This window comes from Halocatena salina (genome assembly GCF_023115355.1).
Lineage (GTDB): Archaea > Halobacteriota > Halobacteria > Halobacteriales > Haloarculaceae > Halocatena > Halocatena salina.
This window is the reverse complement of record NZ_CP096019.1, coordinates 1-57,671: the sequence shown is the minus strand read 5'-3', so window position 1 is coordinate 57,671 and position 57,671 is coordinate 1. Positions and strand designations below refer to the sequence as shown.

The 57,671-nt window shown below is 58.5% G+C and carries 51 protein-coding genes (1 of these 51 running past the window's edge); 19 read left to right on the top strand and 32 right to left on the bottom strand.

The window, feature by feature from the left end:
- A protein-coding gene (locus MW046_RS00250; protein ID WP_247993572.1) for a hypothetical protein crosses the window boundary here: on the bottom strand, positions 1-1,955 show its 5' portion. It extends 154 nt beyond the left edge of the window; the window shows 1,955 of its 2,109 coding nt (coding positions 1-1,955); the start codon lies at positions 1,953-1,955; the stop codon falls past the left edge of the window.
- 403 nt (positions 1,956-2,358) lie between these two features.
- Between MW046_RS00250 and MW046_RS00245 the strand changes: the two genes are divergently transcribed.
- The gene (locus tag MW046_RS00245) at positions 2,359-3,468 is read left to right on the top strand and encodes a Gfo/Idh/MocA family protein (protein WP_247993571.1); all 1,110 of its coding nucleotides are present in this window, start codon (positions 2,359-2,361) and stop codon (positions 3,466-3,468) included.
- 4 nt (positions 3,469-3,472) lie between these two features.
- Here MW046_RS00245 and MW046_RS00240 read toward each other — a convergent pair whose 3' ends face one another.
- Positions 3,473-4,933: a flippase gene (locus MW046_RS00240; protein ID WP_247993570.1), complete on the bottom strand. Its 1,461-nt coding sequence runs from the start codon at positions 4,931-4,933 to the stop codon at positions 3,473-3,475.
- A gap of 168 nt (positions 4,934-5,101) precedes the next feature.
- Between MW046_RS00240 and MW046_RS00235 the strand changes: the two genes are divergently transcribed.
- From MW046_RS00235 to MW046_RS00225, 3 genes are all read left to right on the top strand, one after another.
- On the top strand, positions 5,102-6,058 hold the full coding sequence (locus MW046_RS00235) for an alkaline phosphatase family protein (protein ID WP_247993569.1): 957 nt from the start codon (positions 5,102-5,104) through the stop codon (positions 6,056-6,058).
- A 101-nt stretch (positions 6,059-6,159) separates the two neighbouring features.
- Positions 6,160-8,049 carry a hypothetical protein gene (locus MW046_RS00230; protein ID WP_247993568.1) on the top strand — a complete coding sequence of 630 codons (1,890 nt, stop codon included), beginning with the start codon at positions 6,160-6,162 and terminating at the stop codon, positions 8,047-8,049.
- A gap of 20 nt (positions 8,050-8,069) precedes the next feature.
- Positions 8,070-9,317 (top strand): beta propeller repeat protein, encoded by a 1,248-nt coding sequence (locus MW046_RS00225; RefSeq protein WP_247993567.1) that lies wholly within the window; start codon positions 8,070-8,072, stop codon positions 9,315-9,317.
- On the opposite strand, the gene MW046_RS00220 is transcribed toward MW046_RS00225, so the two are convergent.
- Positions 9,305-10,777: a sulfatase gene (locus MW046_RS00220; protein ID WP_247993566.1), complete on the bottom strand. Its 1,473-nt coding sequence runs from the start codon at positions 10,775-10,777 to the stop codon at positions 9,305-9,307. The two genes, MW046_RS00225 and MW046_RS00220, sit on opposite strands and share 13 nt — an antisense overlap.
- Positions 10,778-10,849: 72 nt before the next feature.
- Positions 10,850-11,917: a glycosyltransferase family 4 protein gene (locus MW046_RS00215; protein WP_247993565.1), complete on the bottom strand. Its 1,068-nt coding sequence runs from the start codon at positions 11,915-11,917 to the stop codon at positions 10,850-10,852.
- 261 nt (positions 11,918-12,178) lie between these two features.
- Between MW046_RS00215 and MW046_RS00210 the strand changes: the two genes are divergently transcribed.
- Complete coding sequence (locus tag MW046_RS00210; protein ID WP_247993564.1) at positions 12,179-12,472, top strand: HalOD1 output domain-containing protein; 294 nt, start codon at positions 12,179-12,181, stop codon at positions 12,470-12,472.
- Between the two features lie 87 nt (positions 12,473-12,559).
- Here MW046_RS00210 and MW046_RS00205 read toward each other — a convergent pair whose 3' ends face one another.
- The 3 genes from MW046_RS00205 to MW046_RS00195 all read right to left on the bottom strand — a co-directional run bounded on the left by MW046_RS00205 (position 12,560) and on the right by MW046_RS00195 (position 15,028).
- Positions 12,560-13,114, bottom strand: a complete 555-nt coding sequence (locus tag MW046_RS00205; protein WP_247993563.1) for an NAD(P)/FAD-dependent oxidoreductase — start codon at positions 13,112-13,114, stop codon at positions 12,560-12,562.
- A gap of 55 nt (positions 13,115-13,169) precedes the next feature.
- Positions 13,170-14,285 (bottom strand): DUF354 domain-containing protein, encoded by a 1,116-nt coding sequence (locus MW046_RS00200; protein ID WP_247994782.1) that lies wholly within the window; start codon positions 14,283-14,285, stop codon positions 13,170-13,172.
- A gap of 128 nt (positions 14,286-14,413) precedes the next feature.
- A complete protein-coding gene (locus MW046_RS00195) occupies positions 14,414-15,028 on the bottom strand; it encodes a DUF7344 domain-containing protein (protein WP_247993562.1) in 615 nt (204 codons plus the stop codon).
- Between the two features lie 397 nt (positions 15,029-15,425).
- Here MW046_RS00195 and MW046_RS00190 point away from each other — a divergent pair, with 397 nt between their 5' ends.
- On the top strand, positions 15,426-16,439 hold the full coding sequence (locus tag MW046_RS00190; protein WP_247993561.1) for a lipid II:glycine glycyltransferase FemX: 1,014 nt from the start codon (positions 15,426-15,428) through the stop codon (positions 16,437-16,439).
- 27 nt (positions 16,440-16,466) lie between these two features.
- On the opposite strand, the gene MW046_RS00185 is transcribed toward MW046_RS00190, so the two are convergent.
- From MW046_RS00185 to MW046_RS00160, 6 genes are all read right to left on the bottom strand, one after another.
- A complete protein-coding gene (locus MW046_RS00185; protein WP_247993560.1) occupies positions 16,467-17,768 on the bottom strand; it encodes an antibiotic ABC transporter permease in 1,302 nt (433 codons plus the stop codon).
- An 88-nt stretch (positions 17,769-17,856) separates the two neighbouring features.
- Positions 17,857-18,861: a GNAT family N-acetyltransferase gene (locus MW046_RS00180; RefSeq protein WP_368411412.1), complete on the bottom strand. Its 1,005-nt coding sequence runs from the start codon at positions 18,859-18,861 to the stop codon at positions 17,857-17,859.
- A gap of 123 nt (positions 18,862-18,984) precedes the next feature.
- Complete coding sequence (locus MW046_RS00175; protein WP_247993558.1) at positions 18,985-19,926, bottom strand: polysaccharide deacetylase family protein; 942 nt, start codon at positions 19,924-19,926, stop codon at positions 18,985-18,987.
- A complete protein-coding gene (gene wecB, locus MW046_RS00170; protein ID WP_247993557.1) occupies positions 19,919-20,986 on the bottom strand; it encodes a non-hydrolyzing UDP-N-acetylglucosamine 2-epimerase in 1,068 nt (355 codons plus the stop codon). Before wecB ends, MW046_RS00175 begins: the two co-directional genes overlap by 8 nt.
- The gene (locus tag MW046_RS00165; RefSeq protein WP_247993556.1) at positions 20,979-21,962 is read right to left on the bottom strand and encodes a glycosyltransferase family 2 protein; all 984 of its coding nucleotides are present in this window, start codon (positions 21,960-21,962) and stop codon (positions 20,979-20,981) included. The genes wecB and MW046_RS00165 overlap by 8 nt, the downstream gene beginning before the upstream one ends.
- Position 21,963: 1 nt before the next feature.
- Positions 21,964-23,016, bottom strand: coding sequence for a Gfo/Idh/MocA family protein (locus MW046_RS00160; protein WP_247993555.1), 1,053 nt, complete (start codon positions 23,014-23,016; stop codon positions 21,964-21,966).
- Positions 23,017-23,411: 395 nt separating this feature from the next.
- Between MW046_RS00160 and MW046_RS00155 the strand changes: the two genes are divergently transcribed.
- Positions 23,412-23,975, top strand: a complete 564-nt coding sequence (locus MW046_RS00155; RefSeq protein WP_247993554.1) for a DUF7344 domain-containing protein — start codon at positions 23,412-23,414, stop codon at positions 23,973-23,975.
- Between the two features lie 167 nt (positions 23,976-24,142).
- Entirely contained in the window at positions 24,143-25,747 is a 1,605-nt protein-coding gene (locus tag MW046_RS00150) for an alkaline phosphatase family protein (RefSeq protein WP_247993553.1), read from the top strand.
- A 9-nt stretch (positions 25,748-25,756) separates the two neighbouring features.
- Here MW046_RS00150 and MW046_RS00145 read toward each other — a convergent pair whose 3' ends face one another.
- Together MW046_RS00145 and MW046_RS00140 are read right to left on the bottom strand one after the other, a co-directional pair.
- On the bottom strand, positions 25,757-26,332 hold the full coding sequence (locus MW046_RS00145) for a metal-dependent hydrolase (RefSeq protein ID WP_247993552.1): 576 nt from the start codon (positions 26,330-26,332) through the stop codon (positions 25,757-25,759).
- A 6-nt stretch (positions 26,333-26,338) separates the two neighbouring features.
- The gene (locus tag MW046_RS00140) at positions 26,339-27,364 is read right to left on the bottom strand and encodes a DUF1616 domain-containing protein (protein ID WP_247993551.1); all 1,026 of its coding nucleotides are present in this window, start codon (positions 27,362-27,364) and stop codon (positions 26,339-26,341) included.
- Between the two features lie 442 nt (positions 27,365-27,806).
- On the opposite strand from MW046_RS00140, the gene MW046_RS00135 reads away from it, so the two are divergent.
- Entirely contained in the window at positions 27,807-28,082 is a 276-nt protein-coding gene (locus MW046_RS00135) for a winged helix-turn-helix domain-containing protein (protein WP_124953530.1), read from the top strand.
- Positions 28,083-28,208: 126 nt separating this feature from the next.
- On the opposite strand, the gene MW046_RS00130 is transcribed toward MW046_RS00135, so the two are convergent.
- Entirely contained in the window at positions 28,209-28,373 is a 165-nt protein-coding gene (locus MW046_RS00130) for a hypothetical protein (protein ID WP_247993550.1), read from the bottom strand.
- A 140-nt stretch (positions 28,374-28,513) separates the two neighbouring features.
- Positions 28,514-28,936, bottom strand: coding sequence for a helix-turn-helix domain-containing protein (locus tag MW046_RS00125; protein WP_247993549.1), 423 nt, complete (start codon positions 28,934-28,936; stop codon positions 28,514-28,516).
- Positions 28,937-29,196: 260 nt separating this feature from the next.
- Here MW046_RS00125 and MW046_RS19375 point away from each other — a divergent pair, with 260 nt between their 5' ends.
- The 4 genes from MW046_RS19375 to MW046_RS00110 all read left to right on the top strand — a co-directional run bounded on the left by MW046_RS19375 (position 29,197) and on the right by MW046_RS00110 (position 32,444).
- Entirely contained in the window at positions 29,197-29,325 is a 129-nt protein-coding gene (locus tag MW046_RS19375) for a hypothetical protein (RefSeq protein WP_282190216.1), read from the top strand.
- Positions 29,326-29,891: 566 nt separating this feature from the next.
- Positions 29,892-30,317 (top strand): TRAM domain-containing protein, encoded by a 426-nt coding sequence (locus tag MW046_RS00120; protein WP_247993548.1) that lies wholly within the window; start codon positions 29,892-29,894, stop codon positions 30,315-30,317.
- A 108-nt stretch (positions 30,318-30,425) separates the two neighbouring features.
- The gene (locus MW046_RS00115) at positions 30,426-31,499 is read left to right on the top strand and encodes a M24 family metallopeptidase (protein ID WP_247993547.1); all 1,074 of its coding nucleotides are present in this window, start codon (positions 30,426-30,428) and stop codon (positions 31,497-31,499) included.
- A 219-nt stretch (positions 31,500-31,718) separates the two neighbouring features.
- Complete coding sequence (locus MW046_RS00110) at positions 31,719-32,444, top strand: SCP2 sterol-binding domain-containing protein (protein WP_247993546.1); 726 nt, start codon at positions 31,719-31,721, stop codon at positions 32,442-32,444.
- 6 nt (positions 32,445-32,450) lie between these two features.
- Here MW046_RS00110 and MW046_RS00105 read toward each other — a convergent pair whose 3' ends face one another.
- Together MW046_RS00105 and MW046_RS00100 are read right to left on the bottom strand one after the other, a co-directional pair.
- Positions 32,451-33,617: an acyl-CoA dehydrogenase family protein gene (locus MW046_RS00105; protein WP_247993545.1), complete on the bottom strand. Its 1,167-nt coding sequence runs from the start codon at positions 33,615-33,617 to the stop codon at positions 32,451-32,453.
- 236 nt (positions 33,618-33,853) lie between these two features.
- Positions 33,854-35,503: a class I adenylate-forming enzyme family protein gene (locus MW046_RS00100; RefSeq protein ID WP_247993544.1), complete on the bottom strand. Its 1,650-nt coding sequence runs from the start codon at positions 35,501-35,503 to the stop codon at positions 33,854-33,856.
- A gap of 118 nt (positions 35,504-35,621) precedes the next feature.
- On the opposite strand from MW046_RS00100, the gene MW046_RS00095 reads away from it, so the two are divergent.
- The gene (locus tag MW046_RS00095) at positions 35,622-37,322 is read left to right on the top strand and encodes an acyl-CoA carboxylase subunit beta (RefSeq protein ID WP_247993543.1); all 1,701 of its coding nucleotides are present in this window, start codon (positions 35,622-35,624) and stop codon (positions 37,320-37,322) included.
- A gap of 16 nt (positions 37,323-37,338) precedes the next feature.
- Here the strand turns inward: MW046_RS00095 and MW046_RS00090 are convergent, their stop codons facing one another.
- From MW046_RS00090 to MW046_RS00070, 5 genes are all read right to left on the bottom strand, one after another.
- A complete protein-coding gene (locus MW046_RS00090) occupies positions 37,339-38,199 on the bottom strand; it encodes a DUF7537 family lipoprotein (RefSeq protein WP_247993542.1) in 861 nt (286 codons plus the stop codon).
- Between the two features lie 80 nt (positions 38,200-38,279).
- A complete protein-coding gene (locus MW046_RS00085) occupies positions 38,280-39,077 on the bottom strand; it encodes an SDR family oxidoreductase (protein ID WP_247993541.1) in 798 nt (265 codons plus the stop codon).
- Positions 39,074-39,958, bottom strand: coding sequence for a beta-keto acid cleavage family enzyme (locus MW046_RS00080; RefSeq protein ID WP_247993540.1), 885 nt, complete (start codon positions 39,956-39,958; stop codon positions 39,074-39,076). Before MW046_RS00080 ends, MW046_RS00085 begins: the two co-directional genes overlap by 4 nt.
- Positions 39,955-40,770 carry an enoyl-CoA hydratase/isomerase family protein gene (locus MW046_RS00075; protein ID WP_247993539.1) on the bottom strand — a complete coding sequence of 272 codons (816 nt, stop codon included), beginning with the start codon at positions 40,768-40,770 and terminating at the stop codon, positions 39,955-39,957. The genes MW046_RS00080 and MW046_RS00075 overlap by 4 nt, the downstream gene beginning before the upstream one ends.
- A gap of 85 nt (positions 40,771-40,855) precedes the next feature.
- Positions 40,856-41,647 (bottom strand): enoyl-CoA hydratase/isomerase family protein, encoded by a 792-nt coding sequence (locus tag MW046_RS00070; RefSeq protein ID WP_247993538.1) that lies wholly within the window; start codon positions 41,645-41,647, stop codon positions 40,856-40,858.
- Between the two features lie 894 nt (positions 41,648-42,541).
- On the opposite strand from MW046_RS00070, the gene MW046_RS00065 reads away from it, so the two are divergent.
- A complete protein-coding gene (locus MW046_RS00065) occupies positions 42,542-43,708 on the top strand; it encodes a FecCD family ABC transporter permease (protein WP_247993537.1) in 1,167 nt (388 codons plus the stop codon).
- Between the two features lie 35 nt (positions 43,709-43,743).
- On the opposite strand, the gene MW046_RS00060 is transcribed toward MW046_RS00065, so the two are convergent.
- Both MW046_RS00060 and MW046_RS00055 read right to left on the bottom strand, forming a co-directional pair.
- Entirely contained in the window at positions 43,744-44,847 is a 1,104-nt protein-coding gene (locus MW046_RS00060) for an acyltransferase (RefSeq protein ID WP_282190215.1), read from the bottom strand.
- 209 nt (positions 44,848-45,056) lie between these two features.
- Positions 45,057-46,502, bottom strand: a complete 1,446-nt coding sequence (locus tag MW046_RS00055) for an MATE family efflux transporter (protein ID WP_247993535.1) — start codon at positions 46,500-46,502, stop codon at positions 45,057-45,059.
- Between the two features lie 120 nt (positions 46,503-46,622).
- On the opposite strand from MW046_RS00055, the gene MW046_RS00050 reads away from it, so the two are divergent.
- From MW046_RS00050 to MW046_RS00040, 3 genes are all read left to right on the top strand, one after another.
- Complete coding sequence (locus MW046_RS00050; RefSeq protein ID WP_247993534.1) at positions 46,623-47,804, top strand: MFS transporter; 1,182 nt, start codon at positions 46,623-46,625, stop codon at positions 47,802-47,804.
- Positions 47,805-47,898: 94 nt separating this feature from the next.
- Positions 47,899-48,549: a LysE family translocator gene (locus MW046_RS00045; protein WP_247993533.1), complete on the top strand. Its 651-nt coding sequence runs from the start codon at positions 47,899-47,901 to the stop codon at positions 48,547-48,549.
- A gap of 65 nt (positions 48,550-48,614) precedes the next feature.
- On the top strand, positions 48,615-49,511 hold the full coding sequence (locus MW046_RS00040) for a universal stress protein (protein WP_247993532.1): 897 nt from the start codon (positions 48,615-48,617) through the stop codon (positions 49,509-49,511).
- 9 nt (positions 49,512-49,520) lie between these two features.
- Here the strand turns inward: MW046_RS00040 and MW046_RS00035 are convergent, their stop codons facing one another.
- Both MW046_RS00035 and MW046_RS00030 read right to left on the bottom strand, forming a co-directional pair.
- Positions 49,521-50,552 (bottom strand): NAD(P)H-dependent flavin oxidoreductase, encoded by a 1,032-nt coding sequence (locus tag MW046_RS00035; RefSeq protein WP_247993531.1) that lies wholly within the window; start codon positions 50,550-50,552, stop codon positions 49,521-49,523.
- A gap of 389 nt (positions 50,553-50,941) precedes the next feature.
- A complete protein-coding gene (locus MW046_RS00030) occupies positions 50,942-51,130 on the bottom strand; it encodes a winged helix-turn-helix transcriptional regulator (RefSeq protein ID WP_247993530.1) in 189 nt (62 codons plus the stop codon).
- 361 nt (positions 51,131-51,491) lie between these two features.
- On the opposite strand from MW046_RS00030, the gene MW046_RS00025 reads away from it, so the two are divergent.
- On the top strand, positions 51,492-51,791 hold the full coding sequence (locus MW046_RS00025; RefSeq protein ID WP_247993529.1) for a DUF8113 family protein: 300 nt from the start codon (positions 51,492-51,494) through the stop codon (positions 51,789-51,791).
- A 34-nt stretch (positions 51,792-51,825) separates the two neighbouring features.
- Here the strand turns inward: MW046_RS00025 and MW046_RS00020 are convergent, their stop codons facing one another.
- The 4 genes from MW046_RS00020 to MW046_RS00005 form a co-directional block, all read right to left on the bottom strand.
- On the bottom strand, positions 51,826-53,124 hold the full coding sequence (locus tag MW046_RS00020; protein WP_247993528.1) for a D-arabinono-1,4-lactone oxidase: 1,299 nt from the start codon (positions 53,122-53,124) through the stop codon (positions 51,826-51,828).
- Positions 53,121-54,314, bottom strand: coding sequence for an amino acid deaminase/aldolase (locus MW046_RS00015; protein WP_247993527.1), 1,194 nt, complete (start codon positions 54,312-54,314; stop codon positions 53,121-53,123). The genes MW046_RS00020 and MW046_RS00015 overlap by 4 nt, the downstream gene beginning before the upstream one ends.
- A 98-nt stretch (positions 54,315-54,412) precedes the next feature.
- A complete protein-coding gene (locus tag MW046_RS00010; RefSeq protein ID WP_247993526.1) occupies positions 54,413-55,432 on the bottom strand; it encodes an aldo/keto reductase in 1,020 nt (339 codons plus the stop codon).
- Between the two features lie 46 nt (positions 55,433-55,478).
- Complete coding sequence (locus tag MW046_RS00005; protein ID WP_247993525.1) at positions 55,479-57,614, bottom strand: AAA family ATPase; 2,136 nt, start codon at positions 57,612-57,614, stop codon at positions 55,479-55,481.
- Positions 57,615-57,671: the final 57 nt, after the last annotated feature.

The window sequence follows — 57,671 nt, the reverse complement described above, 5'->3', positions numbered from 1 at the left end:
AGCGATCCGTTCACGGATAGGGCGTATTTCGAAGCTCCGCTCGATTTGCTCCCATCGATAATGAGAGTGTGCTGTTTGTCGCCCTCGGTACCGAGTGCGTTCGGATCGACCTTCTTCCCGTCGACTCGAACAGTGACCGAACCGTCCGCCGAGAACGAGGTCACCGAGCCGGTGAACAGGTACTTATCGAGGGAGTCGCTGACCGACCCAGACGACCAGTTTTCACCGACGAAGGTGTCGGTGGTAGTATCGAACGAGCTGAGATTCTCGTTGGGCTGAACGTTGCCGTCGACGGCAAACGTGTAGTTGGCGTTCGAACCGTTCCCTTCGATTTCGAGCGTATGGGTGTCCGATCCGCTTGCACCGCTGTTGTTGGTAGCGTTCTCACTGGCACCGCTTGCGTTTCCGACAAAGAGGTCGGTCACCTTCGATAGGAGACCTTGAGAGGAGTTAGACGACGACTCCGAGTCGTTTTTCGTGTTCTTCGAAGAGGAACCCGACCCCGATCCTGATTTTGATTGTGATCCCGACTGACCGAGGTCGAGTGACGGAGCCGAGCCGGAGTTACTGACGTTGACGGACTTACCGGACGACGATTTCAACTGAACCGATTTCCCCGGAGTCTTGATCGTGGTGTTCTTGACGAGGGTGTTATTCGAGTTCGAGAACACGATCCCTTTGCGGCCAGAACCGCTCTGTTTGATGTAGCTGTTTTTGATCTGCGAGCCGTCGCCCTGTCCGACCAGCACGGACGGCCCTTTCGATGCGGACCCGGTGATTTTGACCCGGTTCATGCGGAGCCACCGGGGATTCGGGCTGGGATCGTGACGTCCTTGAGAGGTCTGTTTCTCGCGGTGGACGGCCGGTCCGCCGTCGTTGTTGTAGGTAATCCGGGTGTTTTTCACGTTCAGCGTGCGGCCGCCAGTCCACACGGCGATCCCGGGCCCGTTGGTGGGATTGTTTTCGATAGTGATATCTGTGTTTCGAACTTCTCCACCGGCTTTGTCGAAATTGCCTCCCGTCGAGGCGTTGCCTTGCTCGAACAGCACACCACGCATCGTGAACGCGTCGTCTTCGAGCGTGTGGGGTCCGGAATACTTCTCGGGATTGACCTCGACAGTCGCCCCGTCGACGTAGCTTCCCTCACCCGAAATCCGGATGCCACACACGTTGTTGTTCCGGTAGGTGCCACCGATGACTTGAACCGCGCTGAGCGTCCGGCTTCCATAAATGCCGTTGTTGCCGAACTCTTCGAGGTGACAGTCGACGATCTTGACCGTGCCCTTGCCACCGTAAACGGAAATTCCAGCACGACCGTCGCCGGATTTGTAGTGTGCCCACGCAGAACCCTTCTTCGCAACGAAGTTTTTGAGAACGCCGGTCGAGTTGGGATCGTTCACCCGAAGCTGCCAACACCGGGTTACGTCGCTCGAATCGACGATGGCGCGCCCGATGTGCTCGATGTTCTCGGCGTGGAAGCCGTGCTCGGAGTTGATCCGAATGCCCGTGGCCGTCTGGTCCGCTCGGACATCCACGTCGAAGTTCTCGAACAACGCCTTATCACACGTCGTGTTGATGAAAAACTCGTTATACCCGGAGGGGAACGTAAACGTCACGTTGTCGTTTTTCCCCCGAATCCCGATCCGATCGGTGTCCGCGGTGATCGAACCGCCCCAGTGGTACGTTCCCTCAGGGAACTCCACGAGGGTCTGGCCGTCGAGTGCCGATTCGACTTTGCTGGTAACGTCTCCGTTTCCGTTGGGATCACAGCCGAGATCCTTGACAGCGTCGACGACGTTGTTGAACGTGATACCGTGACGCGTTTTCGCACTCGCCCGGCCGGCCTGTGCTGTTCCGAGTACCGAACCGCCGATGACCGCTCCAGTAAGCTTAATGTAACTACGTCGTTCCAGATGTGACGACCCGTCTTCTCCGCTCTCTGACTCAGATGTCATCGGTGGGTAAAACAGGATTACCCAAAAGTACCTTCTGGCTACGTACGTAACATTTCGATCCTAACGCGTGATCGATACAGAAGGTTGGCCACAGTTACATACCGACCACATTTGATGTTGGAAATATGATTATATTCCATCGTAAGTCGCTCTTAGACCACGTAAGGTGTTCCTACTGATCGAAATCGTCCGGTACAGCAGAGCCGACGTCCCCTGGTAGTGATCGTCTATCAGGTCTGGGACGCGCGCACCGGGGAAACCGACCGAGCGATGAAACACGATTACGATCATATATATCACAAAAGATATAATCGTCGGCGGTGTCGGAGAACGGACGGCTTACCGATCAGAATGGACCGACAGGCGACACATAACAATGGATTCGATCGGACGAATCCACATGATGGTCCTCAGAACAGCGGTCATTGGTGCAGGTATCATCTCCGGAAAACATCTGTCGGCGCTTCGGGAATGTCCGAACACGACGCCGGTTGCGGTTTGTGATCTCGACGAGAAGCGAGCGGGACGAATGGCCAAAGAGCACAAGACGGCGGCGTACACCGACATCGAGGAGCTACTGGCCGGGGAACAGTTACACTGGCTCCACATCTGCACCCCGGTACAAACACACGTGACACTCGCACAGACGGCGCTCGCAGCTGGTATCCCGGTGTTGATCGAGAAACCGATCACGATGACCAACGAGGAGCTACAGAAGTTGGTCGAAACGGCCGACGCGAACGACGTTACGGTGTCGCCAGTGCACAATCACATGTTCGATCCGGCGATGCGGAAGGCCCGAACGCTGCTCGAACAGGGGGTGGTCGGCGAGCTTCGAGGCGTCGACGTGACGTACACTGGCGCTTCCTTTGCCGATGAGCCAAACCGGGGGTCGTGGACGTTCGAGCTGCCCGGTGGTGAGTTTGAGGAGGGGATACCGCATCCCTTGTATCTCGCCCTCGTGATGGGCGGCTATCCGAACGACGCCGGCGAGATCGACGTTCAGACCGCGCTGACGACATCGTACGAGAACCCGTTCACCTACGATACGACGCAGATCCAGTACCGATCCGAAACCGGCACCCTCTGTTCGATTCGTGTGAGTGCCGGTGAGATCCCCGTCCACCGAATCGACGTTCACGGCTCGGATGGATCGTTAGTGGTCGATCTCGTCTCACAGACCGTCGTTCCACTCGGTACGGATTACACGGCGACGTCAGTTCATCGCGCCCGGAACAATCTCGACCGTGCCGCACGTCGGATACTGGGCACGGCGACGGCGTTTTACGACGTTCTCAATAACCGGTTCAACAACAGCTGGGAAACCGAACGGCAATTAGACTCTCACTATTACCAGATCGATGCGGAAGCCAGCGCGTTGATTCGTGGGAACGCCCCGCCCGTCCCGATCGAACAGGCCGAATGGGTAATCACGCTGATGGAACAGATCCGCGATGAGGCAGAGGAAGGCGCTCCCCTCATTTCGACCCAGTCGTTCGAACGGTCGTCGTGACCATTCACTCCGTCACACTTTTGATGAACGACTGCACCAACGCGATGTCGATGAGTCCACTCACGAGAGCTAGTCCCGCCCACACTCCCCCGGCGATGGCGATCACTGTGAGTAAGGAGACGAGATCAGTAACGAGAGGTAACAGCACGACGACGACGACGGACATGAGTGCTGTGATCGCGCAGATGAGCAGCGTTTTACGACCGAGCCGTGCTCGTGCGATCGGGAACTCCTGGTTGATGATGTAGATCTCGACGCCGATCAACGCGGTGTAGGTGATGACCGTCGAGAGCGCAGCACCGACGACGCCGATGACGGGGATGAGGAGCACATTCAGGATGACGTTGCCGACTGAGGCCCCGGTCTTTGCGATCGCGCGGTCACGCGCGCGACCGACGAAATCGAGTCCATCGTTAGTGATCTTATCGATCGCCCGAAGGATGATGTATACACCAAAGACCTGCACGACGGGGACGGCACCCAAATACTCAGCTCCGAACACGTACCGGATCGTCGGCTCGGAGACGAGTATGAGTCCAGCGCCAGCGGGAAGGTACAGCATGATAGTGTGAACGAACGCGTGTTCGTACAGTTCCCCGGCCCGACCGATCGCATTGCTCGCTTTCTGTTCGCCGTACGCCGGTGAGACGGCAAACCCAAGCGATGTCGCTGGCACCGTTACGAAATCGGCGATCTGTTTGCCGAGAACGTAGAACCCGACAGCGGCGGGATTCAGAAAGAACCCGACGAGAATGGTGTCGACATCCTTATCGAGCGTGTGGCCGCTGCGCGTGATCGTGAGCGGGATACTGTACCGGAGGATCTTGCCCGGTAGCTCCGAATCCATACCACCACCCCCAGCGTACTTTGGAATGAATCGGCCGAAGATGACACCCAACCCCACGACCGCGGCGAGTGCATGCCCGAGTACGTAGCCAGCTAGCGCCCCAATGGCACCGAGCCCGGCCAGTAAGAAGCCGACGGTGAACACCAGTAGGCTGACGTTCGACAGCGCACCGATACACGCGCTCCAGCGCACGCGATTGAACCCCTGAAACACGACCGTCGTGAACTTAGAGAGGGTCATCGTGGCGACGTACAGCGATCCGACGACCAGAAACGGTTGGATTGCTGGCTCGTTAATCATTCCCGCGATAAACCCACTTCCCAACACGAAGGTGGTACTGACGACGATGATCGACACCAGATTGTACTGAAGCGAGGTGGTGATGATGTGGGGGATCTGGGTGGGATCTTTGGCTTTGTACTCGGTGATGTAGCGGGCGGCCGATTTGGCAAAGCCGAGATAGCTAAACAACAGTCCGGTTCCGAGTACGGACAGCGAGAGGAACAACAGCCCGTACTCATCGGGCGACAGGAAGTAGTTCGCAAGCACGATAACGATGAGACCCTTGGATACCATGCGTGCTCCTTCGGCGACGAGCATGGCTTGTAGACCACGCATAACCTTTTGAGCAATCGTCACAGTCGATCTCACTCTCGGACAATGTGCTGTGGGTGGATAGTAATGGGTCCATTATCCTGCCGATCGATGTCTTGGAGATCGTCCGATCTAGCGTCCTCGGTCGTAGCGACGGAATAACGATGAGGAAGCGTTCGGAACGAGGGGGTAATGTACACGCCGTCCCAGTTGTGGCGGGGATTTCGACGAGGGGTACAGCAGCCGTCGTTTTTCGGGCAGGAGTTGAATCGGCTGTACAATCGCCGGTTGTATCGGCGAGAGTACAACACTGACGGGGTCGATGTGATGACCGAAGACTGGGACAACTTGATCATCCTCGATGCGTGTCGGTACGATCTCTTCTCTGCACAACAGGAGTGTTCGGGAACGCTCGAACGACGCGAATCGAGAGGGTCACACACGGTTGAGTTCCTGATGGGAAACTTCTCCGGTCGAACAATGACGGATACGGTGTACGTAACTGCTAGTCCTCAGCTTCATCGCTGGAACGATCGGATCGACGCGACCTTCCACGACGTCATCAACGTCTGGAAACACGACTGGGACGACACCCACAGAACGGTGCTGCCACGAACGATGACCGATTACGGGCGTCGTGTGGCAGCACAGTACCCGAACAAACGGCTCATCGTTCATTATATGCAGCCTCACTATCCGTTCATCGAAAGCCCCGAAATCAATGTCGGGAATCGACTTGACGGGACCGATAAGACGGACATCTGGGGACAACTCCGGAACGGAGACACGAACGTTTCGCCGTCCGAGATTTGGGAGGCCTACCGGGACAATCTCGATCGGGTGTTACCCGCCGTTCAAGAACTCGTTACGACGGTGTCAGGCCGCTCGGTGATAACGTCAGATCATGGCAACATGTTCGGTGAACGATCAAGGCCGATTCCGATCGCCGAGTGGGGACATCCCCCGGGAACGTACACCGAAGAGCTGGTTACGGTTCCGTGGCAGATCGTTTCGGCCTCCGAACGACGGGATATCCGGTCCGAACAGCCACGATCAAGTTCGAACCGGTTTACGCCGAACGCCGACCTCCGACCCGACGACAACGCTGTCACGATAGATCGGTTACAGGCGCTGGGATATCAGGAATAGGTGGCTTATAACAATAGTCCTCATCAAGCAACTTGGTTGACATCCGGATCCATGAGAGTCCTGCCTGCGTTTCGTGATCGAGTCGTACTGCATAGATCGCTATGACAGCAGCGACAGCACGGGGTGCTAGAACCCCTCCGAGACGGACTGAAACGAACCCTGAGCGGTGGTGGACGAAACCGTTGCTCACAGTCGGATTTCTTACGCTCACTGGTGCGATCCTTTCGGCGAAAACTGCTCCGGCTACTGGATACGAGCTGTCGTTGTACACGGCGACACCGATCCTGTTTTGGGTTGGTGTCGCCATTGCGCTCGGCGGAGCACTGCTTGTAGCGTTCGTATCGTCGGTTCGGTGGGTACGGTCGCTCGCGCTGGTGCTCGCTGCTACTGCTATGCTTTCGGTCTTGGGACTACCGTTCCTTCGGGACTACTACTTCCATGGAACGGCGGATCCGATGACCCACCTCGGTTTGGCGAAAGATCTCAACAGTGGACGGACGAGTCCGTTCGGAATAATGTATCCCGGAATCCACATACTCGCCGTGTTCATCAGTCGAGTCGTCGGCTACCCACTCCGACGGTCTGTGTTGTTCGTTACACTCCTGTTTGCGCTTGTGTACATCCTATTCGTTCCTTTGTGTGTACGGCTTCTCGTCTCCGGGCCGCGCACCACCACGATCGGCGTGTTTTCGGCGCTGTTGTTGTTACCAATCAACCACATTAGCACCCACTTTCGTGTGCATCCGTTCACCCTCACGACACTGTACTCCGCATTCATCGTCTTTCTTCTGTTGAAGGCGTTTCTCTCCGAGGGTCGGTACGACCGGCGGTCAAAGCGATCCAAACCGGTAGACACCGTGGCAGGGACGTTCGTCGTTCTCGCCGTGGTTCTCACGAGCGTCGTGTTGTTTCACCCCCAACAGGCGCTCAACGTTCTCATTCTGTTCGTAACCATCTGTGACATACAGTTGCTGTATCGGGTGTTCCGTTCCGATCATCCGATATCAGAACACCCTCGACTGTACGCCCCGACGCTGTTCTTCTTAGGTGTGTACGCACTATGGACCACTCGAACGTCGTGGTTCTATCGTTTGGCCGACAAACATCTGAGCAAGATTGCTGGCTACATTCAAGGCGAGACCGTCGCGGGAAAGCAGATTCAAGCACAAGGCGATTCGATCGCGGCCATCGGAGCCAGCATCCCGGAGTTGTTCGTGAAGCTCTTTTTGCTCAGTGCAGTGTATACGGCTATCACAGCCGTCATCGCCCTGCTGTCGGTCTCACACGCGTTCGACGACGAGACGACGGCTCCCCAGAGTACGCGGCTGTATCTCTCGTTGAGTCTCCTTCCGCTGCTCATGGTGTTTCTCGTATACTTCGTTGGGAGCATCTCGAAAATGCAGTTCAGACATCTGGGCTTTTTGATGTTGCTGGCGACGCTGTTGGGGGCCGTCGGGCTGTGTGTGGCGTTGAAGCGACTCCGTCACACCATATCCCTCCCTCGAAGTGGGCTCCTGTTTGCGGTCGGATTCGCGCTCATGCTCGTGCTGGCGATTGCGCCCCTCTACCAATCGCCGTACATCCATAAACAGAACGTACAGGTGACCGAAATGCAGATGGAGGGGTACGATCAAGCGTTCGAACACCAGACGAACGGCGTTCCGGTACTCGGCATTCGGATGGAGCCCACCCGATACGCCGACGCCACGCGTGGTGTGCAGTGGAGAAGCGAACGCGAACGGTTATACCGGCAGACTGTCCCGTTTAACACCTTATCACAGCTTCAGACGACGTTTAGGTCCCCTCGGTACGTCATCGTCACCCGGCTCGATCGGGAACGAGAGATAAACGCGTATCAACAGCTTAGGTTCTCCAAAGAGGAGTTCCAAGCGATCGAACGCCAGTCCGGGATCAATCGCGTCATGTCGAACGGAGAAGTACAGCTGTACTACGTAGTAGACAACTCAACCACGGATGATGAACCACCCTGAGCCGACACGAGGACTAGTCGATGAAACTGCAAGCCGTCGTTGACGGACGGGTGTACGCGTCCCGTGGACGCACCGTCCTCGGTGGACCACCCAGTCGGCTCGAACGGCTCGGCAGTCTTCCGAACCCGCTTTCCGGTGTTGCCGGGCTTCGGTACACGCTGATGACGACGTCGCCGTGGCGGTCGGCGATCGAGCGAGTCGTCGGTGCTTACCGGACGACGAACGTCTGGCCCATCACGGAGTCAGTGATGGTGGCAACCGTCCGGCGACAGCTGTTCGTCTCCCACGATGGCGGTCGAACGTGGCACCACACCCACCAACTGCCGCCCTCCTCAGGGATCGCTGGCGTCCTTCCCACGGCGGTGTGCGCCCACCAAGGGGCGATCTATCTCGGGGAATACCCACTCGACGATGATGTCACACCGCGCATCCGTCGTTCGATCGATGAGGGACGAACGTGGACGACGGTACTTGAGCTGCCCGAGGTGCGCCACGTTCACGCGATCTGTCCCGATCCGTATACGGGCGAGCTGTGGGTAACGACCGGCGACAGGGATCCGGAGTGTCACATCGGACGACTCCGGGAAGGACGGTTCGAGCCCATCGGCGGCGGCGATCAGCGATGGCGCGCGGTCGCACTCGTGTTCACCCCCTCGGCGATCCTCTGGGGAATGGACTGTGTATACACCGACCGAAACCGTATCTTCCGGCTCGACAGGACCGATCTCACGGAGCGACCCACGCGGTCGACGCTGGGTGTGGACGATCAATCCCGATCCCACACCGCGGCTCGCTCGACGACGAGCACCGACGAACACAGCGCCCACGACACCTGTCCGTCGCCCACCTCGGTCGGATCCGTTCCGAACTCGGTGTACTACGGTACGACGCTGACGATCGATGACACGCCGTGGGTCGTTTTCTCGACGGCCATCGAAACGGGTGGTGACAGCACTGCACCCGACCGTCGTCCCACTGATAGGACCCAACCGACTGCGGGACACGACACGGCCACGGTTGTTGCCGCCTCAGCGAAATCGGAGTACACCGATTGGTGTGAGTTGGCGCGATTTCGGACGCCCACACAGCCGATCGAATACGTCGATTCAGGCGGGCGGTTCCCGACTGCGAACACGTACGTTTTTCTTGGATCGGATCCCGATCACGGGGTGATCGTCAATCCGTGTAACACCGCGACTGATCACGGTCGACTCATCACCGTCTCTCCAGAAACGATCGTGGAGCTAGCTGGGGCTCAATCTAGATAGCCGAGATCTTCCAGCTGAGCCTCGATACTCCCGCTCAGTCGTCCTGTGTCTGCGGTATCAGCAGCCACTGCCGTGTCGAACTGCTCCGTTCGTTCGGCGAGCAACGATCGAAACCGATCAAGAACTGACGACTCCGGTTCCACGAGGGCTTCATCGATTCCTGTGCCACGGAGGAGATACTCCTGTTTTTTCCCTCTTGGCTCGACTCGGTCCTCGTCGATCTCCGAGCCGGGATGAGACTGGTGCCCGTTCCGGTCGTGGGTAGACTGAGACATGGCGGTGTGATCTTGCGTTGGCACTGACGTCACGTACTTGTGAGTGCCATCGGACAACATTCGCCAGTGGGTGATCTCCGAGGGATCGACATCTCGCCCTGTGTGGGGGACCACATCCTCGATCAGAGCCGTCGAAGGCGTGGCTGGTAACGACCGATCGAGCGTCCCTTCGAGAACGGTCTCGAAGAGCCGGTGGAGTTCGAACGGTCGCTCGATGCTCTTTGGTGTGGTTTGTCCCGGCTCTTTGATGAGCAACGGCACCATCGTGTTCACGTCTCGGACGTAGTGGGGAGGCGTCGCGTCCCGGTCGTACTCTCCGAGCGTCTTGCCGTGGTCAGCGCAGATGATGAGCAACGCATCCTCGTATATCCCGTGCTGTTCGAAAGTTGAAAGGAGGCGATCGACCATCCGATCGAGATAGCGCAAGCTAGCGTCGTAATACTCGAGGAGTCGTTCCCGCGTCTCCCAATCGAGACGGGCGCGGCCCATGATGTTCGTGAGCAGTTTGACGTTGAGCCGACGGGCTTCGATCGCCGACGGTCGGTTGAGATCGAGAGCATCGAACGCGTCTCGTGGCGGGTAGTACGGGCTGTGGGCTTCCATCAGATTGAGAAAGGTGAACGTGGGGGCCTCACGGTCAGCGGTGTGCGACAGCCACTCGGCGGCGCGCGAGACGAGTCGCTCGGTGAAAAACCGCCGCTTGAGCAGGACTAGCGGCTGTCGGCTCGCATGCCCGAGCGCCGTATGCAGTTTCGAATAGAGCTGTCCTCGTCGGCCGTGAATCGGATTGGCCGATCGGCTGACTTCCAGATCCCACTCGACGAACTCCTCGAAGCCACGATCTAACCCCGAGAGCTGTCCGACCCACGGATTGTTGGAGAACCCGGCGGTGTGATAGCCCCGTTCTGCGAGCCGCTCGGCGAGCGTCGGAACGTTCGCTGGAAGTCCAAACCCCTGATGAGTGAATCCACTCGTGACGCCGTGTTCTGAGGGATACAGTCCCGTGAACATCGAACAGTGTGATGGGAGTGTCCACGGTGCCGGAACGTACGCGTGCTCGAACACCGTCGCTTCGTCGGCTAGCGTATCGAGCGTCGGGGTTGTCGGCCGGTCGTGGCCGTAGGCCGATACACGATCTCGCCGCGCTGAATCGAGCACGAGGAACAGAACGTCAGGATCGGGCATACCCCAGAGCGTGTACCGTTCGTAGCTTTGTTATACAGCCTCTGTCCGGCGTAAGCGCTTGGTACTCGCCGCTCACGCTGGTAGTTCGGCGTAGATTTCCTGAAGGGTCTGCTGTGTCGTATCCCACGAGTACGTCTCGGAGACGAGCCGGCGATTTTCTCGGCCCATCGCCTCGGTACGCTCCGGATCTGCCACGAGCGTGGCAAGTGCATCCGACAGTTGGGTCGTGTTCTTCGGCTCGACCAACAGCCCGTTTTCCTCGTCGATGACTTCTGGAATGCTCCCGACAGTGGTAGAGACGACGGCATTACCGCCAGCCATTCCCTCTAGCAACGCGATCGGCAGCCCCTCAGCGTACGCCGGGAGCACGAATATCGTACCCGAATCGAGGAGCGTCCGCTTCTTGCGCTCGGAAACGTAGCCGAGATACTCGACGGCCTCGTGCTGGTCGGCGAGCGACTCGACCCGCTCTTTGAGCGGTCCGCTCCCAGCGATGCTAAACCGGACGTCCGTCCCGTTTTTCTCCGGATTTTCATCGAGGAGATCCTCGATGGCTCCAGCCAGCTCGAACACCCCTTTCCGTTCGACCAAGTTCGAGACGAACACCACGTGTTGAGTATCGGTCTCGAAGACGGGCGAATACTCCGATGGAGCGATCGCATTCGGGAGAACGCGGATCTTCTCTTCGGGAACGCACGTGGACAACACCTCCTGCCAGTATGGAGACAACACGATGATACGATCACACTCCCCGAACACGAATGCCTGTATCCGATTGATGAGCCACGAGTCGGTCGTCACGAACGAATCGAACGAGGAGCCGTGGACGTGTAACACGACCGGTCGATCCCAGACGATCGACGCGTACAGGACGTAAAACGCCGATCGATAGAACGAAAACCGGTGTGAGGTGTGGACGTGAATCACGTCCGGCGGTGCCCGAAACGGGAACCGAATCGCGGCCCACACCGACGCTATCACCGAGGTGAACAGCCACCATCCCCCCTCTCCTTTCGGATCAGACACCATGTCGTACACTGACGCCTCGACGGAGTCGAGATGACGATACTGTTGCTCGATGTACTGGTGGATACCACCACCACCGAGCGTTCCAACGATGAGTAGTCGATCCGAGGTCATCACTGCAGACCGTAAGCAGACATCACCTTTGTTATTCTGCTCCAACGATCCGATAGCGACCACAGCAGAACCCTCACAGTTGTGTCCGATGATCAAATGGTATATATACGTACGAATGTGTCTGAACAAAGTGAAACGGTGGATGAATTCCAAACCGTTTATGTGTGTGGTGGGAGTTACTATTCGGTGTTGTCTCTCTAGGGAATCATCCCAGAAACGATTATGAGAGCAGATACCAACACGGAGGCGACAATGGGGGATATGGATAAGAAGATGGGCCGAACGTCCCGCGAACCGGTACGATCCGGTGCATCGGAGTTCCTGTACGACTCTTCCAGACACGCCCTTGGAGTACGCGTTATCGAGGCGGTTGGCGACGTTGCAGGGGTCGATGAGACGGAGATCACGACCCCACTGAACGAAGTGATCGATCCAGAAGCGTTGAACGCCTTATTCAAGAACGGCGTTGGGGGAGAAGTACGGTTCACCTTTGACGGATACCGCATCACAGTAACGGTTTCGGAGGACGGCACCGGCCACATCTACGTCGAGTAGCTGATCGAATCGGCTACAGCGTGTTAGAGCGGCCAGAGCATCGTGTAGCGACAGAATCGTAATCAGTTTGGTGTCACGCCGACAGTGCTACGCGTCTGCAGGGGTATCGAAGTCGTGGAAGTGGTCTCCTTTTTCTTTCGTGAGAATGTTCAGCGCAGCGGCTGCGCCGTCACCGGCCGAGATAACCGCCTGCCACTCCTCGGCACGCACCATTGCTCCCGTCGCATACGCATTCTCGATACTCGTTTCCATCGAGATGGTGACGTCAACCGTTCCATCGTCTTCGAATTCACATCCTAACGTTTCGGCGAGATCACGATCCGCGCCGGTAGCGAGCACGACGTACTCGCTATCGTACTCATCCTCCTCGGTTACGACGGTAAAGCTCTCGTCAGTGTGTTTGACCTCCGTGACGTCCTCGCCTTGATGACGATCGACGTCGAATCCGTCGATCTGTTCTCTGGCATCGTCCATGAACGCACTGCCGTCGATGCTTTCGATCCCGAGATAGTTGAACAGATGCGCTTTGTGCATCCACGTCTCATCGGTGTCGAACACCGCCGTCGACAGTCCGTTTTTCGCCGTGAACAACGCTGCGCTCAATCCCGCGGGACCACCGCCGACCACTGTGACACGCGTCATACGCTAGTACGTACGGTTGCCGTCCATATAACTGTTCGATCGATGCTCCGCTCCATCAATTCTCTTGTCGGGGAGGACGGGGGGTGCTCCGTTCGGGGACGTGGGGGCGGGGATGGAGTTCCTCGACAGCAGCGGTGTCCCCACTCGCGCGTGCGAGAGACGTGAGTACCGATGAGAGATTGACCATATCCACCACGTACCGATCGCGCTTTCGTCGCCACTCAGTTTCGAGGTTCGGTCGGTTCAACAACCGTTCGGCAGTTTTGAGAACGGTGTCAAACGATTGGAGGTTGTACACGAGACCGTTCGACTCCAGTTCGAGGAAATTCCCCATATCGTCCGGTCCGACAAAGGAGTTCGACCGGATCGCAGGCGTTCCAAGCAGTGCTGCCTCGGTCACCATCGTCTGTGTGTCCGCAACGAGCAACGACGCCTCGGCAAGCGCGTCGTGTAACACCCCCGGATGATCGTCGAACGGCCGAGCGGGCAGCGAGTCAAGCGAGAGGGTTCCTCCTTCATCGGAGACGAACACTGTGGCGTGATCGGCGAGACGTTCGATGAGCGTCCGGCGTTGCTCGTCGGAAAACCCTCCCTGCCCCACATCGTGGTGGGAACCGAACGCGTTGAACCGAACGAGGACGTATCGGTCACTCGCGCCAAGACCGAGTCGCTCGCGGATGTCGGTAGATGGTTCATACACCTCGGGGTGGAGATACGCACTCTCTTTGAATCCCGCAAACACGTAGTGGTTCGTTCCCAGATCCTTCTGAAACGCCTGTGGAGTCACGATGGTTCGGGCAAACGGCATCGACACGGCGTGGTCTATCCCGGTCGGTTCCGAGTCAAGTACCAACACCGTCGGGGTTCTCGTGAGCGCGCCTGCGTGGGCCGCATAGGCGCCCATCCCGAAAATCACGTCGGGATCGAACGCGCGCGTGTGACTCACGATATGGAGGTAATGGTGAGGGAGCCGTCCGAGCAAGGACCATCGTGTCGTGTCACACCCACCGTACACGGTGTGATCGATGCCGTGCCAATCGAGCAGTGCGGTCGTACAGCCGTAATCCCGTGCCATGACTGAAACTGCGTGTCCCTCCGCCTGGAGCCGGCGCACGACGTGCTTATACAGATGGACGTGGGCTGGTGTGTTCGTGAAGAAAACGTATCGCATGGTCGGAATGCCCTGCCGAACGGCTTTGTTACTCTCTGCTTTCGAAACGGTTCGGGTGTGGACACCGTGAGCTTCGATGATTCGTCGACCGATACAGCCGACTGCCCGCTGGCTGTCCTCGTTCGGAATCAACGATCGGTGAACGCTAGCAGCGGAAGATGCTCGGTGGTCTTATAGAGATGCATCATCGAAAGCACGACGAACCCTAACAGAACACCGGCGAGTAGCTGCGCCGACGATAAACCGGCGAGCAGCGTGTTCGCCCCGAAGATCACTCCGCTTGCACTGGTGAGCAGGAGATAGTAATGTGCCCACACGTCCGCGTTATCTCCATCGAGATTCAGATACGGTTCGAACTGCTCGAACGTCGGTCCCAATGAGATGGTTCCTCGCGCCTTGTTGAACTCAACCACACCCGTATCGTCCATCTTCGGGAGGTGACACTGGTAGAGACCGACGTACACGCGCTTGCGCTCACGAGAGGTGAGCGCCGATTCCGTCGTATCGTTTTCGAGCGCGGCGATATGTTCGGCGAGCGCACCGATCGTCACCGGATTATCGCGTTCGATGAGATACTGAAGAGTACGTCGGCGACGTTGATTTTTCAACACCTCGAAGATCCGATCCGGACCGAGCGCCGGACCAACAGCATCATCACTCTCGGCACCATCGACGTCAACCTCCGTCGAGCCGTTGTCTTCGACCGACTGAGACTGCGTATCGTTCGGCGTCTTGGTGCTCATCGATACCACCCGTTGCACACATAGATTACCGATAGCGGTACGACTTTCAAACCACACATTCTTGCTGGTCGCATGTCTCTCAATACCCGGTGCTCGTGTGCCCCGACACTGTGAGTAGTGGGCAGCTACCGCGGCGCAATATATTAGGTTAGGAACTTACTTGTAATTAATTGTCGATTTAAATGATAGTCGCAATTGGATCCGGAAAAATAATTACTACCTACGAGAACACTCCTTCGGGTTTCATCGATAATTCGAAGAGGCCCGTACCAAACGTTGGTATGTCATAACGAAAACCCATCGTTGATTGCATTATTCGTCTCATTATCTGATAAAAATATCGTATGAATTAATAAAAAATGACAGGGTGCTGGAGACCGAACGGGTGTGTAGTGACATGGGAGTTGAGATCGAGCGTGTCGAGGAAACTGAAACGTGGAATCAGCTCGTCGAGCGGTCCCCACAGACGTGTCTCTTTCACCGGTATGAAGCACTGTCGATTCAGGCCGACCACACCGATGCAGACGTTCACCCGTTAGTAGGATACATCGGAGAAGAGCCAGTGGGGTTGTTCCCGTTGTTCGAACTTTCGCGGGGACCGGTTCGGTTGCTGTTTTCGCCGCCACCGGAGCTTCGGGTCTCCTATCTCGGTCCTGCGTTGTTGAACGGGAACGGGCTGAAACAGAGAAAGCGAGAACGCCGTCAACACGAGTTCGTCGAAGGGTGTTTCGAGTGGGCCGGATCGACGTTCAACCCTCGGTATGGACATCTCCGTATCCACAGCTGTTATAAGGACATCCGTCCGTTCCTCTGGAACGACTGTGAGGTGACGCCGTCGTACACGTACCTCGTGGATCTCACGCAGGGAACGGAGGATCTGTTGATGTCGTTCAGCCGGGACGCCCGGAGCAACATTCGTGACACAGAGCAAGCGTCGTACACGATCGAAGAAGGCGGTCGGACTGCGATCTACGACATCATCGAACAGGTGGACCGGCGGTATGCGCGTCAAGGCATCAGCTACCACGTTACGCCCGCCTTCGTGACAGAACTGGCGACCAGTCTTCCGGCGGGTGCAGTGCGCCCGTACACGCTTCAGATCGACGGCGAGTTCATCGGCGGACTGATCGCGCTGGACGATGGTGAGACTGTATACCGATGGCAGGGAGGTGTTCGCTCCGATACATCTACCGACGTGCCCGTCAACGATCTGCTCGACTGGCACGTCATGACCGAAGCGATCGATCGGAACCGAACTGCCTACGACCTCGTCGGCGCGGACAACCCCCGGATCAACCGGTATAAGGCGAAGTTCAACCCGGAGCTCGTTCCGTTTTACAACGTCGAACACGGGTCCACAGCGATCACGACGCTCGCACGTGCGTACCAGTGGATACGGAGGATGGCGTGAGCCGAATCAGCTGTACATCGATGCACGCTACAGCGATGTCATTGACGACCGAAAATCGGACAGTGCAGTGAGATACTCCGAAATGGCATACGCCATCCACGCTTGACACCACCGCATGAGCGTGATTCTGGTGGTGTACAGTCGGTGTTTCCGGTAGTAGAACTGTCCGTTTCCAGCGTACAGCTGATCGAGCGCCCACGCGAGGATGCGCCGGGCGAAGTCGAGCTCACCGGCGTATGTGAACACGAGGATCCCTTGTGCGCTCGCGTGGATATCGCGTGGATACGTTTTGTTCTCGTCCCAATTCGGTGCTCCGGAGGAATCAAACAACGTCTCTCGATAGAACGAGAGCGCTCGGTCGATCGTCTCGTCGTACCGGTCCGAACCAGTCACGTCTCGATACCGGAGCAGCGACTCGATGATGAACCCGTTGTGGTGATTGTCCATCGAAAGATGCGATGACGACGATGGCTCCCGGTAGGTCCATCCCCCGATATCGGTTTGGAGATTCACGATGTGATCGAATATCTCTTGTGCCCGTTGGCGATGGGACTCCTTTTCGAAGTACGCATACAGGTCGATGAGCATCCGAGCGCCGATCGCACCGGCGTTGATGGTGTAGACATCAGTCGAATGATTTAGATGATAGTTGATGATTGCGCCGTCGTCGACAGTGCGGTAGTCGAGATCGTCCACGAGAAACTCCTCTGCCGTTCGTGCGATAGAAGCATACATCGGATCGAGCTCCGTGGCTGAGAGCAACGACTTGACGGCAAAGGACGTCGAGACGATGTCCGGGTCGTTCGGAAGCCCTTTGCTGTTGATGTGTTGGATCTTGTGGTTGTGTCCGCCACAGAAACCGCTGTATCCGACGCTTCGGTTCGCAATGAGCCACTCGTTGAGCTGATACGCTTCTCGTGTGTAATTGACCGGCTCGTTCGTGTCGTCAGTCGTGCCGTTTTTGGCGATGGATTCCATGTCGATCTTGCTTGCCGACTCTCCATCAATCTCGCCGAGGAGTCCAGCAGTGTTCAGATTCGCCATCGCAAACAGCGCCGTTCCTTTGTAGTTTCGCCGTTGCTCGACGAGTAACAACGGCCGGAGGTTGATCGGTGGCCGTTTGGCCAACTCCTGAACGAAAATGTTGAGCCATCTGTTGTCTACTGGGAGCATCCGGAGCAGTCGGCTACTCATTCCGTCTCCGTAGTCCCATCCTCTATACCCCCGCTTGCGAGCATACGCCAGCGTTTTGCGCAGAACTTCGATGAGGCGTTGCTCGTCGTTCGATACGGACGTTTCTGTCGTCTGAGCCGGGATGCGTTGTGTCATGTTCTCGGATGTGTTCCGGTCGTGTCTGATGTCGCTGGGAGTCGCGTCGTGTTCGGCTGGTCGTTCTCGTGGGCTAGTCGGTGCAGTCTCATCGGCTAGCGAAGTCGTATGCTCCTTTGGCGAGTTTCATCTCCGGACCGACGGATTCGACGACGTAGTACGGCACCAGATCGCCGCTGAATTTCCCTTTGTACTCACAGAGCCGCTCCGTGTTCGCACCGACGAGATCATAGCGCGTCACCGATTCGAGCTGTGGCTCCGTGACGATGTCCTCGATGACCCGTCTGTGGAGGAGGCTGTTGACGCTCACGCCGTCGTACGTCGTCATGATTCCTCCCAACCAGAAGTAGGCGGTGTCATCGGAGTAGAGGACGATAATACCGCTGCTGAACGATCCGTCCGGTTCTCGTGCAACGTACACCCGATGGTGTTCAGGCAACGCTTCGAGGAGATCGCGTACGAATTCCCACTTGATCGGCGGCTGCATCCCTTGCTCCTCGAAGTGGGTCCCCACCGAATCCCAAATGCGTTTGGCCGCTCCCCGTCCCTCGACGCCGACGGTGACGTCGATCTCTTCGCCACGACGCATCTCGTTTCGGAGACTTCTGCTGAACGGATCCATCACCGTGTCGTCGGTCACGTTCTCAAGGTCGAGGATGTAGGTGAACTCGGGAGTCACCTTGAGCTGGTTCCACTGAAACGGCCGTGGATCAGCGTACGCCCGCGGACAGATCACACGGAACAACGTCAATCTCGCATCGACGGAGAGATCATCGAGGATCTCAGCCGTGAAACCGTAGTTGACCGTCTCTTTCTTTCTCTGTTTCGGACTGTTCGATAACAACAACGGTCCGAGCCGCGGAATTCCCATCGAGGGGGGCGGCGACGTCACGATGCGACCAACCGCTTTGTGATCGACGAACACCGGCAACAACGCGACCGGTTGATCTCCCTTGAAGCCACCATACAACTGTAGCTCCCCCTCGGTGTGGTCGTCGACGGCTTCGAGCGCCGGTGCTGTGTGGAACACTTCGGTTCCCGAGTCGGGCAGCACGTCGGTCCATTCCGAGAGAGAAAGGTTGCGCGTTTCGATCGAGTTCGTGCTCATCGGCATTCCTCCCTTGACTGTGAACGGATAGGATACGCACCTCTCCGTGTCTTTTCGTTCATTCTCACGATCCGCCGTGTAGCGCTGATTTCGATCATTGCGTATCACTCATCGTTTCTGTTCCGATATCTCACTGCTCGTAGCGTGTGCGGTGCGATTCACGAGGTGTGGGTAGAGTTCCCCGGGCGGACCGATCCACGCGTTCAGTTCGCGTGCCCGTTCGATGATAAACCGGTACAGATCGGTGTAGCCGGGGAATTCTCGATCACTGAAATATCGAGGATGCCAAAGAACGGTCATGACCGCTCCGTTCTCGCGGGCTTCAGCGAGCAGCCGCTCACATACCGTTCGTGCCTTTTCGGCGTGTTCTTCGGGATCGGGAAGTGTAGACTCCATTACGGTCAGGGGAAAGACGATGAATTCGTCATTGAACGGCCGTTTGACCCCATATCCGTTGGTAAACCCATACTCGGTGCTTGATCCGAGGCTGGCGTCGTACCCCAGTCCCATCTCGGTGTGATAGCGCCACGTCTTCACTCCGTCGAGGTTGAGGTAATGTTGACGACCACCGAGGATCGTTTCCCCGAGGATCGATTCGAGTACTGTCTTTTCGTAGGTGAGTCGAAACCGATCGCGGTAGGATTGGTAGGAACCGTGTAGCCCGATCTCCCAGCCGTCAGCGTTGAGCGTCCGAATGATCGATGCGATTTCCGGGTTCGTGATGTCGTATCGACCCAACTGTTGGATCCAATCATCAGACTGTGCCCACGCTCGTACTGGTTTCTCGTGGAACAGATCTGGTTCGTTCAGGAAATAAAACGCCGATCTGACCCCTAAGCTATTTTCGAGAGACATGATCGTCTCGAACTGCCAGTAGGGGTTCTGTCCCGGCAGCATCGATACCAAGTGAGATGGATCGGCATCGGCCACCGTGTAGTACAGCGACTGGGGCCACGACTTGTACGGCCGATCGACGTCGTGGGTGAGACACAGCGCAAACGAGCTGTCGTCGATACTATCATCGCCTACAGCCATCGTCACATCATGCATTGGCAATCACCTCGGCAACGCGCGGGGCCGCCTGCCCGTTCCCATACAGCTGTGGTTTCGTCGCCGGCGAGTCGATCCGGGCGAGTGCGCGGCTGATACGGGAGCCATCGGCTCCGACGAGCGTGTTCCAGCCACAGTCGATCGTCTGGACCCACTCGGTTTCGTCGCGCATCGTAACACACGGCGTGTCCAGATAAAACGCCTCGCGCTGGACGCCACCGGAATCGGTTGCGACCAGCCCAGCACCGTCGAGTAGATGGACGAAATCGAGGTAGCCAACCGGATCGATGATTGTGAGCTGCTCGTTTGCGGTCTCGAACAGTCCGTACTCGTGGAGTGCTCGCTCCGTACGCGGGTGGATCGGTACGACGACCGGCATGTCGACGCTCGACAGCCCGTCGACGATCCCGCCGAGCCGATCACGGTCGTCCGTGTTGGCCGCTCGGTGAATCGTCGCAAGAACGTACTCCGTCGAGTCGATCCCGAGATCCGAACGGAGGGTCGATATCTCGTTTGCTCGTTTGCGGACGTACAACAGCGCATCGTACATCACATCGCCGGTCTCGTGAACCTCACCGTCGACGCCCTCAGTACGGAGCGTCTCCACCGCCCGTTCGGTCGGCGCGATCAACACGTCAGCTAGGTGGTCGGTTGCGATCCGGTTGTGTTCTTCGGGCATCGCTCGGTTCCCGCTGCGGAGCCCGGCCTCGATGTGAACCAGCGAGGCCGACCGCTTTGCGGCGACCAGCGCACCGGCGAGCGTCGAGTTGGTATCACCGTAGACGAGCACCACGTCGGGTGATTCTGCATCCATCACTCTGTCCAGTTCGATCATCATGCGTCCGGTTTGATCGGCGTGGCTCCCCGATCCGACACCGAGGTTGTATGCGGGTTCTGGAATGTCGAGTTCCTCGAAGAACACGCCCGAGAGCATCGTGTCGTAGTGTTGCCCGGTATGGACCACGACCTCCTCGTGGACACCGCTGAGCGCTTTCGAAACCGGAAACGCCTTGATGAACTGCGGGCGAGCGCCGACGACTGAAAGGACGCGCTTACTCATCTTCCTCGATGGTTATCGTTCCGTCGTTCGCGTAGCGATCTTCGATCATCGTAAACACGATCAACAGTCCGCTGAGCGCTGTGCCGAGCCAGGCGACCCACGATGGTGTTCGCTTTCGCGTGCGCAACCGAGCGGTGATTACGAGACCGGCAAGCAGGCTCACCGATTCGGACGCTGACGGAGAGAGCAGCCAGTTTCGCCGTAATTCGGCGCGGAGCCGCCAGAGAAACCGGCCCAACAGGAGCCACGACATCCGGGGAACGAACGCGGTGTAGTGGATACCGCTTTCCTCCTCGCCGTACACCGCTGGCATTGCGACGTCAGCAATAGTCACTCCCTCGGCACTCAGTCGGATGAGCACGTCGTTTCGAAAGCCGTACCGGTCGTGGAGCTGTGACAGCGGAATGCGATCTAGCGTCGTTGTGTCGATGGCGTTGTAGCCGTTTTGGGGATCGCGCATGCGCCAGTAGCCGCTTGCGATCCGGGTGAGGATCGTCAACAGGACGTTTCCCAGCAGACGAAACCACGACATTGACGCCATATGCGACCGTTTCGCCAGCCTGTTTCCTTTCGCGTAGCTGGCACGTCCCTCGACGATGGGATCGAGCAGCCGATCGAGTTGATCGGGATCCATCTGTCCATCGCCGTCCATCACGGCGACGATGTCCACGCCGCTGTCCAGCGCTTCTCGAAAGCCGGATTTGATCGCACCTCCGACACCACGGTTTTGCTCGTGGCGAATGGGTACGATACGGCTTTCGGGACGATGACCGCCATCAGGCACCGGAAACGAGGGGATATCCGTCGGTGCCACCGCCACGTGCTCGGTGATCTCCGCCCATGTGTTGTCGGTCGAACAGTCGTCGACAGCGTACACTTCGTCGACAAAGGAGGGGATGCTGTCGATGACATCACCAACCAATTCCTCCTCGTTGTAAGCGGTGATTACGACGCCGACCGTGTGATCGCGGTACATGTTACATTCCTCCAGTGAAATCGGAGCTGCTCGTATCGATCGGCCGTTGGAGACCAGCATCGCTGGTCATCCCTGCATCGGGATCGGTTGCGAGCGCATCAATCTGGCGAACCATTTCTACGGCTCGTAATCCATCGACGCCCGTGACGGCCGGCTGGGATCGGTCAGCGACCGAGTCGAGAAACGACGACAGCTCCGCTTTGAGCGGCTCGCCGTTCTCGACGGTCGGCCGTTCGGTGATGCTTTCGTGGCGGTAGCGAACGCCGTTGGCGGATTGAACGTACTCCGGTAATGAGTGGCGGTGGATCCGAACCGACTGCTCGATGTAGTCTACGATCACGAGACAGTCTTTCGCCGTGATCCAACACTCACGCACCTTCTGTTGGGTAAGGCGGCTCGCCGTCACTGTACCGACGATTCCATCATCGAACTGCAACGTTGTGGTGACGTGGCGGTTGTCGTGACACCCGACGGCGCTGATCGACGACGGCTCACTTCTGAGCAGCGCGAGTAGAATGTCAATGTCGTGGATCATCAGATCGTACGCGACGCTTCGGTCGGTCTCCCGATCGATCGGGGGACCTAGCCGACGCGCGTCGATCGCTATCACGTCGAGATCGACGAGAATGTCCATGAGCGTCTGGATCGCAGGGTTGAACCGCTCGATGTGACCGATCTGTAACACCACGTCCTGTTCGTGGGCGCGCTCGATGAGATCCCGGCCGACCGCTGGCTCGCGGACGAACGGCTTTTCGATGAGGACGTCGACCCCTGCATCGATCGCCTCACGGGCAATCTCGGCGTGGGCGTGCGTCGGAACAGCGATCGAAACCGCCGCAGCCCGGTCGATCACGCGAGAGTGATCAAGAACGCGTGTGCTGTGTTCCGTTGCAACCGACTGTGCTCGCGTTTCGTCCTCGTCAGCGACACCGACGAGATCAGCACGCGGTAACTCTGAATAAGCGCGTGCGTGATGACTCCCCATCGTACCGACGCCGATCACACCAACTGGAATCTGCTCAGGCATGGTTTGTCGTTTTGGAGCGGATGTCATGGGAATCAGTTATCGCGCCCACTGCCTGCGAGACAGGATACACTGCACAGCCCGACCACACTCTGTTCGGACTTGAGACGGAACCACCCGGGACCTGTGTGCAGGTTCGAAGCAGCGCCATACGACAGAGGCCACACCAGTTCATCGCTTTGTTATTCTCAGGTTTCACCGAGTAATAACGAATTTCTGAAAATGGTGTTGGGGTATTACGTTTCCCATGTCTCCCAGTGATTAACGATCGAAAGCGACTCTCACCCGGTTTCAGGCCGGGATCACGCTCGTGATATCGGAGAGATTAACACCGGCTTACGTCCCGTAGGCCGAGTGTAACAAAGGACGTAACCGGCGAACTTCTCGTCTCGGTGGCGACAACCACAAGCCCGACGGATAATGATATGTCAAAAGACCAAGATAAGGAGGATTCAGAGCCGTTGTCACAGGATCTCGTTTTCGATCTACTGAGTAGCCCCCGACGTCGGTTCGTATTGCATTATCTTCGGTCTGAATCGGATACGATCGCGCTGACAGCACTCGCCGATGAAGTTGCTGCGTGGGAGTACGAAACTCCTGTCGAGGAACTGAGCGACCAGGAACGAAAACGAGCGTACGTGTCGTTGTACCAAACCCACATTCCGAAGTTAGCCGACGCCGGCATCGTGGAGTACGACACGGACAGCGGCGAAGTCGCCTTGGCACCAGCAGCCAGTGTTATCGACGCATATCTTCCGAACGGAGACGGCCCGGAGATCGCCTGGGAATTCGTGTATCCTCTGTTGACGGTCGTCTGCATCGTGCTTTTCGTGATCGGTCTGATCGACATCGGTCCGGTCGGTTCGTTTTCAGTGACGGTAGCGGGGGTGCTCACACTGTTTCTTTTCGGCATTGTATCGCTCATCCATCTCGTTTTGCTGAGATACGACAACCGACGACTTCCGATCGACGTGACCGACAATGAGTGAGACTACCCACCTGGTACCGATTTCGATGGGGGTGGCGACAGCGTCCCCATCTCGACCGGTGACCACATCAGCACTGACGATCGAACGCGCGTGCCCTCACGGCGCAGTACGAGACCAACAAGTGTTAGAAATGAGAACGAACGCCATACTGAAGGGGTGTACTGTCCATGGCTGAATCGAGTAATGAAACGCGGGACCTGCAGACGCTGTTGATCGGTATCGATGCAGGATGTCGCTCAGTACTCGAACCGCTGTTCGATCAAAACCAGCTACCGAATCTACAGCGGTTGTTTGGGGGGGCCAGCGGTGCACTCGAATCGCAGATTCCGCCATGGACGGCGAGCGCGTGGCCCTCCCTGTACACCGGAACGAATCCAGGAAAACACGGTGTGTTCGATTTTCTCGCCTTCGAGGGCTATGAGTGGAGTGTCGTTAATGCGACACACGTTCGTCGACGATCGTTGTGGGAGTATCTCGATAACTACGGCTACCGAAGTGTTGTCGTCAACGTTCCCATTACTCATCCGCCACGACCGTTCGATGGGGCACTGGTGCCCGGCTACACCGCCCCCGAGTCGCCCGAGTGTCACCCCCCCGGACTGTTTGCGGAGATCGAGGACGCTATCGGTGAGTACCACGTGTACGGAACGGTCGAATCAGCAACCGAGTGTGTCCGGATGCGAGGTGATGCGTTCCGGTATCTCGTCGATCGTTTCGAACCCGACTTCGGCTTCGTGGAGTTCCAGTGGACTGACGCCATCTGCCACAAGCGACCGGGCGACTGGGGAGAACTAGAACGGGTGTACGGTGCGGTCGATCGACAGATCGGAGAGATACTCGACTTTTGTTCTCCACGAAACGTCATCGTTGTGAGCGACCACGGGATGGGTCCGTACAACGGACGGACGTTTCTGGTCAACGAATATCTCGACCAACAGGGGTACGTCCAAACGACCAACGGCGGCGACGGGATGCCGTCGTGGTCCGCCGTTCGTGACCAACAGCTCAAACGAGGTGTCCACGCCACACGATACGATGCGAGTCTCATCGAGCGGCTGACGGCGGGAGCAGCGCGGTTCGGTATGACGAGCCAGCGCATCGAATCAATCCTCTCGCTGGTAGGTCTCAAAGAGTTCGTGCTCCGGCACGTTCCGACGACGGCGATCAGTACTGCGGCCCAACAGGTCGATTTCCCTCGATCACGGGCGTACATGCGGTCCCGGACCGAGCTGGGCGTTCGAATCAATCTTCAGGGACGCGAGCCGGGAGGGATCGTTCCTCCCGGAAAGTACGAATCGGTCCGATCCGATCTCATCGACCGCCTGCAAGCGGTCGAAACACCGACCGGCGATCCAGTGTTCGAGTCGGTCGTGCGTCGGGAACAGCAGTTCAGTGGACCGTTCTCAGATCAAGCACCGGATATCATAACGATACCGGCGGATTTCGATCAGTTCCTCTCGACACAGATCGGTACTCAGCAGTTCAGCGAGCCGAACGAGCCGTGGAATCACAAACGCGATGGGATCGTTGCCGCACACGGGGAGTCGATCGACGAGACGGCGTCGCTCACGAACGCACACCTGTTCGACGTCACACCAACCGTACTCGCTACGTTCGACGTGCCAGCTGACGTGGCCATGGACGGCCGGGTACTCCCGATCGTCGATTCGGCCGGCGACCGAGAGTACCCACCGTTCGAACTAGAACGCCGGAAGGTAACCACGAACAGATCGATCGAAGACCGCCTCGCAGATCTCGGATACATCGAGTGATCTCGGTCGCTAGTTCCGACAGTACCGGGGAGGGAGCCGAACGACGCCGACACCCGGACGGCCATCGAACCACCACACGACGGCGGTCGACAGTAACAAACCGAGTTCGGCACCCAAATACGCCCGCCCTGCCGGAGTCATGAAAAACCTGCCAGTTCGCTCTACGAGATCGGTGACCTTCGAGAGGACGCCGAGCGTCCCTCCGGCATCGACCGACACGAACGGCCACCAGAGAAACTCGGTCCACGGTCCATTTCCATACACAAGCGGATAGAGCACATCTCCGGGCAGGTGAAGGAGATACCCGATCACGAACGCGATCCCGAGCTGTGGGACGTCACGGTGGTTCGAAATCACGAGTACGAGTGCGGAAAACACTCCGGCAACGAACACCGAATGGGCGAATGAATTGCCGGAGGGCAACAGCCCGAACTGCCACGCGAGTGGTTTGTCCACTAGATCCGGAAACTGTGTGCCGAACGCGAGCGCGATCGTTCCCCACCCATCAGGAGGTGCACCGGTTCGTGTACGACAGTACAATGAGTAACACAGATACCCGACAGCGAGATGCTCCCACGGCCACATGGCTGGTTATCGTCCCCTCATATCGCGTGTTGTGGTTTGCTGTGATGGAGGCTGTCCCGGACTGAGCCAGAAGTACACTGTTCGGTACGCGTTGGCTACGGTCGGTGTCGACGGCGGATCGCCTCTGTAGACGAGATACCGCACCCGGAGGTTCGATCGTTGGGTCGATGGAGCGATGGTGTGGTTCAGGTAATCCGTTTCACCCGGTCCGACCGTTGTTTGTAACCGCCGTAACTCTTCTGAGGTAGAGGCATTCGTCCGTTGCCCATCGTGTTCGACGTGTTCGATCATGACAACTATCGTGTACGTTATCGTCCGTCCCTCTTGGTTAGTAACTGAGAGGGTCAGTTGATCGCCAGCTGTCACTGCCGTCGAATTCGTCAAGAACGTGAGTTCACCGCCGGATTGAGTGAGGACCGACACCCCGGTGTACGTTTCCGATCCATAGGGCATCAACACCCCATAGCCGAGCGCTACCACAGCTGCGACGACCGACAGCACTAACAGAAGGTTCATCGCCGTGCCGAGCACCCCCTTGGTGACACTGCCGGACCACAGCTCCGAGAGCCAGCGATCGACCGGAAGACGATAGCGCTGATTGCGGGGTAGTCGGATGCGTCGGTACGCACCGTAGATCATCCCCAGCCCGATCTCGGCGGACAGCACACCCATCAACACCTGAGCGCCGAATCCCACGGGCGATAGCACCCACAAGACGACACCGATCGATGGAAGCAACGCGAGACTCACCCCAAAGGAGAGGGCCACACGTTCAATACCGTCGATCCCCGAGGAGAACATATCGAGCGCGCCGTATCTGGTCCGAAACTGGCGTGCGGGGAACAACACCGACACGAGGGCGTATCCCGGGAAGAAAAACAACAACGGCAACCCGACCACGGCACGAGCCGGTAGTGGAATCGAAAGTACGACGAAGTTTGCGGCTGTAACAAAGCCGAGGACTGCAATGACTTCGCCGAGTAGTAACCCGATTTGCAACCGATGGCTCCACGAATCCGTCGTGTCAGTCATCGCTGCCCCGCGACGGTTCGGCCGTGCTTTGACATGGCCCGTTGTCTCGTCGTTGCCGGTTGCTGTCCAGTTCGGGCCACAGCCAACGATCGGCAGTGAACATTCCCGTGTGTCTTTTCACCCTGCGTCCACGCATTGTTATACATATATTACTCCGCGAGTGCAAGCCAGACTGACCCGTGGATCGAATCAGAAGTAATCGGATGATAGATCACACACCGAACGGCGAAAACCGACTTGGATCGTGGTAATTGATGCGAAACAGAACAGATACCGGTTTGATACGGTGGTGCAGACCATATCTTACCGACAGTGCCGATGTCCGGCGGGAAATCAGCCATAGAGATACACCGACAAATGCGGTATGTGGTATATTACTAAACCCGTCTTCGGGCAATACGGAACGCTGTAAGGACGACTGTGACACCATGGAGGGTATCCAATGACACAAAACTGGGACGAAGTGAGCTTCGTTATCAGCTCTAACTACCGAGTCGCTGTGCTCCAACGACTCGCCGTCGGTCCTGCGACTCCATCGCAGATCGCCGACGATGCCGAGATATCGATATCACACGTCTCGCGCGCGCTGGGTCGGCTTCGGGAACGATCGCTGGTAGAACTGCTTGTGTCCGAAGATCGCAGAAAAGGACGCGTCTACGGCATCACAGAGCATGGCACCGAGATCTGGGAGACGATTGAAGCCGAAAACCTCGTTTGAGTCGATCGCCGCCAAATCGGCTCGATCGGAACTGCGAGGAGACGTACCGATAGGTTCCCCTCTGCCAACGATATCCTACTCGGAACTGGTCGACATCCGATCCGAAAAAAAGACAGTAACCCGTCGTTAGTCGTCGGAAGCTGTTTCTACTGGGTCGGTCTCCGTCTGAGAGCTATCGTCACTGCCTGCGCCTGATTCGGGCAGTAACAGTTCTGGTGTTCGTTCGTGCATACTAGCATTCGCAAACGAGATGATGCGCTCCCAGTCACTTTCAGTCAGCCACTCGGACATCACAGCCGAATACGTTCTTACTCAGGAAAGTTATTAGCTCCTTACACAGTTGAGAGCCGTCAAAATCGCCGATTTCGATATCACCCGAATCCGGCTGTGCGGTCGCTTATGATGAGACCACGAGTAGCGGTCGGTCAGCGTTACGGCTTGGCTAGCTCCCGAATGATGCGACGAACGTGACCGAGCGAGTACGAAACGTCGTGTTCACGCTTGATGTGTTCTTGGAGGAGCTCCGGCGTCCACATCGACTGTTCGTACCCGAAATCGGTCGGCGGCGTGTCGAGAGCGTCGCGCACCGACGCCTGTTCTGCCTCATCGAGTTTCGGCGGTCGTCCCGGCCGCGAATCGTCCTCGATCGCGGATTCGATCGATCGGGACTCGAACCGATCGAGCCACGAGTACACTGTCGAACGCGACAGGCCGTACCGCGCGCTCAACGTATCGACCGAAACACCGTCCTTATACGCCAACGCGATCATGAGACGCTTTGTGGCCTTCGCACTGTCGGCCTCATCTAAGGCCGCCAACAAGCGATCAACCGTAATGTCTGCGAGCTTGTCCATAGAGCGGCTACTATCTATAAGTAAAAAAATCTAAGTATTTCGCGGTATGATGTATCTCGATCGAAACGGAATGGTAGCGAGGTGTGTCATTCCGTACGTCGTGGTTACGACCGAACGACTCACCGTCATCCGAGTGAACCCACTATCAGTTGTCGTACTGCGCCACATGTCGACAGCGATCTGTCATCGGCACCGATTTCTCTTGCTAACATGTAATACTTTCCGGTGGCATTATTGATCTACATCCCGTATGTTATCGCATGAACCTCCCATCACCGATGACGATCCAAGGGATGTACGACTACCTCATCCTGTTCATCCTCTTGTTTGCCATCGTTTGTGGGATATACATCGTTGCAGTGTACGTCGGGATCGCTCCAGGTCTCTAACGATAGGTGAAAGCGTCCGTCTTGAGCCCGCAGTGGTGCACTGGAGAACACGATCCCGAGATCGCCTGGTCGAATGAGCGCGAAGAATAAATGCTTGTCGAGTTTCTTTCCAGTGTTCGGTCATCAGGAACCTCTCGTGCTGATATAGGATTCAAAATTAAGAAGTTGGTATTTACATGCGAAAATATGGTGCATATGACTGTAACGAGTAGCGTTGTACCCGGAGATGAGTCAAGAGACGTGCGCGGCGGACACTCCTGACGACCAAAACAGGGCTTTCGTGATCTCGATGAATGTCTCATGGTCCACCGATCCGATCGGAAGCTCTCTCCACCTGATGACGTGCTCGTAAATATCACAGTCATCCATTACAACAGTACTATTGTTCGTACATCGATCGTTCGATCATCGAAATCGACATAGAAGTGCGAATATTTTTGTCCGCCTTAGTCACTTGATTGGTGTTTCGTGGAGAGAGTCATCCGTGTCGATGTCGGCTGCTTCTATCACATAGGTTGCTAGAGCAGAGGGATGTTTTCTTAACGGGTGGGTCCGTGTGTCGAAATATGGTCGAAATTTCGGACGCGCTTCGCACCGTATTCACCGGAACGATCGAACGACGCGGCGAGAACTACGTCGTCGAGGTACCGGTGGAAGAGGTTTCACACGGGACGATCAGGGAGGGCAGCGTTTATCGGGTCGCGCTGTTGAACACGCCGGAGGAACGGGGACAACGACGACCGGAGTCCGTCGATTCGACACCGCCGGTGTCGGAGGGTGATCAACGAACAGTCACGGTCGAAGCCGTGGGTCGAGAAGGCGACGGGATCGCCAAGGTCGAGCGGGGGTACGTCATCATCGTGCCCGGTGGCGAACCCGGCGAGGAGATCGAGATCGAGATCGAACGTGTTACTCCATCTGTCGCATTCGCAAACATCATTAGTAATGGAATTACGTCAGAGACGACATCGGATGAGACGCCGTCGGCGTAGACGGAGATGAGACCGCCGTCTCGTAGCGACCGGTCACGATAGGATTCTGATCGTTGTGGTCACCGTTCTCTGCAACCCTTATATTGCTGGATGACAGATCGATAGCCTATGAAACGCCGAGACACGCTCGACTCGCTGCTCACCGACCGCTCACTTGAAGCCGTTTGGCTCGCACGCCCAAGTGCTTTTAGCTGGCTCACTGGGAGTACCAACACCATCGTAGACACCGATCCTGTCGGGATCGCTGCGGCCGGTTACGACGGAGATTCGGTGGAAATCGTTACCGCTAACAACGAAGCTGACCGCATCCGGGAGGAGCTACCCGAAACGACGGTTCGCTCGTATGAGTGGCACGAATCGACGCTCGCAGAGGCGGTCGCAGAACAGTCCTCGACGCCCGCAGCTGCCGATTTCGATGTCCCCGGGTTTGATTCCGTCGAGATTTCCCCGTATCGACAGCCGCTCACCGACGCCGACATCGAACAGTACCGGGAGCTCGGAGCGGAAACCGCGGCGGTAGTCGAGGAGGTGTGCCGATCGTTGACCCCGAACACGTCCGAGCGGGCGGTGACGGCACGGTTGAGGCGCGCGTTCGAAGAACGAGGGATCGACGTCCCCGTCGCGCTCGTCGGCGGAGCGGAGCGGGTCCAGCGCCACCGGCATTTCACACCGACAGAGGCAGCTGTGGGCGCGTACGCTATCGTGACCCTGTGCACTGTTCGCGCCGGACTCTGTATCTCGATCACCCGAACGGTCGCGTTCGATCCACCCACGTGGCTCTCGGAACGCCACCACGCGGCCGCGCGGGTCCACGCTACGGCGTTGGCCGCGACCCGCGACGTCGGAACCCGGGGTGGGACTGCGAGCGACGTGTTCGAGGCCATCCAAGACGCCTACGCAGCTGTCGGCTACCCTGACGAATGGCGACTCCATCATCAGGGAGGGGCAGGGGGCTACGCCACGCGTGAATGGATCGCAACGCCGGATTCGGATGCACCCGTCACGCTCCCAATGGGATACGCGTGGAATCCCACCGTCCAAGGCACGAAATGCGAGGACACCGTACTGATCACCGAAGAGGGGTTCGAAACGCTCACCCGCACCGGCGAGTGGCCGACGACCTCAACGGACGCCGTTGATTTCGATCTCTCCCTTCCACAGCACGACGTTCTCGTTCAGTAGATCATTCGTACGATCCAACGCATTCATAAGTTATTGGATACGCGGCAAGAGGACCGTCCGGTGTCGTCCCGAGGATGGGTCCGTGGAGTTACTACAGGATTTGTTGTACAGTGTCGTTAAGAACTAATAAACGGCCGGACATACGCGGCAGAACGATCAATCATGTGTGCTGGTAACTTCTATCGTGCCGGCGTGCACGCACGTCGGTATGACCCATCCATGAGCGCGGAACCACGATCCATCGACGACTACTTCCCGACCGAACCGTGGCTCGAACAGTACCGCGATGCGATCAACGCCAGTGAGGAGGTAAGTGAGACGGGAGCAGATTGGGGTGTCGGCTGGAACGGCGAGATGGTCTTTCACATTGAGGATCTCCCGTTGAACGATCGAACCGTTGGAGATCTTCCCGAGGAGATCGTTCGGCTAATCGAGGCGGCATTCGATTCCCTTTCTGATTCCGAGATCGAGGAGATCGTCGCTGCCGCGCCCAAAGAGATTCGCGACGACATTCACTCCCGTGGCGACGATCTCGGACAGGCAGCCTACGAGGAGCTACTCGAAACGACGCTAGTCGACGGGCCTGACCGGATGTGGCCCGAGATGCGCGAAGCAACCCCCGAACTGTTGGTCGAACTGATCGAACAGCTCGAAGAGAATCTCGCGGACGACGCGACCATCTACGCATGGCTGGATCTCTACGACGGTGCCTGTCGTACCGCTACCGTTCTCGAGGGACTCGACGAACGCGAACACGGATTCGTGCTCTCGGGGGCGTATACGGTGTGGAAAGATTTAGTCAACGGCCAAGAGGACGTGATTAACCTCATCATGAGCGGACGAATGGAACTCGACGGTGACATGCAGAAGATCCTCCAGTATTCAGATTCTGCGGTCGCACTCACAGATGTCGCTGCCGACACCGACGCACGCTTTCTCTTCTGAGCGCAGTCAGTACGACCGGGGAAGACCGAGATGGTGTTCGGCGATGAAATTTTTGACCATCTCGTTCGAGATCGGTGCCGTCTGGGTGAGCCGCGCGTTTTGCCAGATGTTGTACACCTCATACTCGGGTGTGAAGCCGTTTCCGCCGTGCGTTTGGATCGCCTGTGAGGCGGCCTCAGTGGCGAACTCGCTGGCGAGGAGTTTCGCCGCGTTGGCTTCCATCCCACAGTCCTCACCGTCGTCCCAGTTTCCGGCGGCTTTGTAGGTGATCTCTCGGGCGGCCATGAGTTTCGCGTAGTACTCCGCAAGAGGGTGTTGGATCGCCTGGTGGGAGCCAATCGGCTGGCCGAACACCTCCCGATCGGTCGCGTACTCCACGGCGAGATCGATCGCTCGAAGTCCACCACCAAGCGCGCTGGCTGCGCCACCGATGCGCTCGGTGTTGAGCGTATCGAAGAGGAGATACAGCCCGCCGTCTTCGGTTCCGAGGATCCGCTCTTCGGGCACGCGTAGTCCATCGATATCGACCTGATACTGTCGTTCGAACCACGGCACCGTCGTGTCGAGTTCCGTGAGCGAGATGGCGTCCCGACCGGCGGGATCGTCGACGAGAAACAGCGTGACGCCGTGGGTTGGATTCGATCGATCGAGAGGGGAGGTGCGCGCGATCAACAGCATCTCGTTCGCGTTTTCGACGCCGCTGATGAACGTTTTCTGCCCGTCGATGACGAATTCGCTGCCGTCGCGCTCTGCGTGTGTGTCGATGTTGAGCGTGTTCGTTCCTGCCCGGGGCTCGGTCAATCCCATGCAAAAGCGCATCTCGCCGTCGGCGATCTGTGGGAGATACGTTTCCTTTTGGGCTTCAGTGCCGTGGCGCTGTACGGTGATGCCACCGAATACCGGCGTGAGCACGAAAATGATTCCACCTTGGCCCCCGCCACGGGACAACTCCTCGATGACGATCGCCATCTCCACCATCCCCATCCCTTCACCGCCGTACTCCTCGGGGATCGCCACGCCAAGCCACCCTTGTTCAGCCAGATCCTGCCAGTACTCCTCTGGGAACCGCTTGGCTTCGACGTGGTCGCGCCAGTACGCGGTGTCGTACTCCTCAGCGAGATCCCTGATCGCCTCTCGAATCATGTCGTGCATCTCGGTCTCGACGAGCGCCATGCCTCGGATGCACGACCATTGCTAATAATAGTTCTGCCAATTATACGCGGCGTAATAAATCGCCATCGACCGGGTTCTGATCGATGAGTTCGAGGAGATAAACACTGTCGTGGCGGACCTCGAACACGGTCGAGCGATCAAGCCGGTGGTGCGGATCGACAGCTGAGTATCTCAGTTACCGAACCGATCGCATCTGAGCGTGCGTCTCACGCACTGTCACAGCGGATGGCAGCGGGCTACAGATCCTCGCTCGGCGTGAGCGGTCCGTCGAGCCTGTCGGCGGCGGCAGTTTCGAGCTTAAACCGCTGGACCTTCCGAGTCGCGCTCCGGGGGAGTTCCTCGACGAAAAACACCCGTCGTGGATGCGCGTAGGCAGCGACCCGATCCAGAACGAACCGACGGAGTGTCGTCTCTGTCGGTTGATCGACATCAGTCTCGGTGACGACGAACGCGACCGGTGCCTCGCCTTTCACCTCGTGAGCCACGGCCACGACGGCAGCCTCCGCGACGGCCGGGTGGGCGTACAAGGCGTCCTCGACTCCGGCGGGATAGACGTTTTCGCCGCCGACGATCATCATGTCGTCGGCGCGGTCAACGATCCAGAAGTAGCCATCCCGATCGACGCGCGCGATGTCCCCCGTATAAAACCAGCCGTCGTCGTCGAACACCGCTTCGGTTTTCTCCGGTCGATCGTGGTAGCCAGCGAACACTTGTGGCCCACGAACGGCGATCTCACCGGTGACGCGTTGCTTGTCGAAATCGATCGCTCGGTCCGCCGTGGGCGCGAGATCTTCGGGCGCAACGATTGTCTCCCGGCTGTCGGGATCGGCGAGTTTCAGTTCGATGTTCGGTACTGGTGGACCGATACAGCCCGCTTCCTTGCGGACCCCCCGTACCGGCTCCGTAGTACCAGCAGGCGCGGTCTCCGTCATGCCCCACCCCTCAGTCATCCGGACGTTCCACGCCGATTCGATCTCGTTCCGGGTCGCATCGGCGAGCGGTGCGGCGGCACAGATCGCCGTCTTCAGCGAGGAGAGATCGTACGCGTCGGGAGCCTCTCGATAGGTGCGGTGCAACATCGTGTACATCGCTGGAACGCCAGCGAATCGGGTGACGTCGTGTTCCTCGATCGCTTCAAACATGGGGACGGGTTCGGGCTGAGGATGGAGCACCTGCGTTGCTCCTGTGTACAGAAACGTACCCATGAGCGCGTTCAGCGCGTAGATGTGAAACAACGGCAACACGAGCAGTCCCGTGTCGTCAGGGTCGATCGGTAACCCGCCGGTGTCGTAGGATTCGATCGTCGTGAGGAGGTTCTCGTGTGTGAGTAACACGCCCTTCGGATCCCCAGTAGTGCCGCTGGTGTAGGGCTGACACGCCACGTCGTCGAACGCTCGTTCGGGTCGATCGAAGTCAGTGGACACCTCGGCGAGCGCGTGGGAGTAGTTAACGATCCCAGCGTCAGGATCGCTCAGCCCCGGTAGAAACGTCGTCCCGATACTGCTCGCACTGGCGAGTTCCGTCGCTTGCTCCGCAAGCAGCGGCGAAGCGATCAGACAGTCGATCCTGGCGTCCGCGATCACGAACCCGAGCGTTTCACGGTCCATCCGGAGGTTCAACGGAACTGGGACGAGCCCCGCCTCCATCGCTCCGAAGTACGCGCTCGGAAACTGGAGCGTGTTCGGGACGAACAAACCGATCCGATCCCCCGGACCGAACCCGTGGGCTGTGAGCACGTTTCCGACCCGATCCACCGCTCGGTTCAACTCCGTGAACGACTGGGTGCCACTCAGACCGATCAACGCCGTTTTCTCCCCGTAGCGATCGGCAGTCATCGCCGGAAGATCCCCCATGTGCCGGAGGGGTTCGCCATCGTGATATTCCATACCAAACTCATATTATCTTTCAATATATTAAATGTTGTGTGCTATTGATATAATGTATATAGATGGTAAACGACATGTTAACAGGTAGTTTGACGTTGTACGGGCGACGAACGTGTGTATGGAGCTCGATATCGGTGCTGATACCGACGAGGATATCGCTCGAGCGATCGCGACCGCCGTTGCAGAACATCTCGGCCAGTCCGTCGAGATCGTCGATAGGCAGGGGAATACGGTCGCAAACGCCGGTGAAAACGGATGGGACAGCGCAGGAGCGGTCGTAACTGAGCGCGAGCGACGACTCCGCAAGGAGATCGAAGAGATCGTCTCGGGAGGTCCAGAGCGGGGCCACGAGAAGATCGAGGCGTTGGGCAAAGCGTTCGTGCGTGATCGGCTCGATCTGATTTTCGATACCATCGAGTACGAGGATGGGACGTTCGCCCGCCAGAGCGACGACGAACTCCCTGCCGACGGGCTGCTCACGGGCGTCGGCACTATCGACGGGCGAACGGTAGCGTTCACTGCGAACGATTACACGGTAAAGGCAGGATCGCTGGGTCAGATGGGCGTCGAAAAGGTGATCCGGATCGAGGAGCGCGCAATGGAGCTAGGGGTACCGATGCTCCGGCTGATCGATTCGACGGGCGCGCGATTGAACGCCACCGAACGCGAGCCGGGCGACACCCACATGGGTCGGTATCACGGCGGAAAGATGTTTTACAACCAGTGTCGGCTTTCGGGGCGTGTGCCCCAGATCGGCGTGCTGTACGGGCCAGACATCGCCGGCTCGGCGTACACACCCGTTTTCTGCGATTATCTCATCATGGTCGAGGATATCTCGGGTATGGCGATCGCCTCCCCCCGAATCGTCGAAGCGATGACTGGCGAGTCCGTGGAGATGGATGAATTGGGCGGTCCCAGCGTTCACGCGACCCAGAGCGGGAGTGCCGATCTCGTCGTTCCCGACGAGACGGCTGCCGCCGAAACGGTCCGAGAGCTGCTTTCATTCCTGCCTCAAAACTACGCCGAACGGCCGCCGACCCGTGATTCCGTTCCACCAGCGAAAAACCCCCACGGACTCGATGCGGTGATTCCCGAACGACCCAACGACGCCTACGACGTGCACGAGACGATCGATCGGCTCGTCGATCGGGAGTCGTTTTTGGAGTTACTCCCTCGATTTGCACCGGAAATCGTGACGGGTTTGGCCCGGATCGATGGGCGTCCGGTGGGGATCGTCGCCAACCAGCCCGATCACGTCAGTGGTGCGATCTTCCCGGACTCAGCCGATAAGGCTGCGGGGTTCGTCTGGACGTGTGATGCGTTCAACATTCCACTGGTGTATCTGTGTGACACGCCGGGATTCATGATCGGCTCGGCGGTCGAGCGCGAGGGCGTTCTCCGTAAAGGACGGAAACTGATCTATGCCACCTCGAACGCTCAGGTTCCCAAGTTTTGTGTGATCCTCAGAAAGGCCTACGGCGCGGGTATTTACGCGATGTGCGGACCCTCCTTCGGTCCCGACGCGACGCTCGCGCTACCCTCCGCGGAGATCGCAGTGATGGGACCCGACGCCGCGGTTCACGCGCTGTTTGGCGACCAGATCAAAGGGATGGACGGCGAGGCACGCGAGCAGTTCGTCGAGAGCGCGAAGGACGAATACCGCAACTACATCGACATCAGAGAACAAGCGTCGAAAATGCAGATCGACGAGTTGCTCCCGGCGGGTGATCTCCGCTCTCAGCTGGCGGCGCGGCTCGGCGCGTTCAGCACGAAAGAGCGAGACGAACGTCCCCACCACCACGGCACCGTGTTGTTCTGACAATACCGTGGCTAGCTCAGTCCGCTTTCGCCTCCTCGACCCATGCGGGCTCGGTGACTGTCGTTTCGTCCACATCGAACTGGAGTAAGCCGGTTCTGGTGTGGCTCTCGCCTCCCTCGATCGTGTACGTTACCTCGTACTCGGAGGATCTGATCATTCCCTCCGAATCGACGATCGTGGTCATGTTGAACTCCTCAACCGTCATGTTGTCGAGGATCGGCGGGAGGAAATCTAGTTTGAGACTCTCGTTACGCAGTTGCGTCGAGGTGTACCGAAACATCGTCTCGCCGTCGTACAACACTCGCTCCGAATCGGTGTACTGTGGGGACCACAGCGTGTAGTAAACCGGTCCGCTTTTCCCGATCCTCCGGTTCGTCTCGAATTTCATGTACGTGTCGAACGAATACCGACTCGTGCTGTTGTACGTCGGTGGATCGGAGCGGTTCGTGTAGTACAGGGTATCATCCTTCTGGTACTGTTCTTCGTGGATGGTCTGATTTCCTGAATCGATGAGGGTGGTGTTCCAGTGTTGCTGCTTGCTCGACTGGTCGATATAAGCGACTCTGTGGAGGTACTGGCCCGGATCGAAAGCGGTCCAGTTCGAGATGCGGGTGAAATTGTCATGAGAGTAGAGCGCCTCGTAATGCTGATTGTACGTCGTGGGGAAATCCTCGACACCGGTTTCGTTCCATCCCGGTGGCCGTTCGACGTTCGGATCAGGGCTAGTGGGCTGTGTCGTCGTGGCCGCTGGCTCGGTCGATTCGGTGTCAGCCGTCGAGTCGGATTCAGTGGGAGTATCTTCGAAAGGACTCATACCAGCACAGCCCGAAAGTCCCACAAGGAGTACCACGAGAACCGCCATCAGTTGTTTGCGCATACGGATTATATCAAAAAGCCCTATTAATATGTTCTGTTTGGAAACAATTGCTCGTAAGATGGATTCCGAGAACTCCCAATTCAGACCGGCGTGGTCGCAAGCAGCTGACCGCCGTCGACGGTGAGGTAGCTGCCGGTGATGTACGCTGCTGCGGGGCTAGTGAGAAAGAGCACTGCCGGGACACAGTCAGCAGGCGTTCCAAAGCGGTCGGCAGGTATCTCTTCGAGCATCTCCTCGGGAAGTTCGCCACCAGCAGCGTCGGCGACGCCTTCAGTTTCGATGATGCCGGGGGCGATCGTGTTCGCGCGGATACCGTGGGGAGCCCATTCGCTCGCCACTGTCTGCATCAGGTTGTGGACACCCGCCTTTCCTGCGCCCGAGTGGGCGTGAAACGGCGCACCATGCTCGCTGTTGGTCGCGCCCATCGACACGATCACCCCGCCGTCGGAATCGATCATCCGTTGGCCGACGCTCAGCGTGCAGTAGGCCGTTCCATCGAGAATCGTCCCGACCACGGACCGCCAGCCGTTCGGGGTCAGCGACTCCGTCGGCGTGATGAAGTTCGCCCCGGCGTTGTTCACGAGGATGTCGATGCGCCCCAGTTCTTCGAGAACGGTGTCGGTCATCGTCTCGACGGAGTCGTACTCCCGGACATCGACGGTCGTCGCACACGCCCGAACACCGCGCGCTTCGATCTCCTCGGCGACGGGCGCGAGGTGATCCATCTCCCGGCTAGCGATGGCCACGTCAGCCCCGTGGTCGGCGTAGGCGAGCGCGAGCGCTCGTCCGATGCCCGTTCCTCCACCGGTGACGAGCGCCACCGACCCCTCGAACAGATCCGAGCGAAACAGCTCGGTGCTCGGCGGCGTCGTGCTCATCGATCCAACCCCATGATCTCGTGCGCCTCCTCGGGCGTTGCGGGTTTGCGGCCGACGTTGCGGGTCAACTGGGCGGCCTGCTCAACCAGCTCGGCGTTGGTCGCCATCTCACCAGACGGGAGGTAAAAATTATCCTCCAGTCCGACGCGCACGTTGCCGCCCATGGCGAGTGCGCCGGCAGCCAGTGCCCACTGATCGCGGCTGATCCCGATCACCTGCCAGTTGGCGTTCTCGGGAAGCTGGCGCACCTGATGCGTGAGGTTCTCGATCGTGGCTGGAATCCCACCGAGCACGCCCAAAATGAGGCTGAACTGGAGTGGATGGGAGAGATTTCCGTTCTGTAACAGAGGACGGACGTTTCCGACGTGGCCGGTGTCGAAACATTCGAGTTCGGGACGAACGCCTGCTTTTTCCATCGCGGTCACGAACTGCCGGATCTCTCCGAAAGAGTTCTCGAACACCATATCGAAAACGAACTCCTCGCGCGACTCGGAGTATTTCGCGTAGTTCATCGACCCCATGTTCAACGCGGCGATATCGGGCTGTACCGCCCGAACGTACTCGATGCGGTCCTCTGGGGGGGCGTGAAGCGCGCCCGTCGAGAAGTTGATCAGGATGTCCGTTCGATCCCTGATCTCGTCGTGGATCTCCTGATACACATCCGTGTCGTACGTCGGACTGCCGTTTTCGGTTCGTGCGTGGATGTGAGCGATAGCAGCCCCCGCTTCCCTCGCAGCCGCGGCGTCTTCGGCGATCTCTTCGGGGGTGTATGGGATCGCCGTACACTGGTCACGCGTGGTGAGTGCACCGGTGAGCGCGGCAGAGATGATCGCTGTCTCCGGATCGTTGCCCTTGGTCGATGGTTGGTCAGTGATCGTCATTGCCCTCGCTGTTTCCAGTCGGGTTGTTCATTCATCAGAAAGGAGTTGATTCCTGCTTCGGTTTCCTCGCTCATGGCGATGAGTGCGATGATCTCGCGCATGTATGATAAGGCTTCGTGAAAGTCCATATCGCGTTGGGTGTAAAAGGCCTGCTTGCCCATCTCGATCATCACCGGCGAAGAGGCGGCGAGATCCTTGATCAGTTCGTCGAGTTCCGACTCGAAGTCTTGGGTTGGCACCACCTCGCTCGTGAATCCGATCTCGTGGGCGGTCTCGGCACCGATATACTCGCCCGTGAACAGCAGCTTGAGCGCCTGTTTCTCCTGAACCGTCCGCATGATCGGTACGAGTGCTTGGGCGGGGAACAGTCCGATGTCGACCTCGGGAGTACCGAACGTCGCATCTGCTGTCGCTATGATGATATCACAGGCCGCTGCAAGGCCCATACCCCCCGCGAGACAGTGGCCTTCGACGGCAGCGACCACCAACGCGCTCGTCTCGATCAGCTGTTCCATCAGCTCGGCCAGCCCGGAGAATCCCGACCGGTACGCCTGTGGTCCCCCACCGATGTGGGAAGCCATGCTCTCCAGATCACCGCCCGAGCAGAACGTGCCACCGGCACCGCGGATCACGACCACCCGAGCCGGCCCCTGATCGGCGGCTCGAAGCACGTCGGATAATCCACTGAGGACGGTCTCACTCAACGCGTTCTGCTTCTCGGGTCGGTCGATGACCACCCGGACCACCACTCCGTCGTCGCTGACGGTAACGGCCAGATCGTCGCACTCCGGATACGATGAGGTATCAGTCATCGATACTCAGCTCCGTCCATAGCGCATGGTGGCACACGACTGGACGCGGCATTCCTGTGGGTTCCGTTTCGATCATAGCTATCGTTCATTTACCCTCAAACGCTGGTTCGTCGTCAGTGACAAAAGCTGTAATACCGGCTGCCAGATCCTCCGTATCGAGAAGATGGCCGAACGCTTGGGCTTCGAGTTCGAGACCGCTGTCGATCTGCTCCCACCCCATTCTCATCGCGCGTTTCGTATAGCGCTGAGCGATCGGTGGTCCGGCGGCGATATCACTTGCAACCTCAAGCGCCGCCTCATCGAACGCTTCAGCATCGAACACGGCATACAGATATCCCAACTCGTGCATCCGATCGGCCGAAAACCGATCGGCGGTGAACACGATCTGTTTCGCTGCGCTCTCGCCGATGAGTCGTTGGAGTCGCTGGGTGCCGCCCCACCCGGGGAGGAGTCCAAGCTCGTGCTCGGGAAGGCCAAACTCTGCGTCCTCGCTTGCTACCCGAATGTCGGCACACATCGACAGCTCCAACCCCCCACCGAGACAGTAGCCGTCGATAGCGGCTACAACTGGAAGATCCGTCCGTCGGAATCCACCGAAGACACGTTGCCCGAGCCGCGAGTGCTCGACGCCCTCCCGGTGATCCATCGCGCCCGAGGACTGAACGTCAGCTCCGGCAGAGAACGCGCGGTTACCGCTGCCACGCATCATCACCGCCCGCACGTCCTCGCTCGCTTCGAGACGCTCAAGTGCCCCCTCTAATTCTTCGAGCATCCGTGTATTGATGCTGTTCATCGCGTCCGGTCGGTCGAGAACGATCGTTCCCAGATGCTCCACCGGTCGTTCGATACGAATCGTTTCGAAGTCACCAGCACTCATCGGTTTCCCCCCCGACCGTCCACAATGATAGTCGTACACCGGTATGCTGTCCGTTCGAGTCCTGTCGAATGCCCATAGTGCGGCGATATATTTTCGAGCAAAGGAGATGGATGTTTACCCTCTGATGTGAGGATATTTAAGTCGCTCAGCGACAACGCTGAATGCGAGCTCTCGATTACGTGGTAGACTGTACCGATGCCAACGATACAGACTCGACTGTCGAAGTTGTCGTGTGCGCACACCTACCACTGTAATGCCTCGTATGGCTGGTCATTAAAATAAATGCGTTTTCATCCATCATACCACTGTGAGCCGGGATGCCACGGGGCTGCGAGGGAGGATTACAGAAGTACACCTGTAATACGAGTCAGATCGAAACGCCGCACTGTCATCACCGAAGTAGAACGGATCGTTTACACGCAGCTACCATCGTCGCTCTGGTTGCTGTGGACGATCGGTTGGCTTCCACCCGCAGATTATACGATAATATATGTTCATATCGATCGTATAGTTCGGTGTGTTTACGTTCGTGAAATAAAATGCAGTTAAGACCGCCCCATAGTTATTGTATCAGGAAAATACTGGTATTATTGTATGTGTATCCACTGCTATTCCTCGTTGATTCGACTAATACATCGGATCAACGGTGATCTGCTTACATCTCCCGGATATTAGAACTGCGTATAATTAATTGTATTTCGAAGAAGCTATTCTGAACCCGAAACTCCGGAACACCATGCTCGAAAGCATGTCGTTCCGGTGTGCTTATAATGTATTAGGTTAGCCTAAACACATGAGCGGCCAACGAAGACGAACCGTTGTGAGGTCCCGACTCCCAGAGCGGGCGACACCGATGGGATCCGATGGAGGAAAACGGGGTGGTGAGCAAACGCGATGAACGAAAGTGAGTCCTCGGTCGCGCAGTCCCGATCGGATTCGGAGCCACTACAGTGGCTTTTCGATCCGTCTCTGCTCGGATTGTGTGGAATGAGCGTCCTGCTCGTCATCGCCGGAGGATTGATACAGGTGAGTTTCGGCGCGTATCAGATGTCGATCAAAGAAGCATGGCAGGCAGTGTTCAATCCGGCCGTGCTGTTCGATCTCCGGTGGCTGTTCAAATTCACGCTCGGTGAATCTCTGATGCGTTCGATAACGGGCTTTACGGGGACACTCCCGTCGCTCGACACATCGACGACCGTCGTCTGGAACATCCGGTTACCGCGGGTTCTCCTCGCCGTGTTCGTCGGGATGAACCTCGCGGTGTCGGGCGCGATCTTCCAGGCAGTTACGCGAAACGAACTCGCAAGTCCGTTCGTGTTAGGGATCTCTCACGGTGCCGGGTTGGTGATCCTGCTCACGCTCGTCGTGTTCACCGGTCTCACCGCGTTGCTCCCCATCGTCGCGGCGCTTGGTGGAGCCGTAGCGTTCGCCATCGTGTACGCGATCGCGTGGAAAAACGGGACGAGTCCTGTCCGGTTGGTGCTGGCGGGCATCATCGTGGCGACGGTGTTTCAGTCGCTCCAGCGGGCGCTGTTCTTTTTCGCTACCGACATCGGCACCGCCCAAACCGCCATGGCGTGGATGACGGGATCGCTCACAGGCGTTGGCTGGACGCAGTTCCGAATGGCACTACCGTGGACGATACTCGTCGCCGGACTGTCCATCGTCAGCGCTCGACAGTTGAACGTGCTTTTGCTCGGTCAACGAACCGCGAAATCACTAGGAATGTCCGTCGAACGGGTTCGCTTTGCGCTCTCGGGTGTGGCTGTGCTCGCCGCCGCTGTGAGCATTGCGGTCGCGGGCGTCGTCAGCTTCGTCGGACTAATCGTCCCCCATCTGGTCCGAACCATCGTCGGAAACGACCACAAAAAGTTGATCGTCGGGTGTCTGTTTGCCGGCCCTGCGTTGATGGTCATCGCCGACGTCGGTGCTCGTCTCGGACTTCCGATACTGGCCGGTGCGACTAACCAACAGCTTCCTGTCGGTGTCGTTACAGGTCTCATCGGAGGACCGTATTTCCTCTATCTCATGCGGAAACGACGACAACTCGGAGACGTCTGATCGAGCGCACAAACGAATCACACCGGGTAGGAACCTCACCACACCCGAAACCGGTCCGATCGTGGGAGGTGGCTTCCACCGATTTCGATCAATCCTAGTTCGTCGACCACGACGTAGATGAGCAACGCCCCAACGAAGGTTGCAGGGGTCAATGTGAGATGCCACACGATCGTGTTTTCGATCTCGTATCCGGCTACGCTCAAAACAGCGCTTCCATTTTGCAAAACGAATAAAACGGACGGATGGACCACGTACACACCGACAGCGTACTTTCCGAGCGACGGCAACGAGGTGGATTTCCCAAGCGTCGGCCGCGAGAGGAGAAAGAGGAACAACGAAACGGTCACCAGAACGGTTATGATCGTGTAGCTCGGCGAGTAGACGCCGTGAGCAAACGTCCGATCGGTCAAAACGTATCCCAGCAGGTATCGCTCTGCGATGTGGAGCACTCCGAAGAGAACGGTCGCTCCGAGATACAGCCTGCTTCGCTCGGTGGTCGGTTGCCAGTCGTGTGTGGCAAGGTAATAGCCGAGACTAGTATAAAAGAATCCGAAGAATAGCGCATCCCTGTTTCGAAACGGAACGTCTACAAACATCGTATAGCTCCCGCCCAAGAGACCGACGACGTGAATTCCGAGCGAGACTGGGATCAAATATTTCGTTTTGTCGAATTTGATGAATAGATATATTAGAGACAATGAGAACAGCAGTGCTGGCAGAAACCACAGGATTTCGGAGACCGAATCGCCGTAGTATATCAGTTCTAGTGGAGAAATGAAACCCGCCATTTCGTGTATGGCGCTGTTCACGACGCTTCGATGCTCGATGTGTGCGCGCACGATGGCGTCCGTGAGGAACACGGGGGCGGTGAGCAGTATCCCAAACACGTAGATCGAAGAGATCCTCGCTACCCGACGAAAGAAATACTCGGTGACATTGCTATGAGATACCTTGGCTGCAAAAAAATACCCAGACGTCATGAAAAAGAATGGGACGGCAAACCGCGCGGAGGTTTCTATAATGAAATTAGCTATATTCCCGTATGCACCCATTCCCTCAAATAGGTCTGTATGAATTAAAATAACAAAGATCATTGCAACTATCCGTGTTGAATCTATACTGTAGATTCGGTCGACCACGTGGGCGCAACGTCGGGTTGGCCCATGGATCTTTTGGCTTCGATGAGCGATGTTTCGGTTACATATCTGTTCGAGAGAACGCCAACTAGCAACGTTCAACAAATATTTTATCTGTCATAAGGATTTGGCGATCGCATGATCGTGACTGTCGAGGACGGAAAACATGAACGCACTAACCACGTCGCCATTGTCGATTCGGTCGTACAGCCTCAATCATCAGCCACCCTAGTGTCGACACGATAATCCCGGCTGACTTCCTTCCACGTGTTCGAAACGAACCGGTAGTAGTTGAGGACTGCCGGAATCGCTGTTTCCGCGACGAACGCGAGATACACGCCGGTGAGACCGAGCGAGGTAGTGGCTCCGAGGTACGTGAGCGGAATCGAACAGCAGAACATCCCTAACGCCTGGCTGAAAAAGGTCCACTGCGTATCACCGCTGGCGTCGAGGAGTCCAGCAGCGCCTCCCGAAACGCCTTGGAGGACGACCGCGATACACGCGACGGAGACGAGCGACACCGCGATCGGAACTGAAGGGTCGTCTGGACCGCTGACGAAGCTCATGACGATCGGTTCGGTAAACAGAAACACCACAATTGCTGACAGGAGATACACTGCGACCGCAAACCGGACGATCTCCCGTCCGTACGCTTCGGCTGCCGTCTCGTCGCCCCGGCCAAGAGTTTGTCCGACGAGACTGCTGGCGGCGAGACCGAAACCCCACCCCGGTGTGTTCATCAGTCCCCAGATCCGCCGGGCGATGACGAACGCCGCAACGACCTCCGATCCGAACAACGCGAGGATCGCCAGCATCGGGAACTCCGCGACCGTCCAGACGAGGTTACGGCCAATGACGGGAACGCCGATCTCTAACAGCTGTTTCCCAAGGTTGGCGTTGAGATACGGTCCGAACGGATCGATCCGGATCGGAAGCTCTCGCCCTCCGGGGACGCGCCCGTTGAGAAGCAACAGCGCGAATGTCCCGGTTACGAGCACGTTCGAGGCGACGGTGCCGATCGCTGCACCGACGACACCGAGATGCAGCCCAAGGATCAAGACGGCGTTGAGCAAGAGATTCGAGATCGCACCGCCCGAACGGACGATCATCGGCGTCCACGCGTCATCGATCCCGATGAATACGCGGCTTCCGATGAGGTTCAACCCCGCGAACGGAACGCCAAGCCCCACGTATCGGAGATACGACGCGCCGAAGTCGATCACTGCTGCGTCGTCGCTGAGCAGTGAGATCAGTTCGGCCGGAAACAGAAAGAACACGATCGAGATCGGAACCGTGAGACCGACGACGATCAGGACGCTCGTCCGGACCGCTTGACCGAGTTCGTCGAGTTCCTCGGCACCGAACCGCTGTGAGACGAGCGCGATCGTGCCAGCGGCAAGCCCGCCACCGGCTGCAAACGCCAGTCCCCAGTATGGACCAGCCAGCCCGACGCCCGCGATCGCCGTGGAGCCGAGCGCAACGCCGACCATCGCCACGTCGACCGCGTTTTTCGACATCCGGGCCACGCCGGTGACGATACGGGGCCACGCTAGCTCCGCAATTCGACGCGCGCGCTCGTTGCTAACTAATCCAACACGAACGAGCGCGCGACCGACACAGAGCACAACCAGTCGGATGGGATTTGGAACGCGAGACATAGAGTACCCGATACTCTCTGGTCTGGTATAGGAGTTCGTTCACCGGTAGGAACGACCCGTTCGAACACCCCCATATATGTTGGGAAATTTATTAAACCGATGGAGTGATCATCGGCGGAGATGAGCGAGATCGGTCGGTGGCGGTATCGCCACACTGTCCTGTTGCTGTGTGTGCTGGCGTATTTCGGCGTTCGATTCATCGAGTTCGCGTTGTCGCTCGTCTTTCCAGACATCGAGACCGCGCTCGGCACGTCCGTGTTCACCATCGGGGTGGCAGTCACGGCGAGTACAGTCACCTACGCGCTGTCTCAACTCCCCAGCGGGGTACTGAGCGACCGATTCGGCGAACGGCGGGTAATCATCGCCGCCCTCGGACTGACAGGGGTAGCGAGTCTGGTGCTCCTGGTCGCCCCCGTCGGCGGAGCCATCGTTGTGGGCATGAGCATCATCGGAGCTGTCACCGGGGCGTATTACAGTCCCGCCACGGCACTGCTGTCAGACCTGTTCGAACACACCGGCCGCGCGATCGGGATCCACCGAGTCGGCGCGCAGGTCGTCGGTCTCACGGGACCGGTGGTCACGTTCCTTAGCGTCACTTACGGCTGGCAGGCCGTGCCCCTCGCCAGCGCGGCCCTCGTGGTGCCGTTGACCGCGGGGTTCGCACTGTTCGTACGCACGCGCACGCCGAACCGCCCAGACCGATCGATCCGCGAACAGTTACAGCCCTCCCGGCTACGGTCGCTGTTGTCCCGCCCGCCAGTGGCGTTCACCGCCGCCATCGCCAGCTTTGCCCAGTTCGTCGACGTGGCGACGTTCTCGTTTCTGCCGTACATCCTCCGGGCATACGTGGGGCTCTCTTCGGCAGTCGCCGGGATACTGTTCACATTGTACTTCGTCGTGGTGGCCGTCGCTCAACCAGTTGCCGGCTGGCTCTCCGATCGGTTGGGACGCGACCCCGTGACGGTCGGAAGCCTCCTCGTCGGGACGGTCGGTCTGCTCGGTCTGCTCACCGGAGAGACGACGCTGACGATCTCGGGGGCCGTCGTCTGCCTCGGCGTCGGCATGGGGTGGAATTCACCGGTCCAGTCGCGGGCCATCGATCTGCTGGCCAACGACGAGCAAGGCACCGGGTTCGGTCTGATTCGAACGGTTTACATCGGATTCGCAAGCCTCTCTGGCATCGTCGTCGGCAGCGCCGTCACCCTTGGAGGATGGGCCAGCGCGATCGAGACCCTCGTCATTGTCCTGTTCGTTCCGGCCGCTGCGCTCTGTGCGAACGCAACCCTCCGGCTCGGGCTGTAGCTCCCGTCGATCCACCGCAGTCAGATCGAACTGTTTCTGGAACCGAATGGCTTTATGCTGATCGTCAGCGATCACCTGACCGAGTGTATCCATTATGATCGACATTAGTGTGGGGTTGTCAACCCTTTCGGTGTTCGTTCCGGTCGCAGTGGCGTTGATCGTGGTGCCGGGACCGGATCTGATTTACGTACTCACACAGAGCATCAGCGGCGGGCCGTGGTCTGGCTTGTCGTCCGCACTCGGTATCTGCACTGGAATCTTGATACACACGAGCGGCGCCGTACTCGGGCTGTCTGCGATCCTCCGCACGTCCGCTGTCGCCTACTCCGTGGTCAAATACACTGGGGCGGTGTATCTGTTGTATCTCGGCGTCAAAACCCTCCGACAGGAATCGGCGTTCGAGCTTCGAGCCGGTGACACCGACGACACCGACGACACCGAAGGGGGGTATTGGCGCGGCGTCGTGATCAACACGCTGAATCCGAAGGTCGCGGTGTTTTTCCTCGCATTTCTCCCGCAGTTCGTCGCACCCGGAACGAACGCGTGGCTGGATATGGCACTGCTGGGAGGGTTGTACGCCGCGCTCACACTGTTGTTGTTCGGCGTGCTCGCGGTCACATCGAGTCAGATCAAAACCGTGCTGGCAACCCACCCACGGGCGTCCGACGCGATCCGATGGGACGCTGGAACGACGATCGTCGGCTTCGGCATCGAACTCGCGGTCAGCGATGCCACAGGGGCGTAACTGGACTGGAGTGTTCGGTGTCGATCACATAGTGAATGCGTGAGGACTCATGACACGTTAAGCCGATGACGATCCAACTCCAATACATGTACAGTGACGTGCTCATTCCGACCGATGGAAGCGAGGGAATCGAGGGGGCGATCACCCACGGACTCGCGCTGGCCGAGCGGTATGACGCCACCGTTCACGCCTTGTCGGTGGTGGACGTAGGGATCATAAAGGAGTTAGACACCAACGTGTCACTCCTGAAGTCGGTTCGGGAGTCGCGCACTGAGACGGCCAATCAGGCGACAGCAGCGGTACAATCACGGTCGTCCGACTACGACGTGACTGTCGTGGAAGCCGTTCGGGAGGGTGTTCCGGCGCACGAGATCGTTTCGTATGCGGATGAACACGCTGATCTGATCGCAATGGGAACCCACGGACGGACGGGGTTGGGTCAGTATCTGCTCGGAAGCGTCACCACGTCGGTCGTCCGAACGGCAACCGTACCGGTGTTGACCGACCGGTTGACCGATCCCCCTCGGTCGAGCGACTACACGGATATCCTCGTTGCGACGGACGGTACCGCCGGTTCGGCCGCTGCGATCGAACACGCGATCGCACTCGCCCGCCGATATGAGGCGACGCTCCACACGCTGTACGTCGTAGACACGAAGCTCGGACAGAACCTTCCGGTCCAAAACGTACTCGAACAGGACGGCCAGCGCGCGGTCTCTGCGGTAACGACGGCCGCGGAGTCGGATGGGGTCTCGACGACCGAGCAAATCGTTTCTGGGGTTCCACACGAGGAGATCCGGTCGACGATCGAGGAGTGTGACGTGGATCTGCTCGTCCTCGGCACCCACGGACGGAAGGGTCTGGACCGACTCGTGCTTGGCAGCGTCGCCGAGCGCCTGATCCGAACGGTCGAGATCCCCGTGTTGACCGTCCGATCGACGGACGCCGCTGATGCCGAGTGAGCCGTTCGATCAGTGTGACGAGCGAGCGCTCGACGCTGCCCGGTCGAGCGCATCGTTAGTTTCGCTGATCAACGCCTCGACCACCGACGACGCGGTGGGATGGCCGTCGATGAGACCGACGCTTTGGCCGGCGTACAACGGGAGTTCCGTGACATCGCCCGTAGTGTCGGGGAGCGCGAGGACATCAGCGTATCGCTCGATCGGTTCGCCAGCCGGGGTGGTAGCCACGCGATCGCTCTCACCGGGACGGTCAGTTGCCGGTTTTCCAGCAGCGCGCCACCGATCGACGGTGTCGTTTTCGAGAACGCGGTGTGGAACGTCCGGCCACCCCTGATCGAACAGCGTCGAGTGGGCGGTGTCGGTCTCTTCGGCGTCGATCACCCGCTCACGGTAGCGGTCGTGGACGCGGGCCTCCGCCGTCGCAACGAATCGCGTTCCGAGCCACGCACCAGCCGCACCCAGCGCCAAAACCGCCGCGATGGTGCGACCGTCGCCGATCCCGCCCGCGGCGATCACCGGCGTTTCGGGCACTCCATCCACGACGCGGGGCACCAACGGGAGCGTCGCCACCTCGCTTTGGACGTGCCCGCCCGCTTCCCACCCCTGGGCGACGACGACGTCCACGCCGGCATCGACCGCCGAGCGGGCCGCTTCCGCTGAGCCGACGGTTTGCATCACAGTGGCCCCGAACTCGTGCACCCGATCGACGTACCGGGCAGCGTCTCCGAACGAAAAGGACACGACGTCGACCGACTGCTCGGCGCACACCTCGAGGTGCTCCTCGGTCGGGATCGTCTTCGACTCCTCGTCGAGAACGATGTTCACTCCCACTGTCCCCGTCTCGTCGGTCCTCTGTGCCGTTTCCGACAGGCACGCACGGGCTTCAGTGGGTGTCCGCCACGTGAGCGCGAGCATTCCCAGCCCGCCGGCGTTCGCCACCGCGCTGGCGAGCGCCGGACACGTCGCGCTCCCGATCGGAGCCTGCACGATCGGCACGTCGAGATCGAACAGTTCCGTCAGCTCCGTCGTGATCTCTGTCATACTCCAAACGGTCACACCTCACGGAAGAAATAGATGCGGGACCGAGCGAGCGTCGGATAGTTTGGAAGAGTCCCCGGCGAGATCGTTCGGACGAATAGATAGCCAACCGCAACTATAAAGTGAATTGGTATCACACCTTTTGCTGCATAGCATCACTCGGAGAGATAGTTGCTGGGTGATTTGGAATCCATCACCGTTGCTGTCGTGTCTCCACTAAAGGCAGTATCCGAGAGAAGAAGGGCTTGCCCGCTGGAAGGATCAAGCCCTTCGATGCTATGCACCGCACATAGCAGAATGATGGTTCGAACCGAGTTTTCTTAGGTCTGGCGGGATACTACAGGTCAATGAGAGCGCTTTGAGAGGCGCGAAATCGGTTTTGATAGTGAAAGCTATTTCGACAGAAACCACGCAAGTGAGTTACCGATCCGTTCGCTTCGTACCTGCCCCTCTGATTCGAGTTTTCGGAGCCGATAATCCGCGCCTTGGCGGGTTACACCGACTTCCTCCGCAACCTCTCGTGTCGAAGCAGGAGAATGTTTTTTGACGGCTTCGATGTAGTCCTCATCACTTCGGGTCATACTGTCATTTTTATCCGTAGTGTGAAGTACTGACTGGATACTGGGTTCTTGCTTCATAGCAATATTTTTATTTGATGGATGTGATACAGAATTTGAGGCGGAAATTCAGTCGATGGATCTTTCGTTCGGAAGAAATCCCGGTGGTACGAACACCGAGACTGATTCTGCCTCCACTAAAGACAGCAATGACGATTACAACGTCATACGAAAAAGTAGTATCGACCGCGAGCCACCGAAACTGGTGTGTCTCGTGGAATGAGTTCCGAGAGCTATTGAAGTACTCACTCCACAGCCGTCGTCGGAGCGGAGAGAATGCTGTAAAAGACACGGTCTGTGTCGACTACGGAAACAGGATGAAACCATGAGCCACGAATATGAGAGAGCCAAGCAACGAGCCATCGAAATCCTTGAGAACGGGGATCACGATTCTCTGTTCGTCTGTACTTCATCCCAGGACGGGAAGAACAGGGACGTAGAAGTCGTGACCGGGGTCGACAGCGATCGAATCACAACGTCGACCGGCTACGTCCGATTGGAGCAAATCTGTATGCATCTCGCATACCTCTCGAACGAATCGAACGTCGATCCATCGGTCATTCCTTCCAAGATTGTGACGATCATGCGGAACCGGGAGATTGGGGTCGAAGTCCTCGAAGAGTAATCGTACTCGTCCCCATTTTTGACTGTAGCGTGGACTACACGTCGAACAGCTGCCGAAGGCGTTGGTTGCAAAACGTGCCCTCGGGATCGAGCGAGCGCCGGACGGTTTGGAACGTGTCCCACTCGGGATAACACGATCGGAGTCGTTCGGGATCGACGGTGTGCATCTTTCCCCAGTGGGGACGGCCGTCGTGCTCTTCGAAGATGGTCTCACACGCCTCGAAATACTCTCGGTGGGGCTTGCGGTGGTAGGTATGAACAGCGATGAACGCCGAATCCCGTCCGTAGGCCGGGCTGAGCGGGATCTCGTCGCCCTGCGTGTAGCGGAATTCGATCGGAAACAGGATATCCTGCCCGTCGCCGGCGAGATGGTCCCGGATCGAGCGCACGACATCACCACCCAAATCCGCTGGAACGCCGTACTCGATCTCGTTGAACCGAACGCTCCGTTGAGTGGGAAACACCTCGTGGCTGGGTCCGACCGTCTCGCCGTCCGAGAGGGTCGCCGCCGCGAGCCGGGCGAGCTGTGGCGAGGCGTCGGGAACGATGGCGGAGAGCCGACACAGAGATCCCCACGCGGCGTTTTCGAGGTACTCATCCGCGTCGAACGGAACCGAACGAGTCGGCGAATCAGTGGTCCGATCGAGCGTTTTCACGAGCGCGGTCTCCGTGTGGGGGAACCAGAAGAACTCGAAATGTCGGTGGGTTTCGCGCAGTTCGTCGACTCGGTCAAGCACCTCGGCCAACGGGGCGGTCCACGTCCGTTCTCGCAGGCGGTACGCGCGCTGGAGTTCGAGCGTGATCTCGCTGACGACGCCGAGCGCGCCGAGTGACACCTGTGCGGCCCGGAACGTCTCGCCGTCCGCGGCGGTGAGCGTCCGGATCTCTCCGTCGGCGGTGACGAGCCGGATCCCGACCGCTTGTGTGGCGAGCACCCCGAGATCGATCCCGGTTCCGTGGGTACCGGTCGCCAACGCGCCGGCGATCGTTTGACGATCGACGTCGCCCATGTTCGCCAGCGCGAGCCCGTGGGTGGCGAGAATCTCGTTCAGTTCCTCCAAGCGCGTGCCGGCTCTAACCGTCGCTCGCTGCCGTTCGGTGTCGATGTCCGTCACTCCGGTGTAGGCGGCGAGCGAAAGCAACACGTCGTCGGTCGGAACGATCGAGGAAAAGGAGTGTCCTGACCCCGATACTCGGATGGTTTGATCGCCCGCGTGGCGCGCGACGATCTTCTGTAGATCGGCTTCGGTCGTCGGCTCGTAGTAGCGGTGGGGCTCACACGATACCGAACCCGACCAGTTGTGCCACACGCCCGCACTGGACTCCTCTCTCATACGAAACACGTCCCATCACCGCGGTAGGTCGGGTGTCGGGCGGCGATCTCACCGTCTTCGACGACACACAACCGCTCGAAGTGGGCACAGGGCTCGCCGGCTTTCGCGTGCCGAAAGAAGATCGGATCGCCGAGCGAGAGATCGATCGAACCGTCGTATCTGATGGGCGTCTGAACCTCACCCGCGCCTTCGCGTTCGAGCAACGACGCACCCGATGGGAGGTGAGGGATCGGTGCTGTGCCGTCTCCGGGTGGACCACTCCCAGCGTAGCCCCCACCACGGCAAGTGTACACGTCATCAGTGGGCTGTCGGGTGATTTCGATCGCGTATCCCACGGCTGGCTCGTACTGGAACCCCCGGTAGTGATCGAATTGGTGAGGCGCATAAAAGCCAGACCCCACTGTCAGCTCCGTTACTGTCGCATCATCCCGAGTTGACTCTAGGCTCCCGGTGCCGCCGCCGTTGACGAACGCCAGTTCGTACCCCTCCCGTTCGAGGGCCCCCACTACCGACGCGCGACGCTCGCGGAGACGGGGAACCGATCGTCGTTTCAGACGGCGAATCACCGCGTTCGTCACCGGATCGTTCGAGGGATCGTCGTCCGAAAGGCCTGCGATCTGTGCTTCGTACCCCATCACTCCGGAGAGCGTGACGCCCTCCCGGTCAGAAATCGACTGCGCAAGCGCGATCGCCGCCTCAGGGGTTTGAATCCCCGAACGCCGCACGCCGAAATGGATGCCCAAATGGGTAGTCGACATGTCCACGTCCAAACAGAGGGGAACTTCGACACCGTGCTCGGTCGCAATCCCAGCAATGCGATCGACGTGTTCGGAACAATCGACCGTGAGAACGACGCAGGAACCTTCTTCGATCACCTCACACACCGCCTCGATCTCGGCGGCGTGCCAAACGGGATAGGCGACGAGCAGATCCTCGAACCCGTGGGACGCGAGATGTACCGCCTCGCGGCCGGTGTAACACATGATCCCGCGAAAGCCCCACTGTTCGAGGACGTATTCCAACACGGCACGACACCGGATCGACTTGGAGGCGACTCGGATCGGCAGCTCGCCCGCACGCTGGCGCGTCGTCTCGATGTTCGTGTCCAGTGCTTCGCGGTCGAGATACGCCAACGGCAACGCCTCCCCCGCCACTGCCGACCGGTATCGGTCGTACGTTGATGTATTCACATCAAATGATTATAATCATACCATAAATAAGTGGAACCGGAATACTCGGGTATTTTACGGACCTCGGTCCTGAGCGCGTTCGTAGTTGTCGTGGTCCGTCAGTGCCACAGATCGCCGTCTTCGTCGAACCGGGCGTCGTAAATACGCTGGCGCTGGTCGTCGCTCAGCGAGACGGTCGTCGCACCGACGTTTTCATCGAGTTGCTCGACGGATCGCGCGCCGATGATCGGAATGCACGTGAACGCCTCCTGATCCATCAGCCAGCGCAGTGCCACCTGTGCCGGTGTCGCGTCGACCTCTTGGGCAACGGTGCGGATCGCATCGAGCACGTGCCAGCCCCGCTCTGAGGTGTAGTACGCGCCGAACTGCTCGTCGAAGCTGCCCCGCGAGCCATCAGGTGCTTTCACCGCCGTGGGATCGTCGGGATCGACACGTTCGTACTTGCCGGTGAGAAAGCCACCAGCCAACGGCGAGTACGGACAGACGGCGAGATCCTGGTCTGAACAGACGTCGAGATACTCTCGGACATCCTCATAATAGGCGGCGTGGGCGAGCGGTTGAGTGACGGAAAAGGACTCCCAGTGATTACTCTCGCTCTTCCAGAGGGCTTTGGTGAGCTGCCACGCGGCCATCGTGCTCGCACCGAGGTAGTTTACGCGCCCGTCTTCGACCAGTCCGTTCAGCGTCGAGAGGGTCTCCTCGATCGGCGTCTCCTCGTCCCATCGGTGGATGTAGTACAGATCGAGGTAGTCGGTGCCGAGTCGGTCGAGCGTTCCTTCGATCTGATTCCGGATGTGGGTTCGCGAGAGACCTCCGTCGTTGGGATGTCCGCCATCCGAATCGGTCTCAAAGTACACCTTCGACGCGATGACGAACTCCTCGCGGTCGCGTTCGTCGAGCCATTCCCCGATGTATCGTTCTGCGGTTCCCGACGGCGTCCCATACACGTTGGCCGTGTCGATGAAGTTCCCGCCCCGATCCGCGAACGCGTCGAGCAACGTGTGGGCAGCCGTCCGATCCGTTTCGACGACACCACCCGTCTCACGGTCGAACCGCCACGTCCCGAAACACAACTCCGATACCGCCAGTCCCGTCGAACCGAGCCGTCGATACTCCATGAGAAAAAAGTCACTACCATCGTCAAAATAGCTTCCGGCGAGCGGCTCACGCCTCCGTTCGGACCTGCTCGCGTGCCGCCTCGAAATGCTCGGTAGTAATCGTGATCTCTTCGGCGCGTTCGGTGGCTACTTCGGGACCGAGATCGGACGCGAAGTCTCGGATAGCAAGCATCGAGGCCTGCCGGATGAGAGCCTCGAGTTCGGCTCCCGACCAGCCGTCGGTGTCGTCGGCGAGCGCGTCGAGATCCACGTCGTCGGCGTACGGTTTCCCGTCGCTGTGCACGTCGAAAATCGACCGTCGTGCGTCCACGTCCGGAAGTGGGATCTCGACGTGGGATTCTAACCGGCCAGGACGGAGCAACGCGGGATCGAGGGCCTCTCGTCGGTTCGTCGCTGCGACAACCATCAGATTGGGGTTATCGGTTAGCCCGTCGAGTTCGGTCAGCAGTTGGGAGACGACGCGCTCGGTCACTTCGTTTGACTCTCCACGACGGCCAGCGAGCGCATCGATCTCGTCGAAGAAGACGATCGTGGGCGCGGTCTGTCGAGCGCGCTCGAACAGTTCCCGGAGGGCCTTTTCGGATTCACCGACGTATTTGTCGACGAGCTCTGGTCCGGCCACGTGGATGAAGTTCACGTCGCTCTCACCGGCGAGTGAGCGCGCGAGCAACGTTTTCCCCGTGCCCGGTGGACCGTACAACAGTACGCCCGAGGGCGGCTCGGTTTGTGTCGTCTCGAACAGCGCGTGATAGGTGAGCGGCCATTCGACTGCTTCCCGAAGCGTGGCTTTCGCTTCTTCGAGACCGCCGACGTCGTCGAACGTGGTCGTGGGCGTTTCGACCACGTACTCTCGCATTGCGCTCGGTTCGACGGCGGCCATCGCAGCTTCCAGATCCGAACGGGTGACAGTCAGTGCCTCGCTGTCGGTATGGCGGTACCGCCGGAGCGCGTTCATCGCCGCCTCGGTCACGAGCGTCCGAACGTCGGCCCCGACGAAACCATGGGTCCGTGTCGCAAACCGATCGAGATCCACGTCCTCGGCGAGGGGCATCCCACGCGTGTGGACATCGAGGATCTCGCGGCGACCCGATTCGTCGGGCACCCCGATCTCGATCTCTCGGTCGAACCGTCCACCACGACGGAGCGCCGGATCGAGCGTATCGACGCGGTTGGTCGCCCCGATGACGACGACCTCCTCCTGTGACCCGATTCCATCGAGTAGCGTCAGCAACTGCGTCACCACCCGGTTTTCCATATCGGCCTCATCATCGCGCGAACCGGCGATGGAGTCGATCTCATCGATGAAAACGATCGTCGGTGCCTGACGAGCCGCCTCCTCGAACGTTTCGCGCAGGCGTTCCTCGGTGTCGCCTTTGTACTTCGAGACGATTTCGGGACCGGAAATCGTCTCGAAGTGAGCGTTCACCTCGTTGGCGACGGCTTTCGCAATGAGGGTTTTCCCGGTGCCGGGTGGCCCGTACAGTAACACCCCTTTCGGCGGATCGACGCCAAGCTGGCGAAACAGCGCGGGATCGGACAGGGGTAACTCGATCATCTCACGGATCTGCTCGAGTTCTTCGTCCAACCCCCCGATGTCCTCGTAGGTGATCCGGTCCGAACTGGACGGCGTGGTCGCCTGATCCGATCTCTCCTCGATGGGCTGATTGGGGGTCTCACGCGACGAAGCCCAGTCGGTACCGTCCTCACCTTCTTCTGTGGTGATCGAAACAGCCGTCTCGTCGGTGATCCGGACCATCCCCGACGGTGTCGTACTGGCGATCGTCACCCGGGCACCGATCCGTTCGAGATACACCTGTTCGTTCGCTCGCACCGGCCGGTCCTGTAGCTCGTGTTTGAGAGCTGATGCGACTCCATCAGAATCAGGAACCATCGGAAGTTCGATACTGACACTTCTGGCATCAGTAACATCGATCGGACGGATGCGTATCTGATCGCCGATATTCACACCTGCGTTCTGTCGCGTATCGGCATCCATACGAACTACACCCTGATCGCCGCCAGGCCACACTTTCGTAACAGTCTGTCGGGGTCCATCGAGAAGGATCGTCTCTCCGCTCAACACGCCGAGCGTGCGACACGTCGAACTGGCGAGGCGCGCAATCCCCCGTCCTGCGTCGCGCTTTCGTGCGCCCTGAACGGTCAGTTCAACCGATTGCTCCATGTCCGAGTTACGTGACACCCCCCCTTGAGACCATTGTCCGACGGCCGACTACCGAGG

Coding starts and splice junctions, on each gene's coding strand:
- MW046_RS00245 (WP_247993571.1), top strand. CDS start 2,359: ATGGTCCTCAGAACAGCGGTCATTGGTGCAGGTATCATCTCCGGAAAA.
- MW046_RS00240 (WP_247993570.1), bottom strand. CDS start 4,933: ATGCGTGGTCTACAAGCCATGCTCGTCGCCGAAGGAGCACGCATGGTA.
- MW046_RS00235 (WP_247993569.1), top strand. CDS start 5,102: ATGTACACGCCGTCCCAGTTGTGGCGGGGATTTCGACGAGGGGTACAG.
- MW046_RS00230 (WP_247993568.1), top strand. CDS start 6,160: ATGACAGCAGCGACAGCACGGGGTGCTAGAACCCCTCCGAGACGGACT.
- MW046_RS00225 (WP_247993567.1), top strand. CDS start 8,070: ATGAAACTGCAAGCCGTCGTTGACGGACGGGTGTACGCGTCCCGTGGA.
- MW046_RS00220 (WP_247993566.1), bottom strand. CDS start 10,777: ATGCCCGATCCTGACGTTCTGTTCCTCGTGCTCGATTCAGCGCGGCGA.
- MW046_RS00215 (WP_247993565.1), bottom strand. CDS start 11,917: ATGACCTCGGATCGACTACTCATCGTTGGAACGCTCGGTGGTGGTGGT.
- MW046_RS00210 (WP_247993564.1), top strand. CDS start 12,179: ATGGATAAGAAGATGGGCCGAACGTCCCGCGAACCGGTACGATCCGGT.
- MW046_RS00205 (WP_247993563.1), bottom strand. CDS start 13,114: ATGACGCGTGTCACAGTGGTCGGCGGTGGTCCCGCGGGATTGAGCGCA.
- MW046_RS00200 (WP_247994782.1), bottom strand. CDS start 14,285: ATGCGATACGTTTTCTTCACGAACACACCAGCCCACGTCCATCTGTAT.
- MW046_RS00195 (WP_247993562.1), bottom strand. CDS start 15,028: ATGAGCACCAAGACGCCGAACGATACGCAGTCTCAGTCGGTCGAAGAC.
- MW046_RS00190 (WP_247993561.1), top strand. CDS start 15,426: ATGGGAGTTGAGATCGAGCGTGTCGAGGAAACTGAAACGTGGAATCAG.
- MW046_RS00185 (WP_247993560.1), bottom strand. CDS start 17,768: ATGACACAACGCATCCCGGCTCAGACGACAGAAACGTCCGTATCGAAC.
- MW046_RS00175 (WP_247993558.1), bottom strand. CDS start 19,926: ATGCATGATGTGACGATGGCTGTAGGCGATGATAGTATCGACGACAGC.
- wecB (WP_247993557.1), bottom strand. CDS start 20,986: ATGAGTAAGCGCGTCCTTTCAGTCGTCGGCGCTCGCCCGCAGTTCATC.
- MW046_RS00165 (WP_247993556.1), bottom strand. CDS start 21,962: ATGTACCGCGATCACACGGTCGGCGTCGTAATCACCGCTTACAACGAG.
- MW046_RS00160 (WP_247993555.1), bottom strand. CDS start 23,016: ATGACATCCGCTCCAAAACGACAAACCATGCCTGAGCAGATTCCAGTT.
- MW046_RS00155 (WP_247993554.1), top strand. CDS start 23,412: ATGTCAAAAGACCAAGATAAGGAGGATTCAGAGCCGTTGTCACAGGAT.
- MW046_RS00150 (WP_247993553.1), top strand. CDS start 24,143: ATGGCTGAATCGAGTAATGAAACGCGGGACCTGCAGACGCTGTTGATC.
- MW046_RS00145 (WP_247993552.1), bottom strand. CDS start 26,332: ATGTGGCCGTGGGAGCATCTCGCTGTCGGGTATCTGTGTTACTCATTG.
- MW046_RS00140 (WP_247993551.1), bottom strand. CDS start 27,364: ATGACTGACACGACGGATTCGTGGAGCCATCGGTTGCAAATCGGGTTA.
- MW046_RS00135 (WP_124953530.1), top strand. CDS start 27,807: ATGACACAAAACTGGGACGAAGTGAGCTTCGTTATCAGCTCTAACTAC.
- MW046_RS00130 (WP_247993550.1), bottom strand. CDS start 28,373: ATGTCCGAGTGGCTGACTGAAAGTGACTGGGAGCGCATCATCTCGTTT.
- MW046_RS00125 (WP_247993549.1), bottom strand. CDS start 28,936: ATGGACAAGCTCGCAGACATTACGGTTGATCGCTTGTTGGCGGCCTTA.
- MW046_RS19375 (WP_282190216.1), top strand. CDS start 29,197: ATGAACCTCCCATCACCGATGACGATCCAAGGGATGTACGACTACCTC.
- MW046_RS00120 (WP_247993548.1), top strand. CDS start 29,892: ATGGTCGAAATTTCGGACGCGCTTCGCACCGTATTCACCGGAACGATC.
- MW046_RS00115 (WP_247993547.1), top strand. CDS start 30,426: ATGAAACGCCGAGACACGCTCGACTCGCTGCTCACCGACCGCTCACTT.
- MW046_RS00110 (WP_247993546.1), top strand. CDS start 31,719: ATGAGCGCGGAACCACGATCCATCGACGACTACTTCCCGACCGAACCG.
- MW046_RS00105 (WP_247993545.1), bottom strand. CDS start 33,617: ATGGCGCTCGTCGAGACCGAGATGCACGACATGATTCGAGAGGCGATC.
- MW046_RS00100 (WP_247993544.1), bottom strand. CDS start 35,503: ATGGAATATCACGATGGCGAACCCCTCCGGCACATGGGGGATCTTCCG.
- MW046_RS00095 (WP_247993543.1), top strand. CDS start 35,622: ATGGAGCTCGATATCGGTGCTGATACCGACGAGGATATCGCTCGAGCG.
- MW046_RS00090 (WP_247993542.1), bottom strand. CDS start 38,199: ATGCGCAAACAACTGATGGCGGTTCTCGTGGTACTCCTTGTGGGACTT.
- MW046_RS00085 (WP_247993541.1), bottom strand. CDS start 39,077: ATGAGCACGACGCCGCCGAGCACCGAGCTGTTTCGCTCGGATCTGTTC.
- MW046_RS00080 (WP_247993540.1), bottom strand. CDS start 39,958: ATGACGATCACTGACCAACCATCGACCAAGGGCAACGATCCGGAGACA.
- MW046_RS00075 (WP_247993539.1), bottom strand. CDS start 40,770: ATGACTGATACCTCATCGTATCCGGAGTGCGACGATCTGGCCGTTACC.
- MW046_RS00070 (WP_247993538.1), bottom strand. CDS start 41,647: ATGAGTGCTGGTGACTTCGAAACGATTCGTATCGAACGACCGGTGGAG.
- MW046_RS00065 (WP_247993537.1), top strand. CDS start 42,542: ATGAACGAAAGTGAGTCCTCGGTCGCGCAGTCCCGATCGGATTCGGAG.
- MW046_RS00055 (WP_247993535.1), bottom strand. CDS start 46,502: ATGTCTCGCGTTCCAAATCCCATCCGACTGGTTGTGCTCTGTGTCGGT.
- MW046_RS00050 (WP_247993534.1), top strand. CDS start 46,623: ATGAGCGAGATCGGTCGGTGGCGGTATCGCCACACTGTCCTGTTGCTG.
- MW046_RS00045 (WP_247993533.1), top strand. CDS start 47,899: ATGATCGACATTAGTGTGGGGTTGTCAACCCTTTCGGTGTTCGTTCCG.
- MW046_RS00040 (WP_247993532.1), top strand. CDS start 48,615: ATGACGATCCAACTCCAATACATGTACAGTGACGTGCTCATTCCGACC.
- MW046_RS00035 (WP_247993531.1), bottom strand. CDS start 50,552: ATGACAGAGATCACGACGGAGCTGACGGAACTGTTCGATCTCGACGTG.
- MW046_RS00030 (WP_247993530.1), bottom strand. CDS start 51,130: ATGACCCGAAGTGATGAGGACTACATCGAAGCCGTCAAAAAACATTCT.
- MW046_RS00025 (WP_247993529.1), top strand. CDS start 51,492: ATGAGCCACGAATATGAGAGAGCCAAGCAACGAGCCATCGAAATCCTT.
- MW046_RS00020 (WP_247993528.1), bottom strand. CDS start 53,124: ATGAGAGAGGAGTCCAGTGCGGGCGTGTGGCACAACTGGTCGGGTTCG.
- MW046_RS00010 (WP_247993526.1), bottom strand. CDS start 55,432: ATGGAGTATCGACGGCTCGGTTCGACGGGACTGGCGGTATCGGAGTTG.
- MW046_RS00005 (WP_247993525.1), bottom strand. CDS start 57,614: ATGGAGCAATCGGTTGAACTGACCGTTCAGGGCGCACGAAAGCGCGAC.